This window comes from Paenibacillus sp. J31R34, from assembly GCF_059383715.1.
This window is the reverse complement of sequence record NZ_JBXENU010000001.1, coordinates 1,326,443-1,375,734: the sequence shown is the minus strand read 5'-3', so window position 1 is coordinate 1,375,734 and position 49,292 is coordinate 1,326,443. Positions and strand designations below refer to the sequence as shown.

The 49,292-nt window shown below is 51.8% G+C and carries 40 protein-coding genes and 1 riboswitch (1 of these 41 cut by a window edge); of the genes, 38 read left to right on the top strand and 2 right to left on the bottom strand.

The window, feature by feature from the left end:
• The first annotated feature begins 962 nt into the window (after positions 1–962).
• The 20 genes from AC50YG_RS05555 (at position 963) to AC50YG_RS05460 (ending at position 24,238) form a co-directional block, all read left to right on the top strand.
• On the top strand, positions 963–3,233 hold the full coding sequence (locus tag AC50YG_RS05555) for a heavy metal translocating P-type ATPase (RefSeq protein ID WP_494825238.1): 2,271 nt from the start codon (positions 963–965) through the stop codon (positions 3,231–3,233).
• Positions 3,234–3,426: 193 nt separating this feature from the next.
• Entirely contained in the window at positions 3,427–4,404 is a 978-nt protein-coding gene (locus AC50YG_RS05550; protein ID WP_494825236.1) for an ABC transporter substrate-binding protein, read from the top strand.
• 3 nt (positions 4,405–4,407) lie between these two features.
• Positions 4,408–5,442, top strand: coding sequence for a FecCD family ABC transporter permease (locus AC50YG_RS05545; protein WP_341282557.1), 1,035 nt, complete (start codon positions 4,408–4,410; stop codon positions 5,440–5,442).
• A gap of 8 nt (positions 5,443–5,450) precedes the next feature.
• Entirely contained in the window at positions 5,451–6,251 is an 801-nt protein-coding gene (locus AC50YG_RS05540) for a heme ABC transporter ATP-binding protein (RefSeq protein ID WP_494825327.1), read from the top strand.
• A gap of 4 nt (positions 6,252–6,255) precedes the next feature.
• On the top strand, positions 6,256–7,320 hold the full coding sequence (cobT, locus tag AC50YG_RS05535; protein ID WP_494825234.1) for a nicotinate-nucleotide--dimethylbenzimidazole phosphoribosyltransferase: 1,065 nt from the start codon (positions 6,256–6,258) through the stop codon (positions 7,318–7,320).
• Positions 7,321–7,331: 11 nt separating this feature from the next.
• Positions 7,332–7,937: a bifunctional adenosylcobinamide kinase/adenosylcobinamide-phosphate guanylyltransferase gene (gene cobU, locus AC50YG_RS05530; RefSeq protein ID WP_494825233.1), complete on the top strand. Its 606-nt coding sequence runs from the start codon at positions 7,332–7,334 to the stop codon at positions 7,935–7,937.
• Positions 7,934–8,914: an adenosylcobinamide-phosphate synthase CbiB gene (cbiB, locus tag AC50YG_RS05525; protein WP_494825232.1), complete on the top strand. Its 981-nt coding sequence runs from the start codon at positions 7,934–7,936 to the stop codon at positions 8,912–8,914. Before cobU ends, cbiB begins: the two co-directional genes overlap by 4 nt.
• Positions 8,896–9,705, top strand: a complete 810-nt coding sequence (gene cobS, locus AC50YG_RS05520) for an adenosylcobinamide-GDP ribazoletransferase (protein WP_494825231.1) — start codon at positions 8,896–8,898, stop codon at positions 9,703–9,705. The genes cbiB and cobS overlap by 19 nt, the downstream gene beginning before the upstream one ends.
• An 18-nt stretch (positions 9,706–9,723) precedes the next feature.
• The gene (locus tag AC50YG_RS05515; RefSeq protein ID WP_494825229.1) at positions 9,724–10,836 is read left to right on the top strand and encodes a pyridoxal phosphate-dependent aminotransferase; all 1,113 of its coding nucleotides are present in this window, start codon (positions 9,724–9,726) and stop codon (positions 10,834–10,836) included.
• Positions 10,829–12,418 carry a cobyric acid synthase gene (locus tag AC50YG_RS05510; RefSeq protein WP_494825227.1) on the top strand — a complete coding sequence of 530 codons (1,590 nt, stop codon included), beginning with the start codon at positions 10,829–10,831 and terminating at the stop codon, positions 12,416–12,418. The genes AC50YG_RS05515 and AC50YG_RS05510 overlap by 8 nt, the downstream gene beginning before the upstream one ends.
• A 66-nt stretch (positions 12,419–12,484) precedes the next feature.
• Complete coding sequence (locus AC50YG_RS05505) at positions 12,485–13,309, top strand: hypothetical protein (protein ID WP_494825226.1); 825 nt, start codon at positions 12,485–12,487, stop codon at positions 13,307–13,309.
• A 23-nt stretch (positions 13,310–13,332) separates the two neighbouring features.
• The gene (gene hrpB, locus AC50YG_RS05500) at positions 13,333–15,867 is read left to right on the top strand and encodes an ATP-dependent helicase HrpB (protein WP_494825225.1); all 2,535 of its coding nucleotides are present in this window, start codon (positions 13,333–13,335) and stop codon (positions 15,865–15,867) included.
• 46 nt (positions 15,868–15,913) lie between these two features.
• On the top strand, positions 15,914–16,207 hold the full coding sequence (locus tag AC50YG_RS05495; protein WP_494825223.1) for a DUF1294 domain-containing protein: 294 nt from the start codon (positions 15,914–15,916) through the stop codon (positions 16,205–16,207).
• Between the two features lie 315 nt (positions 16,208–16,522).
• Positions 16,523–18,622, top strand: a complete 2,100-nt coding sequence (locus tag AC50YG_RS05490; protein WP_494825221.1) for a HelD family protein — start codon at positions 16,523–16,525, stop codon at positions 18,620–18,622.
• A 106-nt stretch (positions 18,623–18,728) separates the two neighbouring features.
• Complete coding sequence (locus AC50YG_RS05485) at positions 18,729–19,421, top strand: DsbA family protein (RefSeq protein WP_473759257.1); 693 nt, start codon at positions 18,729–18,731, stop codon at positions 19,419–19,421.
• Positions 19,422–19,453: 32 nt separating this feature from the next.
• On the top strand, positions 19,454–19,909 hold the full coding sequence (locus tag AC50YG_RS05480; RefSeq protein WP_473759256.1) for a disulfide oxidoreductase: 456 nt from the start codon (positions 19,454–19,456) through the stop codon (positions 19,907–19,909).
• A 218-nt stretch (positions 19,910–20,127) separates the two neighbouring features.
• Entirely contained in the window at positions 20,128–21,231 is a 1,104-nt protein-coding gene (locus AC50YG_RS05475) for a nitric oxide synthase oxygenase (protein WP_494825326.1), read from the top strand.
• Between the two features lie 2 nt (positions 21,232–21,233).
• Complete coding sequence (locus AC50YG_RS05470; RefSeq protein ID WP_494825220.1) at positions 21,234–22,376, top strand: DUF3900 domain-containing protein; 1,143 nt, start codon at positions 21,234–21,236, stop codon at positions 22,374–22,376.
• Positions 22,377–22,440: 64 nt separating this feature from the next.
• A complete protein-coding gene (locus AC50YG_RS05465; protein WP_473760190.1) occupies positions 22,441–22,800 on the top strand; it encodes a Lin0512 family protein in 360 nt (119 codons plus the stop codon).
• Between the two features lie 160 nt (positions 22,801–22,960).
• Complete coding sequence (locus AC50YG_RS05460) at positions 22,961–24,238, top strand: hemolysin family protein (RefSeq protein WP_494825218.1); 1,278 nt, start codon at positions 22,961–22,963, stop codon at positions 24,236–24,238.
• Positions 24,239–24,265: 27 nt separating this feature from the next.
• On the opposite strand, the gene AC50YG_RS05455 is transcribed toward AC50YG_RS05460, so the two are convergent.
• Entirely contained in the window at positions 24,266–24,799 is a 534-nt protein-coding gene (locus tag AC50YG_RS05455; protein WP_494825217.1) for a hypothetical protein, read from the bottom strand.
• Between the two features lie 199 nt (positions 24,800–24,998).
• Here AC50YG_RS05455 and AC50YG_RS05450 point away from each other — a divergent pair, with 199 nt between their 5' ends.
• A complete protein-coding gene (locus AC50YG_RS05450) occupies positions 24,999–25,787 on the top strand; it encodes an undecaprenyl-diphosphate phosphatase (RefSeq protein WP_341282577.1) in 789 nt (262 codons plus the stop codon).
• Between the two features lie 126 nt (positions 25,788–25,913).
• Here AC50YG_RS05450 and AC50YG_RS05445 read toward each other — a convergent pair whose 3' ends face one another.
• Positions 25,914–26,528, bottom strand: a complete 615-nt coding sequence (locus tag AC50YG_RS05445) for a TetR/AcrR family transcriptional regulator (protein WP_473759251.1) — start codon at positions 26,526–26,528, stop codon at positions 25,914–25,916.
• Positions 26,529–26,663: 135 nt separating this feature from the next.
• Here AC50YG_RS05445 and AC50YG_RS05440 point away from each other — a divergent pair, with 135 nt between their 5' ends.
• The 17 genes from AC50YG_RS05440 to AC50YG_RS05360 all read left to right on the top strand — a co-directional run.
• A complete protein-coding gene (locus tag AC50YG_RS05440; protein WP_494825214.1) occupies positions 26,664–28,904 on the top strand; it encodes an MMPL family transporter in 2,241 nt (746 codons plus the stop codon).
• Positions 28,905–29,201: 297 nt separating this feature from the next.
• The gene (locus AC50YG_RS05435) at positions 29,202–29,525 is read left to right on the top strand and encodes a hypothetical protein (protein WP_473759248.1); all 324 of its coding nucleotides are present in this window, start codon (positions 29,202–29,204) and stop codon (positions 29,523–29,525) included.
• Between the two features lie 770 nt (positions 29,526–30,295).
• Positions 30,296–35,611, top strand: coding sequence for a leucine-rich repeat protein (locus AC50YG_RS05430; RefSeq protein ID WP_494825212.1), 5,316 nt, complete (start codon positions 30,296–30,298; stop codon positions 35,609–35,611).
• 385 nt (positions 35,612–35,996) lie between these two features.
• Positions 35,997–36,404, top strand: a complete 408-nt coding sequence (locus AC50YG_RS05425; RefSeq protein ID WP_494825210.1) for a DUF6376 family protein — start codon at positions 35,997–35,999, stop codon at positions 36,402–36,404.
• 24 nt (positions 36,405–36,428) lie between these two features.
• Positions 36,429–36,698 carry a hypothetical protein gene (locus AC50YG_RS05420; protein WP_341282584.1) on the top strand — a complete coding sequence of 90 codons (270 nt, stop codon included), beginning with the start codon at positions 36,429–36,431 and terminating at the stop codon, positions 36,696–36,698.
• Between the two features lie 233 nt (positions 36,699–36,931).
• Positions 36,932–37,081, top strand: a riboswitch (cobalamin riboswitch).
• A gap of 165 nt (positions 37,082–37,246) precedes the next feature.
• Positions 37,247–39,088 carry a precorrin-3B C(17)-methyltransferase gene (cobJ, locus tag AC50YG_RS05415; protein WP_494825208.1) on the top strand — a complete coding sequence of 614 codons (1,842 nt, stop codon included), beginning with the start codon at positions 37,247–37,249 and terminating at the stop codon, positions 39,086–39,088.
• 24 nt (positions 39,089–39,112) lie between these two features.
• Positions 39,113–40,204 (top strand): sirohydrochlorin chelatase, encoded by a 1,092-nt coding sequence (locus AC50YG_RS05410; RefSeq protein WP_494825206.1) that lies wholly within the window; start codon positions 39,113–39,115, stop codon positions 40,202–40,204.
• Positions 40,205–40,207: 3 nt separating this feature from the next.
• Positions 40,208–40,975, top strand: a complete 768-nt coding sequence (gene cobK, locus AC50YG_RS05405; RefSeq protein ID WP_473759242.1) for a precorrin-6A reductase — start codon at positions 40,208–40,210, stop codon at positions 40,973–40,975.
• Between the two features lie 40 nt (positions 40,976–41,015).
• On the top strand, positions 41,016–41,666 hold the full coding sequence (locus AC50YG_RS05400) for a precorrin-8X methylmutase (RefSeq protein WP_341282588.1): 651 nt from the start codon (positions 41,016–41,018) through the stop codon (positions 41,664–41,666).
• A 5-nt stretch (positions 41,667–41,671) separates the two neighbouring features.
• The gene (locus tag AC50YG_RS05395) at positions 41,672–42,763 is read left to right on the top strand and encodes a cobalt-precorrin-5B (C(1))-methyltransferase (protein WP_494825204.1); all 1,092 of its coding nucleotides are present in this window, start codon (positions 41,672–41,674) and stop codon (positions 42,761–42,763) included.
• A 73-nt stretch (positions 42,764–42,836) separates the two neighbouring features.
• On the top strand, positions 42,837–44,054 hold the full coding sequence (gene cbiE, locus AC50YG_RS05390) for a precorrin-6y C5,15-methyltransferase (decarboxylating) subunit CbiE (RefSeq protein WP_473760188.1): 1,218 nt from the start codon (positions 42,837–42,839) through the stop codon (positions 44,052–44,054).
• Complete coding sequence (gene cobI, locus AC50YG_RS05385; protein WP_341282591.1) at positions 44,047–44,757, top strand: precorrin-2 C(20)-methyltransferase; 711 nt, start codon at positions 44,047–44,049, stop codon at positions 44,755–44,757. The genes cbiE and cobI overlap by 8 nt, the downstream gene beginning before the upstream one ends.
• Positions 44,754–45,533, top strand: a complete 780-nt coding sequence (gene cobM / locus AC50YG_RS05380) for a precorrin-4 C(11)-methyltransferase (protein WP_046233158.1) — start codon at positions 44,754–44,756, stop codon at positions 45,531–45,533. Before cobI ends, cobM begins: the two co-directional genes overlap by 4 nt.
• Positions 45,530–46,663 (top strand): cobalt-precorrin 5A hydrolase, encoded by a 1,134-nt coding sequence (locus AC50YG_RS05375; RefSeq protein WP_494825202.1) that lies wholly within the window; start codon positions 45,530–45,532, stop codon positions 46,661–46,663. The genes cobM and AC50YG_RS05375 overlap by 4 nt, the downstream gene beginning before the upstream one ends.
• Before the next feature lie 54 nt (positions 46,664–46,717).
• On the top strand, positions 46,718–48,121 hold the full coding sequence (locus AC50YG_RS05370; RefSeq protein WP_494825200.1) for a cobyrinic acid a,c-diamide synthase CobB: 1,404 nt from the start codon (positions 46,718–46,720) through the stop codon (positions 48,119–48,121).
• 223 nt (positions 48,122–48,344) lie between these two features.
• Positions 48,345–48,593 carry a hypothetical protein gene (locus AC50YG_RS05365; RefSeq protein WP_341282593.1) on the top strand — a complete coding sequence of 83 codons (249 nt, stop codon included), beginning with the start codon at positions 48,345–48,347 and terminating at the stop codon, positions 48,591–48,593.
• A gap of 39 nt (positions 48,594–48,632) precedes the next feature.
• Positions 48,633–49,292 carry the beginning of an MDR family MFS transporter gene (locus AC50YG_RS05360; protein ID WP_494825199.1) on the top strand. The gene runs 750 nt beyond the window's last position, so 660 of the gene's 1,410 nt are visible here — the first part of the coding sequence; the start codon lies at positions 48,633–48,635; its stop codon lies beyond the right edge, outside the window.

The following is a 49,292-nucleotide window of genomic DNA, read 5'->3' as shown; positions in this document are numbered from 1 at the left end:
AATTGGGGACAAATGCTCCTCCAGCTCTCCGTCTTTTTCCCTGAACGGATCAGTCAGCACCTGCGTTAACTTTTGCTTCAACAGAGTTTACACAAAATTGTTGACAGACCCCTAACGGAGAACGTTAGTTCAACAAAGCGGCGGCAGTCTAATACTTTATTTTCTCGTTCATGGCTGCCGCCGGGGAAAATATTTGGGTCAGTCTAAAACTTATTTTTCAATACCTGATATTTTTCAAACTCTGAAACAGCGTCAAATCAACCAATCCAGTCTAAAACTTTATTTTCTTTGGACAATTATTCTATTCCAATCCTGTTTTTACTGGTATTGTTTCAATCCACGCACTCACATAGAGTGCGACATTTTTTTCTGAGAAATCAACTGCGCCCACAAATGGTTTCAATCCACGCACTCACACAGAGTGCGACGTACAATGTGGACTTGAACGATCCTGGGGCAAAAGTTTCAATCCACGCACTCACACAGAGTGCGACAGCGGAAAAGCACATAATTTATTCCATAATCGCATTAATGCTGTATTTTTTCAACAAAATCAATGAAAGAAAAATCAACCGAGGTATTGACTTTTATCGAAACAGCACATTTTCGTCATTATTCGACAAAATCTGAGGTGCGAGAAACCTAGGGTTTTTATGTGAGCTTCACATTCGCACCAAAAAAACGACCGTGAAGAATTAGGTCTATCGAAATAAAATGTATATGTAAAACGTTTTTAAACAAGTTCTACCTCTACTCGAAATAAGAGCTGCCTTCAAAGGACGGCAACGTCTGCTCACACTTGTTTATGCTTGATCTATATTGACACACTCAGCCTGTACACATGTTGGCCCCATGCCGAACATATGATGATAGTAAGATTATAAATCATTAAGATCATTTTGAATGGATCTACTATATTGCGGCGGCGGTTGTAAAAGAAGGGCGAAAGGGCGGGTGTGCCATTGGAACAGCGGCATAATGAGAGTGAGAATAGCGTGACGACGCAATATGCAGTGGGCGGCATGAGCTGTACAGCATGCGCGGCACGGATCGAGAAAGCTGTGGGCAAAATGGAAGGCGTACAGTCGGTCGCCGTCAGCTATCCGGCAAGATCGGCTTGGGTGCAGTTTGTGCCTGGGCGGATACGGTCTGAAGAGGTTATGGCGAAAATCGGACATATCGGTTTTCAAGCATCGGCAGCTGAGCACAGCAAAGAACAATGGAAGCAGGAGCGCAGCGCCCTCGGCCTCCGGCTAATGATCTCGCTGCTGCTTACGCTGCCGCTGCTTGCTGGAATGACCCAGCATCTCCCGCTGCTAAGCGGGCTTTCCATTCCGGCTTGGCTGCTGCATCCATGGCTTCAGCTCGCACTAGCTACGATAGTTCAATTCGTCATTGGGCTGCCTTTTTATATCGGCGCCTACCATGCGCTGCGTTCGCGAGCAGCGAATATGGACGTGCTAGTCGCAGCAGGAACGTCTGCTGCCTATTTATACAGCCATTATATTGTTTTCTCACGCCTTCCGACTGGAGAAACGCTTGCCGCCGGGCATACGCTGCCGCTTTATTTTGAAACTTCTGCTGTCGTTATTAGCGCGGTGCTGCTCGGCAAATATTTGGAGATGACAGCTGCATCGCGGGCGCAGGATGAGGCGGGCGGGTACAGCCAATTGCAGGTGCAATCCGCAACTGTAGAACGGTCAGGACAGTGGGTCAGTGTACAGACCGCTTTCATACGGGAAGGCGAGATTGTGCGCATTGCATCGGGTGAGACGGTCCCGGTTGACGGCGTTTTAACGAGCGGGGAAACCGAAATGGATGAATCGCTGCTGACTGGAGAAAGCTTGCCGGTCATTAAACGAGCGGGAGATCGAATTTGGGCAGGAACAACGAATGTGGGAGCAATGCAACGAATCCGTACAACGGCTGCGGGACATGCGACGTTGCTCAGCCGCATTGGCGAGCTGCTTCGTCAGGCGCAGCGCTCCAAATCTGCGATTCAGCAGCAGGTGGACCGGGTGGCCGCGTGGTTCGTTCCAGCGATGCTTGCCCTTTCGGCTTTCACCTTTATGCTTTGGCTGGTGCTGCTGGAACCTGGCAATTGGCATCAAGCTTTCCGCTGTGGGGTCGCTGTTATGCTCGCTGCCTGTCCTTGTGCACTGGGGCTCGCCGCGCCTATTTCACTGGTTATCGCTTCTGGCCGCCTAGCAAAGCTGGGCATTGTGCTCAAACAGGCCGGGGCGCTGGAGCGGCTTGCGCGGCTTAATACGCTGCTGCTAGACAAAACCGGAACGCTCACCGAAGGTACCCCGCAAGTTAGCGCCGTATGGGCTGTGCCGACTCAGACGCGCTCGGCCGTGCTTCGTTTGGCTGCAGCCGCGGAAGCGGGTTCCGCCCATCCGCTAGGGCAAGCGATAGGACGTGAAGCGGGGCGAGTAGGATTGACGCCGCCAAGCGCGCTTAATATGGTTTATTTTCCCGGCAAAGGCGTTCAAGCAGTAGTTGAGGGAAGGAGCATAGCCGTCGGAAATGCAACCTTTGCGAAAGCCGCGCAGTGGAAAGCGAATGCGGAGGCCACCGCAGCTGTAGCTAATTTTTGCACCGAACGGGAAAAAAGAGGAGAAACGCTCTTATATGTGGCAGCAGATGGACTGCTCATTGGGTGTATTTCACTTGCGGATCGGGTTAAACCTCATTCTTTCGCTGCTGTTCAGCAGCTCCAACGATATGGACTGCAGGTGATGCTCGCAACAGGCGACCACCAAATTCCTGCTCAAAATGCCGCCAGCCAAGCAGGCATTGCGCAAGTGTACGCCGGATTGCTGCCTGAGCAGAAGCTGGAGCTGGTAGAGCAGCTGAAACGTTCGGGCAAACGGGTCGGCATGGCTGGCGACGGCTGGAATGATGCACTGGCGCTTGCTGCTGCCGACGTGGGCATTGCGATGGGCAATGGTACGGAAGCTGCTCTCGCTGCCGGACATTTAACGCTGCTTCAGCCGCGTATGACCGCAATTGTTGACGCGCTTGGCATAAGCCGGCTGACGGTGCGCAATATTAAGCAGAACTTGCTGCTTGCTTTCCTATATAATAGCAGCATCGTGCCGTTCGCCGCCTTCGGTCTGCTGGAGCCATGGATGGCAGGGGCAGCGATGGCGCTTAGCTCCGTGTCGGTAGTCGGAAATGCGATGCGGCTGAGCTATATTTTGCGGAGGCACAAGCAGCTCCCTGCCTAGTCCAAGGTGGACAAATACGGAAAAACGATGGTATAGTTACTACGTCTAACCTACATAATGATGAGGGCCAGCGCCAAGCAGGGATACCGCATTTTCGGCACAGCTGCCGCGAATGCTTTTTTTATGCCTGATTAGCCTGAAAGAGCCCTCCGCTTGGAGAGAACAAACCATTTTAGAGGAGTGTATACGAGTAATGAAAGTTAAAATGAATGCCATGCTGAAAACAAGCCTTGCCATTTGGCTGATTGCTATGCTGACGCTGCTTGCCGCTTGCGGCGGTGCGGTGAATAATAGCAAGGAATCTGCTGCACCATCTATCGCACCATCCGCCGCTCCGTCTGCAGAGACAGGCGCCGCATATCCGCTCACCGTAACCGACGCAACGGATACCAAGCTAACCTTTGAGCAAGCGCCTGAAAAAATTGTAACGCTTGTGCCAAGCGAGACAGAAGTTGTGTTTGCTGTAGGAGCGGGCAAGCAGGTAGTCGGCGTGGATCAGTACAGCAACTATCCAGAAGAAGCGAATGACATTGAGAAAATTGGCGATATGGCGACCAATATTGAGGCTGTAGTGAAGCTGAATCCAGATCTCGTGCTTGCATCCTCCAGCATGAATGGAGATGCGGTTGCCAAGCTGCGCGAACTGAATATTCCGGTATTTGCCTCCGATTCGAAAACATATGGCGAAACCATTGCCCATATTGAGACGGTCGGCCAAATTTTAAACCATGTGAAGGATGCCGAAACGGTTGCTGAACATATGCGTGATGTGATGAATCAGGTCATGAATGCGGTGAAGGATGCGCCTGCGAAAAAGGTATATTTGGAGTTTAGCCCTGGCTATACGGCAGGATCAGGTACTTTTTTGGATGAGCTGCTGACGATGGCGGGAGGCACCAATGTAGCGGGCTCGAAGGAAGGCTGGTACGAAGTCAGCGCCGAAGAGATCGTGAAGCAAAATCCGGAAATCATCATCTACCCGGATATGAAGGTGAAACCGAACCCCATCGTTACAGCGTTGGACAGCCGGGCAGGCTGGAACGTCATTGACGCGGTGAAAAATAAGCAGGTTATCGCGGTTTCGGAAGATCCACTCGTTCGTGTAGGCCCGCGGCTTGCCGATGGCTTGCTGGAAATTGCGAAGGCTGTTCATCCAGACCTCGTTAAATAGCGGATGAGACATCAATGGTTAGGCTACGGAGGAGCAGCAGTGCTCCTTCTTGCTGTTTCTATTATCGCAAGCTTGTCGATTGGCTCCGCAGGTATTTCCTTTACTGATGTGTGGGGCATTTTGCTGCATCAGCTGCCATGGCTTAGAGATCAGCCGGTTAGCTGGAGTGAAGGTGAAATTGCTATTGTTACTCAGGTGAGGCTGTCACGGGTGCTGCTGGCGGTGCTTGTAGGCGCTTGTCTGGCACTGGCGGGCAGCGGGTTTCAAGGTGTGCTGCGCAATCCGCTGGCCGATCCTTATACGCTCGGGGTTGCTTCTGGCAGCTCAGTCGGTGCTGCGGCATTGATTTTATTCGGCTATCAGGCGGCAGTAGGCATTTGGACGATTCCGATCGTCGCATTCATAACGGGAATTGCGACGTTATTGGTCGTTTTCTGGCTAGCGCGAAGCTCGGCCGGACTGCAGTTGGAAACGCTTATATTATCCGGCGTTATTATTCAGGCCTTTCTCGGAGCTTTCGTATCCTTCATGGTCTCGCTTTCCAATAGCGTAGTAAACCAGATATTGTTTTGGCTAATGGGCTCGCTGGCGATGAAAAGCTGGGCGAACGTCTACATGCTTATTCCTTTTCTTATTATTGGGGTTATTGTGCTGATTGCCTATGCGCAGCATTTGAATGTTTTTCTGCTTGGCGAGGGGCAGGCGGCACATTTAGGCATTCGCGTAGAGCGTACTAAGCTGATCGTGCTGGCTTGCTCGACGCTGCTCACGGCTGCTGCCGTATCGGTAGCGGGTGTGATTGGCTTCGTCGGCCTCGTCGTCCCGCATGTGATTCGCCTGATCGTTGGGCCGGATTACCGCCTGCTCATTCCACTGTCCGCATTTGGCGGCGGCATATTTGTGCTCTGGGCCGATACACTTGCCCGCATGGCGCTAAGTCCGAAGGAAATTCCGCTAGGCGTAGTAACTGCGCTGATTGGTGCGCCATTTTTCGCTTATTTACTGCATCGGCGCAAACGGCTGGAAGGAGGGGCATAATGGCTGTTATGCTTGAAGCACGCCAGCTTGGTACGACGATACGCGGGCGAAAAGTGCTGAATGACGTAACCTTTTCCTTTCAAAAAGGGTATACATATGGCATTATCGGCCCCAATGGCGTTGGGAAATCCACCTTGCTAAAGCTGCTTTCCGGCGTATTGCCTCCTTCGCAGGGGGATATTTTTCTGGAGGGGCGCAGCATTGCCGCCTATTCACGCAAGGAGGCAGCACGCAAGCTTGCTGTGCTTCAGCAGGGTGTGCTTCCTCCAGTAGGTTTTACAGTGCGTGAAGTAATTGAAATGGGGCGGTTTCCTTATCAAAATTGGTTCGGTAATGAAGCAAGCGATTCCGCGCCGATCATTAATCAGGCAATCGCTTCAATGGGGCTTGAAAAGCTGGAGCAGCGCAAAATGGCTGAGCTAAGCGGCGGCGAACGGCAGCGCGTCGCGCTAGCCAAGGTGATGGTGCAGCAAGCGGAAGTCATTTTGCTGGACGAGCCTACGACCTATTTGGATATCGGCTACCAAATTCAATTGCTCGATACGGTAAAGAGCTGGCAGCGTGAGCAGGGCATTACCGTTGTAACCGTGCTGCATGATTTAAATTTAGCCGCTTTATATTGCGATGAAGTGCTGGTGCTGCATAAGGGCAGCATCGCAGCATTGGGCAAACCGCAGCATATTTATACGACGGAGCTGATTCGCGAGGTATACGGCGCTGAGGCTTCGATTATGAATCATCCGTTAACAGGGGCGCCGCAAATTTTGCTTGCGCCAAATGTGAGAATAAACAATGGGGAGCTGGAATGAAGGGATGAAAGAAGAATTATGCATGCTGCTGGCGAACGCAATTGGAAGAATCCCGGCATTTAATGATCAGGAAGCGGGGGCGGCAAGACGCCATTCGGACCAATTAACGAAGCCGCCGGGCAGCTTGGGCAAACTTGAAGATGTGGCCTGCCAGCTTGCCGGAATTTCGGGGGAGCGCTGGCCGGATATGGAGCGCAAAGCGGTCATTATTATGGCTGGCGATCACGGCGTGTGCGAGGAGGGGGTCAGCGCCTTTCCACAAGCGGTAACCCCTCAAATGGTGCTTAATTTCTTGAATGGCGGCGCAGCCGTCAATGTACTCGCCCGGCAGGCGGGAGCTGACGTGTATTGCGTTGATATTGGCGTGAACGCGGAGCTTGAGCATCCAAATCTTTTAAGCCGCAAGGTCATGTATGGAACCGCCAATATGGCCAAAGGCGCTGCGATGACGAAAGAGCAGTCCATTAGAGCTATTTTGACAGGGATAGAAGTTGTGGATGAGCTTTACAAAAAAGGCTATCGCGCCTTTGCCACAGGAGAAATGGGCATCGGCAATACGACAGCAAGCGCAGCGATTACGACGGCACTGACAGGGCTTGCGCCCGAAGAAACCGTTGGCAGAGGAACAGGTATTAATGATGAGGCTTGGAAAAATAAAGTCGAGGTTGTTAAACGGGCTATCGCGGTTAATGCACCAGACACGCTCGATCCCTTCGACGTGCTGATGAAGCTGGGTGGTCTAGAAATCGCTGGGCTGGTAGGCGTTATTATTGGAGCGGCAGCCAATAGCTGTCCGGTCGTTATTGACGGCTATATTTCCTCGGTAGCAGCCTTAGTAGCTTCGCGTATTTCCGATAAAACGAAGCCATGCATGATTGCGTCCCATCTTTCCTATGAGCAGGGTCATGCGAAGCTGCTGAAAGCCGTGGGCTTAAGCCCGATGATTCATATGGATATGCGGCTCGGAGAAGGCACAGGTGCGGTATTATGCTTCCATTTTATCGATGCGGCATTAAAGCTCATGCAGGAAATGGCTACTTTTGAAAGTGCAGGGGTATCGAAAGCGTAGGTGAAGCTGTAATGGCAATGTTAGTAACAGGCGGTACGCGCAGCGGCAAAAGCTTATTCGCCGAGCAGCTCGCGATGAGGCTTGGCAAAAAGGGTATTTATATGGCAACAAGCCGTATTTGGGATGAAGAAATGGCTGAGCGCGTAAATAGGCATCAGCAAAGTCGCAGCACAGGAGATTTTGAATGGGAAACGGTGGAGGAGCCGCTTGAGCTGGCCGAATTGCTGGCGAAGCAGGCACGGGCAGCCGCAGCTATGGCATCAGCTGGAGAACAGCCGCCAGTTGTGCTTGTAGATTGTCTGACTCTCTGGTTGACAAATGCTTTGATGGCAGCAGAGGAGCAGGCAGGACAACCCGGCACAGAAGCAGACGAGCAGCTGCAACACCAGACGGAAGCACTCATTGGCGCTATTGCCGCTTATCCTTATCCGCTCGTAATCGTTACAAATGAGGTAGGGGCGGGTATTGTGCCTGCCTATCCAATGGGCCGAAAATTTCGCGATGAGGCAGGGAGGCTGAATCAGCGGGTGGCCGCGGTTTGCGATAAAGTATTTCTTGTAACAGCTGGCATTCCGATTGAGCTCAAGGCAGCGGCTTTCCGCTGGGAGCAGTTATGATCTTCTATTCCTTGCCGGACATGCTGTGGCTGACCGCCGCAGCTATTCTGGTCGATTGGATCGTTGGCGATCCAAAATGGCCGACACATCCCGTCATTTGGATCGGCAGGCTCATTGCTTGGCTGGAGCACAAGCTGCGCAGGAGCGATAAGGCCGAATCCTCCAAGCTCCTGAGACTAAAGGGCACCTTGCTAATGCTCATAACGTTAGCCATTTCATATGTCGTCATGTGGGGAGTCGTTGCGGTCGCTTCGCTTATCCATCCTTGGCTCGGCTATGCGGTGACCATTTGGTTTATATCGACGACTATCGCGGTCAAAGGGTTAAAACAGGCAGCGATGCTCGTCTATACTCCGTTAATAGCAGGAAACCTTCAGGAAGCGCGCAAATATGTCGGCTACATTGTCGGACGCGATACGGACAAGCTGGATGAATCAGAAGCTGCCCGTGCTGCTGTGGAGACGGTGGCGGAAAATACAGTCGATGCGCTTGTATCACCTATCTTTTTCGCTTTAATAGGAGGAGCACCGCTTGCTATGCTGTATCGGGCGGCAAATACGCTTGACTCAATGGTCGGTTACCGCAATGATAAGTATATTGATTTCGGCTCGTGCTCGGCACGAACCGATGATGTGCTCAATTATATACCCGCCCGGTTGACGGGAGCTATGCTCGCGTTGTCGGCTTGGCTGCTGCCAGGCATGTCTGCCAGGCGCTCGGTCGCTGCGATAAGAAAATTTGCCCATCGGCATCCGAGCCCAAACAGCGGCATTCCTGAATCGGCTGTTGCCGGGGCGCTTGGTATTGAGCTAGGCGGACTCAATTATTATTTTGGCGCGCCTAGCGAACGTGCGAGAATGGGAGAGCCTATGCGCCCATTGACGGCGCAGGATATTATTTTCACGACTAGATTATTGTATCTGGTCAGTCTATTACTTGTAGTTGGGGTGCTGGCATTATGGCTGTTCGTTCATTAAAGCTGCATGCTCAGGCGCTGGTCGCCGCTATTCAATTTTTGACTAGAATTCCGGTGCCTGTAACCGTTCCGTTTGAGCCGCAGGTGTTAGCGCGCAGCGCTGTTTATTTTTCGATTGCTGGAGGCATGATTGGCGGTATCGTCACATTAAGCTTTGCTGCTGTTCAAAGCTGGCTGCCCGTTGGGCCGGGAGCTGTCTTGCTGCTTGCACTATGGCTCGCGCTTAGTGGCGCTTTACATATGGATGGCTGGATGGACACGGCAGACGGCGTGCTGAGCCATCGCTCGCGGGAGCGCATGCTGGAAATTATGAAGGATAGCCGAGTAGGCGCTATGGGTGTCATTGCCGCCGTTTTGCTGCTGTTGTTCAAATTTACAGTGTTATATGAGCTGCTTAGTCATACAGAGTCTGTTTATGTGCTTCCGTTGCTGGTCATTATTCCGGTGTGGAGCCGCTGGTGGATGGCGGCGGCAATTGTCATCTGGCCGAGTGCCCGTGAGGGAGAGGGGATCGGCGCATTATTCCAAGCGGCCTCACTGCGGCATGTATGGACGGGGTTTGTGCTTACATTCCTGCTAGCCTGTGGCATCGGTCTGGCATTCGGATTGCCTCTCAGCACATCCGTATTCACAGTGGCAGGTGCTGCTGCTGTGACGATGGTGACAGGGACGCTAATGTCTTTCTGGCTCGCCCGCAAGCTTGGCGGCTTGACTGGAGACACTTACGGTGCCATGAATGAAGCGATTGAAGCTATATTGTTGTTTGCACTGCTATTATTGACAACTCACTAGAAGAGGGGAATACTCACCATGCTTGAAAGATACGGACATGGCGGTGACCTGCGAACGGCAGAGGAAAATTTCGGACGGCCAGCTGATCAATTTGTCGACTTCAGCTCCAATATGAATCCGATAGGCCCGCCCCCCTTGGTACATAGGGTACTGCTTTCGTATGCCCAGCAGATTGGCAAGTATCCTGATCCTGCGGTACGCGGGCTGCGGGCGAAGCTTGCGAAGCTACACGGCATTGACGAGCAGTGCATTTTAATCGGAAATGGTGCGGCAGAGCTGATCGACCTGACTGTTCGTGCTGTAAACCCTATCATAACGAGCCTTGCGTTTCCTTGTTTTAGCGAATATGGCGACGCCGTTCATAAAATTAGCAGCGGCATTGCCCCCATTATGCTGAAGCCGGAAAATGGCTTTGAGCTGACCGAAGAGGCCATTCAAAGCATGACGACCGAGATGGAGGAGCCTTTCTATATGCTGGGCTCACCAAATAATCCGACGGGTCGGCTAGTCCAGCCGGAGCTGATCAGAAAGCTTCTAGCCAGTGGCGCTAAGGTGGTCGTAGATGAAGCCTTCATGGATTTTGTGCCTGAAGAAGCGGATTATTCGCTGGTGAAGGAGGCTGCCAGCAATGACAGGCTGTATGTCATTCGTTCCATGACGAAATTTTATGCGATTCCAGGCATTCGGCTTGGGTATATGGTCAGTACGCCAGAGCGGATTGCAGCTCTGCGACTGCTGCAGGTTCCGTGGAGCGTCAACTCGCTTGCGCAGCTCATTGGAGAGGGCGTATTGGAGGATGCGGAATATGCGGAGAAGACGCTGAAATGGCTGGACGAAGAACGGCCTTGGCTCATTTCGAAGCTGGAGGGGCTTGGTTTTTTCGTCACGCCTAGTCAAACCAATTATGTGCTTGTAAGGCTGCCGTCGCTGCCTAATTTAACGGCAGCTGCTTTGCAGCTGGAAATGGGCCGCCGCGGGGTGCTTATTCGCGATGCCTCCCACTTTGTCGGGCTTGATGACCATTATTGCCGCTTTGCGATTAAGCTGCGCAGTGATAATGAAAAGCTGCTGGAAGCACTGACAGAATGTCTGGATGATTTTAAAGAAGATAGTAGGGATAAGCATGAGTAATCAGTCAAAAAACAAGGCTGGGCTGACGATAATGGTGCAGGGCACCGCTTCCGATGTTGGGAAAAGCTTGGTGACAGCCGCTTTGTGCCGAATTTTTAGGCAGGATGGCTATGCAGTCGTTCCCTTCAAATCACAAAATATGTCGCTTAATTCCTATGTCACCTGGGATGGCAAGGAAATTGGAAGGGCACAAGGCATGCAGGCGGATGCTTGCGGCGTGCTGGCAACGACGGATATGAACCCGATTTTGCTGAAGCCGACGAAGGAGATGTCTTCACAGGTTGTCGTTCATGGCAAGCCGCTGCGAGATTTCAGCGCGCGCGAATATCGGGAGAGCTATTTGCCGCAGGCTGGCGTTATTGTGCGGGAAGCACTCGCCCGTCTGCGCAGCAGCAATGATATTGTCGTGCTGGAAGGTGCAGGCAGCCCAGCGGAAATTAACCTGAAAGATCGCGACATTGTCAATATGCGCATGGCTGCTTGGGCAGATGCCCCCGTCATTCTTGTGGCGGATATTGACCGGGGCGGTGTGTTTGCTTCAATTGTCGGTACGCTTGAGCTGCTTGAACCGCATGAGCGCGAGCGCGTATGCGGGTTCGTTATCAATAAATTTCGCGGCGATATAGGACTGCTGCAGCCCGGAGTCGATTGGCTGGAGGAGCGGACGGGCAAGCCAGTGCTTGGCGTATTGCCGTTCTTGCCGGGACTTGCGCTGGAGGATGAGGATTCGCTGTCGCTGGACCGCAAGCTCGAAGAGCAGGTGAAGGGTCGGCCTGATACGCTGGATATTGTCGTGCTGCGTCTGCCTCGTATATCTAATTTTACCGATGCTGATCCGCTTTACTTTGAAGAGGATGTCATGCTGCGTTTTGTAGACAGGCCTGAGCAATGGGGCAATCCTGATGCTGTTATTTTGCCAGGCAGCAAAAATACGGTCGAGGATTTGCTATGGCTTCGCGAAACGGGACTTGCCCAGCAGGTAAGCGCGTTCGCTAAGAAGGGCGGACATCTCGTCGGCATATGCGGAGGCTATGAAATGCTTGGGGATATGCTGCTTGATCCGGCAGGTGTGGAGTCCGAGCATAAGGAAACACCGGGCTTTGGCTTTTTTCCTTTTGACGTAAAATTTGCAGGGGAGAAGAAGACGGTTCGTATAGAGGGGACTGCCCATGCTGCCTCAGCTTGGCTGGCAGACAAGCTTCCCGTTGAAGGCTATGAAATTCATATGGGGGAAATGATCCAGCATGGAGAGCTTCTTCAGCCCTTTGCCATTCGAAGCCAGCAGGCTGGTGCAGAATCGCAGCAAGAGGGAGAGCTTGCCTATGAAGGTGAAGGGGCATGCTCGGCGGATGGCCGGCTTTGGGGTACATTTATACATGGCATTTTACATAATGATGATTTGCGCCGGGCGTGGCTGAATCATATTCGTGAGGAGCGCGGCTGGGAGCCGCTTGCGGCAGAGCTGCGTTTCCGAGAAAGCCGCGAGGAGGCGTTTGACCGGCTTGCAGCACATACGCGCAAGCATTTGAATATGCCGCTCGTTTATAAGCTGCTTGGTGCGGGCGGAGAGCTTGGTGCCTAGCTTAAGAATCAGTCCTAATGGTATGAACTGATTATTTAAACAGCTGGAAAGGGAGTGGGTGAAGTCATGGAGAAGCAAGCTGCGCAGCGTTTGGGAAAGAAAAAAAGCTGGATTATCGCAGGCATTATGCTGGCGTTTCTTGCCTTTTGCGCGCTGCTGCTTTACGGAATGATTCAGTCGATGCAGCATAAGGGCGGAGCGGCAAGCGACGGCACCCAGCAGCCTGTTAATTACAGCTATGAAGCTGCGGAAGCGACTAGTGGCTTTATGCTGCATGTTTTGAAAACCCGGCCATCCAATGTGAAGCCTCAATTGGTGCAAAATAATGTAGCGTTAACGCCGTATTATGGCATTAATGGCGGATTTTTTTATGAAAAATCGCTGCTTAGCATTGCCGTGGTCAACAGCCTTGCGGTCAATGAAGAGCAGGGGACCTACGGCTCCGGCAGCGAAAATGCCAAATATGCCCGCGGAACGCTCGTATGGGATGGCGTTAAGGATCAGCTTAGCGTACAAATAGCGAGCAAGGCATCCGAGCTTAAAGTTCAGGATCATACACGCTTTTGGGCGCAGGGCGGCATTAGCATGAGTATCGGCAATGATGCGGGCTGGCTGGCGCAGGCAGAACAGGAAAATGCCCCTTTTCCCGACGACGCGCGCTTAAGGTCTGCTGCCGTATACGATCAGCGGGGCAATATTTATTTGATAGTCAGCAGCACGAAGGGGAGCTTGGCTGCTTTTCGCGAAGCAGTTATCGAGAAGGTTGGCGACAACAAGCTGTCAGGCGGCATCTTTCTCGATGGCGACGGCTCCTCGCAGCTGCGTAGTGCGGAGGCGACGCTGCAAGGAGATAGCCGCCCCATCGTGCAAATGCTGCGCATTATGAAATAAGACGGTTTATTGAGGAGAAAAAGATGAATCAACTTCCGATTGATGCGGTTTTGCCGGAGCTGCTTGAGGTGCTGGCTGCAGGAAGCGGCGCCGTGCTGGTCGCCGAGCCAGGAGCCGGCAAGACGACGCGCGTGCCGCTTGCCCTGCTGGACGCGGCCTGGCTGGACGGCCGTAAAATTATTATGCTGGAGCCGCGAAGGCTTGCAGCCCGCTCTGCCGCCAAATATATGGCGGAGATGCTCGGAGAACAGGTAGGCGACACGGTCGGCTACCGCGTTCGTCTGGATACGAAGGTGAGCGCTCGGACCCGCATTGAAGTGGTGACGGAAGGCGTACTGACCCGCATGCTTCAGGAAGACCCGGCATTGCTGGACGTTGGTGTTATTGTGTTTGACGAGTTTCATGAGCGCCATTTGCATGGTGATCTTGGGCTGGCGCTGAGCCTGCAGTCGCAGGCGCTGCTGCGCAGCGATCTGAGGCTGCTTGTGATGTCGGCGACGCTTGCAGCAGGCCCCGTTGCAGAACTGCTCGGTGGAGCGCCGATTATCGAAAGTGCCGGAAGAGTATTTCCGGTGCAGACGATTTATCGCTCTTCGAAAGTGGAAGGGCGTATCGAGCCGAATGTTGTAAGCACGATCTTGCAGGCGCTTTCGGCAAATGAAGGGAATATGCTCGTCTTTCTGCCAGGCGTTGGTGAAATTCGGCGCGTTGCTTCTTTGCTGGCAAGAGAGGAGCGGATGAAGGGCGTTAAGGTGGCGGAGCTTTATGGCACGATGCCGCTGGAAGCGCAGGATCAGGCGATTCAGCCGTCCGCTGCTGGCGAGCGCAAAGTTGTGCTGGCAACGGCAATTGCCGAATCCAGCCTGACGGTCGAAGGCGTGCGTATCGTCGTCGATGCAGGCCTGATGCGAGTGTCGCGGTTTTCGCCGCGCACGGGCATGACGCGTCTGGAGACGGTTACGGTGTCTGGGGCGTCAGCCGACCAGCGCCGGGGGCGCGCCGGAAGGCTTGCTCCTGGCGTCTGCTACCGGCTGTGGACGGAGCAGGAGCATATGTATTTGCAGCCGTTCAGCCAGCCGGAAATGCTGGAGGCCGATCTTGCGCCGCTCGCGCTGGAGCTTGCGGTGTGGGGTATCCAGCAGCCGGAGGAGCTCGGCTGGCTGGACCCGCCGCCGATCGGCGCGTATCAGCAGGCGCTGCAGCTGCTTGAGCTGCTGCAGGCTGTTGATTCATTAGGCCGGCCTACGGAGTCGGGCCGGCGAATGGCGAGACTCGGGCTTCATCCGAGGCTCGGGTATATGCTGCTCCGCGCGCAGCAGTATGGCGCGGTGGAGCGCGCTTGTGAGCTGGCCGCGCTGCTTAGCGAGCGCGACCTGCTGCCGCAGCAGCGCAGCGCGGATGTGCAGCTGCGGCTGGATGCCCTGCACCGCGGCAGCAGCAGCGGTGCAGACGTGGATCGCAGCGCCGTGCAGCGTATACGCTCGCAGGCGCAGCAATGGAGCCGGCTGCTGGCTAGCGCAGCAGCCGGCGAAGCAGCGTTGGCCGCGCAGTACGGAGCAGCGGCTGCCGGAGCGCGCCAGCAGGACGCCGCGATGTCCTGCGGCGCGCTGCTGGCGCTCGCATATCCCGATCGCATCGCGCAGCGGCGCAGCGACGGCAGGTATTTGCTCGCAAGCGGCCGCGGTGCAGCGCTGCCGGAAGCCCAGCCCTTGTCACGCGCAGCCTACCTCGTTGCGGCGGAGCTCGACGATGCCGGAACGGAGAGCCGTATCCGGCTCGCGGCTGAACTGACGGAAGGCGAGCTGGCATCGGCAGCTCGCGACCAAATCCGGCAGGAGCGCGTCGTGGAGTGGGACGCGTCCGCCCAAGCGGTAAGGGCGCGTGAGCGCGTCCGGCTTGGCGCGCTCCTTTTGCAGGAAAAGCCGCTCGCGAAGCCGGATGCAGAGCTCGTCGCTGCGGCGCTGGCACAGGGGGTGCAGCAGGAGGGCCTGGCCTTGCTGCCGTTACCTAAGCAAGCTGCCCAGTTTCTTGCCCGTATGCGGCTGATGAGACACTATGACAGCAGCTGGCCGGATGTATCTGAGGAAGGGCTGTTGTCCTCCTCAGCACTCGCGCAGTGGCTGCTGCCGCATATACAAGGAATGAAGAGCAAATCCGATCTGCAGCGCCTCAGTATGCAGCAGCTTCTCGAAGGTATGCTTACCTGGACGCAGCGGCAGGAGCTGGACAAGCAGGTTCCAACGCATATCTCGGTGCCAAGCGGCTCGCGCATTCCGGTCGATTACAATGACCCGGAAGCGCCGTTCATTGCTGTGCGGCTTCAGGAGCTGTTCGGCATGAAGGACACGCCAATGCTCGCAGGCGGCAAGCTGCCGCTAACGCTCCAGCTGCTTTCGCCTTCGCAGCGCCCGGTTCAGGTGACGCGCGATTTGGGCAGCTTTTGGAGCCATACTTATTTTGAAGTGAAAAAGGATTTAAAAGGACGTTACCCGAAGCATTATTGGCCGGACGACCCTTACGCGGCGCAGCCGACGAATCGGGTAAAACCGCGCAAGTAGCTTGCGGCATTCATAACGATAGCAACAAGGAAAAGAGGGCTTAAAAATGTCGATGGAGCTTTTTATTTTATTTATACTCGCGATTAACTGCTGGACGTTTACGCTTATGTATCTCGACAAGCAGAGCGCTCGCCGCCAGCAAAGGCGTATTCCGGAGAAACGGCTGTTTACTTTGAGCGCTCTTGGAGGAGCTATTGGCGCCTACGCCGGCATGCGGGCATGGCGCCACAAGACGAAGCATCGCTCTTTCGTTTTGGGAATACCGCTGCTTGTGATGTTGAATTTGGTTCTATTTGCAACGGTATTCCACTATGTGTTCGACATCTCGATTTTCAAATAGCGCAACGGGCGCAGCAGGCTTTTTCAAAAATATAGGAAAGGATATGATTTCGTTATCCTTTCTCTATATTTCTCGGACTGAAACGCGCCGCACCGCCAGAGGACGGCTTTCGGCCGTTTCACCTTGAATTCTAAGAATATATAAGTTTCATCCTTATATCCGCTTAGAATTCTCCGACAAAGCTCTTCGCACGTCCCAGAAAGACGACGAAGTCGTTTTTGCTTGATTGGAAATAAGAAGTTGATTCCTGCTATTCTCCTATGGTATATTGACAGTTCGTTTTCCCACTATATTCTTAGGAGGTAACTGGCTGAAATGACGGTTCAAAGTGCCTATCAAGAAGAGCAAGAGCGTTTAGCGCGCTCGCTTGAAGAAATACAATCACAGCTAAGCGCGATAGGCCCGCGCTACACAGGCGATGATTTTACGGAGCAAATGCTCGATTTGCAAAGAGAGGAACGGAAGCGGGGGCTGGAAATTGCTTTTCGCGAGCCGTATTTTGGACGGATTGATTTTCAGGAGCTGCCAAATGATGCTAAGCAGGAGCTCTATATCGGCAAGGCAGGCGTAGCTAGAGAAGGTGGCAAGGAGCTGCTCGTTATTGACTGGCGTGCGCCAATTGCCAGCTTGTTTTATTCTTTTACAGGCGGTGAAGCGGCGGTCACTTATGATTCTCCTGATGGCGAAATCGAAGGGATCGTCTTTTTAAAGCGCAATCTGATGGTTCGCCAGGGCGAGCTTGTTCGAATGGTGGACAGCTTCACGCGCGGTCAGGAAGAAGAAGCGGTCACCGACGAGTTTTTGCTCTATCGACTAGGTGAAAATAAAGACAATAGGCTCAGAGATATCGTCTCGACGATCCAGCAGGAGCAGGATGCGATCATCCGTACGGGACGGAGCAAGGCGCTGTTTATTCAGGGCGTGGCGGGAAGCGGCAAGACGACGGTAGCGCTGCACCGGCTCGCTTTTTTGCTCTATCAGTATGCGGATCGAATGCGGGCGGAACGGATGGTTATTTTTGCGCCTAACCGCATGTTTCTCGAATATATTTCCGGCGTGCTGCCGGAGCTGGGCGTAGGCGATATTCAGCAGACGACATTTGCCGACTGGGCGCTGGATCTGCTGGAGCTTGAAGTGCGAATGGATGATAAAACCGATACATTGGAATATTGGTTTGAGCATTATCGCAGCGCGGAGGAAATTGCGGAGGCGCCGGGACGCTTGAAGGGCTCGCTTGATTTTAAGCAGGCCATTGACGAGCGGCTGGAGCAGCTAGAACTAAGCATCGTGCCTTTGCAGCCGTTTGAGCCTGTAGATAAGCTGGTGCTGACTCCAGAGCAAATGCTGGAATGGTATCGCACCGATTATGGTGAGGAGCCGCTGATGCGCAAGCGCGAGCGATTCGTCAGCCGTATTCGCAGATGGCTGGAATCCGAGCTGAAAATGCGCGGCATGCATGATAAAAAAATAAGGGCCAAGGCATTAACCCGCTTAAATGCACTAGCGAAAAAAATTCCGGCATACACCGCGCCGAAGCTATATGCGTCTTTTTTCCAAGGCAAGCAGGCGATGAGCCTAGTGCCAAAAGCAATAGCGACAGCAACGGCTGCCCGCCTGAAAGCGGGAACGATTGCGCCGGAGGATTTGGCGCCGCTTGCCTATATTCATTTGCGCCTGTTTGGGCAGCAAACAGCGCCTTATGACCATATCGTCATTGACGAGGCGCAGGATTATTCGCCGTTCCAGCTGGAAGCGCTGCGTCTCTGCCAGCAAACGCCGTCATTGACCGTGCTGGGCGACTTGCAGCAGGGCATCCATGCCTATGCAGGCATTCATAGCTGGCAGGAGCTGACTGCGCTGTATGATGAAGAACAGACCGGATTTTTTGAACTGAACCGCAGCTATCGCTCAACGATGGAAATTATTGCCTTCGCCAATCGGATTCTTGGAGCAATGGGGGCTGGCGTGAAGGCGGCCGTACCTGTATTCCGGAGCGGAGATGCCGTAGAGCTTGCGCCAGCTGAGCCAAGTGGGTGGATGGACATGCTGGAGCAAACGGTTCGCGAATGGCAAGCGGACGGCAGCTATCAGACGATCGCAGTTATTGGCCGGACGACGGAGGAATGCGCGGTTATCCATGCAGCTTTGAATGCTGCGGGGGTAGAAGCTTCGCTTGTGGAACGGGGACAGCCCGAATACAGCGGCGGCTTGTCCGTCGTGCCCGCTTACTTGTCCAAAGGGCTGGAATTTGATGCGGTGCTCATTGCTGATGCCGGTGCGCTTGCTTATACCGATCAGGATGCCAAGCTGCTATATGTTGGTTGTACGAGAGCGCTTCATAAGCTAAAATTAGTTTATCAAGGCTCGTTTACCTCGTTAGTAGCGGACGTTGCCGACGGCGTGCAAGAATTATGACAGTATTAAGGCATTTTGCCGCAAATTCTTGACTTTAGCAGGCCTTGTAACTAAAATTGCTACAAGATGTATATACCTGTATTTATTGAGGAGGATTTGAGCGGTAGTGACGAAAACAAAGAAAAAAGGTTCTAGCAGTAATCAGCAGCAAAGGCAGCAGCCCAAGAAAAATTCGAACAGCGCGCTTATTTTTCTAACGGTCGGTATTTTGGCGGTCATTGTCGTCATCGTACTCGGCATTAACAATCAGTCCAAGCCGTTTGAATTTGACTATGAAGCAATGCCTGTACTGGGCAGCGTAGATGCACCTGTCAAAATCGTTGAATTCGGCGATTACAAGTGCCCAATCTGCCGTGATTTTTCGCAACAAATCAAACCTCAGCTGGAGAAAGAATTTATTGAAACAGGCAAAGCATCCTTTTATTTTGCAAACTATTCGTTCATCGGTAAAGATTCCGTGACTGCTGCACTCGCGGCGGAAGCGGTCTATCAGCAAAATAATGACGCCTTCTGGACTTATAATCAAGCGATTTATGATAATCAACAGAATGAAAATATCGAATGGGCAACGCCGGAACATTTGGTGCAGCTTGCAAAGGACGCCAAACTTCCTATCGATTTTGATTTGCTGAAAAGCGACATCGAGAATAAAACCTATCAAAAGCAGGTCGACCGCGATAACTCGCTCGTTCGTCCGCTTAATATCGGAGGAACGCCTACCGTCTTTGTTAATGGCAAGGCGGTTTCAAGTCTCGATTACGCAACGATCAAATCAACAATCGAGGCAGCTCTAAAATAAGGGGCCTTGATTAAAAAGGAGCCCGATCAAAAATGACAACGCCACCCTATGAATCGTGGTTGAAACGGTATGCTTTATATTTTGCCTGGATCGTTACGCTAGTCGCAACGGGGGGCAGCTTGTATTTTAGTGAAATTAAAGGGTTTTTACCTTGTGATTTATGCTGGTATCAGCGCATCTTCATGTATCCGCAGGTCATTATTTTAGGTATTGCGACGTATCGCGGGGACCGGAATATCATTAAATACTTACTGCCGATTAATATAATCGGGCTTGCGATTTCCATTTTCCATAACTTCGAGATTTGGTTCCCGAAGGTGGGCGAGCTGGTGCCTTGCCGTTCCGGCATCCCGTGCAATTTTGACTATTTGAACTGGTTTGGCTTTCTGACGATTCCGATGATGGCGATGATCGCTTTTGTGCTTATTATCGTGTTTCTGCTGCTGGCTCGCCAAAGCAATGAAGACGAAGAAGCAAACGAAAACTAAAGGTATTCCTAAGCAAAGCCCCGAGGCGGATGTCGCCATGCGGGGCTTTGCTTTTGTATATTGGGGATGCAGCATAAAGTGACAAGGCAGTGAACAAACGCCTAAAGTTTGCTCCCCCTAATGTCTAATCCCTTAGCAATCGGCTAGCGAATGAAAGCAAAATGGGTTATCTTAAAAGTAGCAGGTGTGAAAGCATAAAGAGAGTAGGGAACACCATGATCGAAGTGGAGCAGCAGCTATATAGAGAAGCAGAGCAGTTCATCTTTACCTGTTATGCCGAGCTTGGCAAAAGTGAAGCGGAGGTTGTGCATCGGCTGGCGGAAATCCGCTCTGAAGTTGAGCGCACAGGTTTTTATGAGCATACATATGAAGAGCTCCAGCATGGGGCGAAAATGGCTTGGCGCAACAGCAATCGCTGCATTGGCCGTCTTTTTTGGCAGACGATGGAGGTGTTTGACGCCCGTCAGCTCCACGAGGAAGACGATATTGCAAATGCGATCTTTTCGCATATTCGCTATGCGACGAATGGCGGTAAAGTCCGCCCGGCGATTACGATTTTTGCAGCAAAGCAAGAGCAAAATCAAATCCGGCTGTGGAACCATCAGCTTGTTCGTTATGCGGGCTATGAGGACGGGAATGGCGGTGTCATAGGCGATCCGGCTTCGCTGCCATTTACGAGGGCTTGCGAAGCATTGGGCTGGCAAGGTGCAGGAACAAGGTTCGATGTGCTGCCGCTTGTTATTCAGAAGCTCGGAGAAGAACCGAAGCTGTACGAGCTTCCCGAAGGGCTGGCGCTGGAAATTCCACTGTCGCATCCGGAGCTGGAGTCGTTTGCGGAGCTGGGTCTGCGTTGGTACGCGGTCCCGTTCATCGCAGATATGATGCTGGAAATCGGCGGTATTTCCTACACAGCGGCGCCGTTTAATGGCTGGTATATGGGGACGGAAATTGGGGCGCGCAATTTGGCAGATACGGATCGTTACAATCAGCTGCCGATCGTAGCTAGGTTAATGGGACTGGATATGACGACGAATACATCTCTGTGGAAAGATCGGGCGCTAGTAGAGTTGAACGCGGCGGTCATTCATTCGTTCAAAAAGCATGGCGCCAGCATCGTCGACCATCATACGGCTGCCGAGCAGTTTACTCGCTTCGAGAAGCAGGAGAAGGAACAGGGACGTGCGGTTACCGGCCGCTGGTCATGGCTTATACCGCCGATGTCTCCGGCAACAACAGCGGTATGGCATCGGAGCTATGATGATACGGAATTAAAGCCGGCTTATTTATATCAGGAAAAGGCGTATACAAGCGGAGGGTCATAAACGTGGATTTTATAATGGAATATTTATCCTTCTTCGTCATTGTTACCGAGGGCGAAGACAGCAGCTCCTCCAAGCGATACAAGCACTATCAGACGCTGGAGGAAGAGGACTATGAAGATAGTGAGATTAAGCGATTTTTGGACGGGGAATTTGCCCGCATCGTCAAGCGCAAAGTAGAGCGCAACCCGAATTCGGAAAATGCGCCGACTAAAATCGGACGATTCATGGTTGAGCCTGGCTATGAGCTGGGCAGTAATCAGAACTATAATTTGTTCCAGCGGCTGCGCGATGCGGACAATAAGGAGCGTTACATAGGCATTGCTGACGAGCTGGTGCATATTTATATGGATACGAGCGCAGTGCGCGGCGGTGCTTTTATTATTGCAAGAGCGAAGCTGAACACTTATTTTGATGAACCTTTTCTATTCCTTCTAAAATGTGATTTTGAGCCGAAAATCGCTCGTATTTCCGATGAGCGCAATTTGATTTCGCAGGTGGAAATGGCGATTAGTGCCCGCAGTATCAAATCGATTCAATACCCGCATATGCCCGAGGAGGGGATACTTGAGCATTGGGAGCTGAAAATTCATCAGGCGTCGCATGCCCGTTATTTTGAAGATTTTCTAAAATACGTATCGTATGAGAAGCCGCTACCGGAAGTGATGAGCGACCAACTGCTGGACATGGTGCAGCAATATATGGATGACAAGTGGGAGGGCGTGACGGAGAGCACCGAACGTCACGAGGAAGAAAATGCGATTGAAGTATGGGCCCATAGCGAGAAACGCGATATTCATGAATACTGGTCGCAGGAGCAGGTGACATTGGCATCGGCAGCACTGGTGGAACAGAAGCCAGATTTGCCATTCACATTCAAGCTGGATAGCGTAACGGTTAAGGGTTTGCTGGCGGAGTTTGGTACAGCGCTGCATTTTGCCAAGCATAATGGCCGTTATGTTGTCGTCATTGAGGGGGATTCGTTCCAGTTTGATAAAGGGATGTCGCCTATCGAGCTGCTGCAGCCGCCGGATTTAATGGAGCTGCTGCCGGAGATCGGGACGCACAAGCAGGAGAGCAGCGCCATTGAGGATTTGCAGCGTTATGCGGATGACCTAGCGAATGACCCGAATTACGAAGGCGAATAACAGCTACGGCTGTATTGGCAAGCTATATGGAATAAGCCAACAAGAATATAAAGGAGGCGCTATGATGGAAAAGCTGCTGTTTATTGAAATTGGCATGGGCTGCGACCTGCATGGTCAAGACGTTACGAAAGCGGCGGTACGAGCTGTGCAAAATGCGATCCATCACAATTCCATGCCGGGCCTGCTTGAAATTTTGCCAGGCGGAACGCTGGATGCGATGAAGGTCAGGGTGCGGCTTGCGGTTCCATGCGACAAGGATCTGCTGGATATCGAGCAAGTGAAAGCGGTGCTCCCCTATGGCGAAGTAACAGTGGAGCTGGTGGACGGCGGCATGCTGACCACAAGCGGCATTGTGCTTCCGGACAAGGCGGATCGCAATGATTTGATCTACATCGTCAATGCATCCGTTGAGGTAGGCTATTAGTCAGAGATTAGTCCAATGCTTCTTATAAAATGCCCGCAGGCAGCTGTAGCTTTACAGCCCGTCTTGCGGGCATTTTTCTTTTCAGCCGTCCCCTTTGTAATGATTTTCGCTGTTCATGGAAACAATAGGGCATAGTCCAAAATGACAGAGGAGATTCGGCATGATTTGGAAGCTGACGGTATTCGTAATTTTGCTTATTTTTACCGCGTTTTTTGTGGCGACTGAATTTGCTGTCGTCCGTTTGCGGGCAAGCCGCGTGCATCAGATGGTAGTGGAAGGCGTGAAAAACGCGGGTGCAGTGGAAAAGGTCATTAACAATTTGGATGGCTATTTATCTGCTTGCCAGCTAGGGATTACGATTACAGCGCTCGGACTTGGTTGGCTCGGCGAGCCGACGATTCATGAGGTGCTGCATCCACTGCTTCACCGCTCAGGCATCGTTGGTGATTTTGCCGATGTGCTTTCCTTCATCGTTTCCTTCAGCCTTGTGACCTATTTGCACGTTGTGCTTGGCGAGCTTGCGCCTAAGACGCTGGCTATTATTAAGTCCGAGCAAATCAGCCAGCTTACAGCGCCGCTCATCATTTGGTTTTACCGGCTGTTTTTTCCGTTCATCTGGCTGCTGAATGGGTCAGCAAATGGGCTGGTTCGATTAGTCGGTTTTAAGCCGGCTACGGAGCATGAGGCACATTCGGAGGAAGAAATCCGGCTGATAATGTCCGAAAGTTACGAAAGCGGCAAAATCAATAAAAGCGAGCTTAGCTATGTAAATCGGATTTTTGAATTCGACGAGCGGCTGGCGAGAGAAATTATGGTGCCGCGCACCGATATGGTGTGCCTGTACAGCGATAAGCCGCATGAGGAAAATGTCGCGACCATCAAGCGCGAGCAATATACAAGGTTTCCAGTGGCCCAGGGGAGCAAGGATAATATTATTGGAGTTATAAATACGAAGCAGTTTTTTATGCATTATGTGGATCAGCAGACGACCGAGGTAAGCTCGCTCATGCAGCCGGTCATGTTTATGCCGGAGGTTATGCCTATAAAGAAGCTGCTGCGGACGATGCAAACGGAACGGGTGCATTTATCGATTTTGCTCGATGAATACGGCGGCACATCGGGGCTGATTACAATCGAAGATATTATTGAGGAAATCGTAGGCGAAATTCGCGATGAATTTGATGCGGACGAAGTGAAGGAAATTGACCAGCTTGGAGAGGGAAGGTTCATGGTAAACGGCAATGCGCTCATTAGCGAGGTGAATACAGCGACTGGCAGCCATTTAGAAAGCGAAGAGGTGGATTCGATTGGCGGCTGGCTGTTTAACCGCATGCCCGACCTCCCTGTCGGGGAGGCATGGACGTTTGCGGAGCTGACATTCATCATTCGCGAGAAAGAGACGCATCGCATTCGTAAAATCGAAATTATCGTCGGTTGAGGCTTGTAATGGGAATGAGCGGTGTTGTTACGAAAACCAGCCTGCAATGACGTTATACAAGCTATCCAGCCGTGTGAGCAGCTTGTTCGTTTTTCGCCCGTGCTGCATCAGGTTTATGGCCCAGTCCCAGTCCACGAGAAAATGAATGACGGTCACAACAATGATAATGAAGACGATGGCGAACGTAATAATAAAGGCGGCTTGCAGCCGAAAATAAAGCAGCAGCCGCTGCGCCAGCTTGAGCATCGCATTTTCGTCAGCCTGGCCAGCAAGCTTGCCAACCTGTTTTCCTAACAGGAACAAGACGACGGCGACGCTGATTTCCAGCAGCCCGGCAATCGTCCCGAGGCCAAATTGCAGCAGGCTGGCGAAGGTTTGAAACAAGCCGAACAGTATCGTAAGAACGGCCGTCATTTTTATCCAAAACGCGAGCTTTTTCCAAGTGCTGCTTAGCTGGGCAGCGGTATTCGTTTGCATAATCGCTGAGCTCTCGCTCAGCCCGGGTGGGTCGCCTTCTCTTATTTGGAGTGGGCTTTTTGACATGTCTTCTTTGTGATTCAATGGTGCAGGCTCCCTTCATGACATACGCTGAAATGTTACACGACTAATACGGAAGGCCCTTAGGACAAGTTGCAAAAACCAAGCTGTCGCTGTCGAAAATCTGGGACTTGCTGAGCAAGACTTGGCGGAAGTCATGTGTTACAATAATAGAGTTTATTTCAGATTAGAAATTAGAGATTAGGATGCAGGAGGCAGGAGAATGGTGGATTTATTAAATGCGATTCTGATGGGAATCGTGGAAGGTTTGACGGAGTTTCTACCTGTATCATCGACAGGGCATCTCATTTTACTCGCAGATTTACTTAACTTTACAGGAGACCGTGCAAAAACCTTTGAGGTCGTCATTCAATTTGGAGCGGTATTGGCCGTGCTGGTGCTTTATCGCAAAAGGTTCTTGAAGCTATTGAACTTCAACTTCTCCAAATCATCCGGGATGAACGCACTGCATATTGCGCTTGCGATGCTTCCGGCAGGTCTAATCGGTGTCGTATTTCATGGATTTATTAAACAATATTTGTTTAGTACAACAACGGTATTGGTAGGTCTCGTCGCAGGCGGTATTTTGATGATCGTTGCTGACCGCATTAAGCGGAAAGTAACGGCCGAAGAGCTGGATGATCTGTCGTACAAGCAAGCACTTGCGATCGGCTGCTTTCAGGTACTGGCGCTGTGGCCGGGCTTCTCGCGTTCCGGCTCGACGATATCAGGGGGGATGTTTTTCGGGGCGAGCCAAAAGGCTGCTGCGGAATTTACGTTTATCGTATCGGTGCCGATGATGGCGGGAGCAAGCGGTATTGATCTGATTAAAAGCCGTGAATTTTTGACGATGGCGGATATGCCGCTGTTTCTGATTGGCTTTATTACTGCGTTTATCGTAGCGCTTATTGCTGTCGTTACCTTTATTAATTTAATCAAAAAGTTGCGTTTATCCTGGTTCGCCTACTACCGCTTTGCTCTTGCCATCGTGTTTGCTTTTATTATTTTGTAGTCGATGTATGGAAAGAGCTGCAGCTTTAAACCCTATGAGACTTTCTTCGGCCTATGAAGGCTGAAGGGAGTCTCTTTTATTATTTCGCGGCGGCAGCGATCGCCTAGCTCTCAGCTGGCGCGCGTTTTAATGGGGAGCGGCGCCATGCCAGAACAGATCTACAAGCTCACGTGCCGTTTGCTTGAGTGAAGCTTCGTCGTTGACCACTTTTTTACGGTTGCGGATGCTCAGCATAGCGGTATAGGCATGGGCAAGCAGCAGCGGATTGCCTGGGACCAGCTCTTTTTTATCCATAGCCTCTTGAAAAATGTCTGCGAGCAGCTCATGCAGCCGCGATTCACCGGCACGGATCGTTAGCGTTTGCTCCTCGCTGAGGCCTGGGGCGGCTTCGCGCATCATCGTTTCAAAGTCGACATGGGCGTTCGCCATATGCCTTTCAGCTACAATAAGCAGCCGATCCTTAAGCTCTCCAGGGCCGGTAATGATTTTGCGCGTACTTTGATAAGCCATGTTTAAGACGAATAAAAGCGCCTCGGTAAAAAGCACCGCTTTATTGTTGAAATAGTAGTAGACGCTTGCCTTTGTAACGCCGCATGCTTTGGCGACGCCGTCGAGCGATACTTTCTCGAAGCCAAGCTCCATAAATTGATAAGATGCCGTAAATAAAATTTTCTCCATCGTTTGAGCGGTGCTGCTGCCTTTTGGACGGCCAGGTTTGCGTTTTTCTTGATCATCTACCATGTTGTGACCCTCCATGTTCATCTAATTGTAATAAAAGCAGTTGATTAATTAACCTTCGGGTATATATAATTAAATTAGCCTACGAAATCTATTTTAAACCAAATGGCTGAAGATGTGAAACGGAGGATGGGAGTAATGCTAGAGAAATTAGGCAGCGCAATTGCAGGCCGCCGTACGCGGTGGGTCACGGTAATCGTGTGGATAGTACTTGCGGGAGCTTTAACGATGTGGCTTCCGGCTGTTGGAGGACAAGAGAAAAATAATGCGCCCAACCTGGAAGCAGACAGCCCTTCCGTGCTTGCAGATCAATTAATGAAGGGAAAATTCCCAAATGGGGCAGGTGTGCCTGCCTTGCTTGTATGGCATAGGGATGCCGGTCTCACCGATGAGGATTATGCGCTCATTCAGAAAACGTCGCAGCTGCTTAGCGAGCAGCCGCTGCCAGAGCAAGGAGAACTGCTGCCGCTGCATCAAATGCCGGCTCCTGCGCTTTCAAAACTGGCATCGGAAGACGGCGGCACGCTTGTTCAGCCAATTACATTCGCAGAAAATGCGGATACGGAAATTTTACGCAGCAATTTGGAGAAAATTCAAGAGCTGGTTAAAGAAGCGGCAGGCGGCACGAGCCCGTTTGATGCGGCTACAACTGGCGTCGATGCGCTGAGCGCAAGGATCAGCGGTCCAGTGGGCATTCAAGTCGACGCATCAGCATTATTCAAAGGAGCGGACGTGTCGCTGCTTATTGCTACGGTGCTGATTGTACTCATCCTATTGCTGCTTATTTATCGTTCTCCGATTTTGGCGGTCGTTCCGATTGTAGGCGTAGGGTTCGCTTATTTGGTTACGAGCCCTATTCTCGGCTGGCTGGCCTCTGAGGGCTGGATTACAGTAGATGCCCAAGCCATTTCGATTATGACGGTGCTGTTGTTTGGTGCAGGCACAGACTACTGCTTGTTCTTTATTTCGCATTTCCGCCAAGAGCTGGAGCGGGAAGAGAATAAGATGACTGCGCTCAAAATTGCTTTCCGTGATGCATCGGGAGCGATTGCGATGAGCGGCTTCACGGTCGTTCTGTCATTACTGGCACTGCTTGCGGCCAAATATGGTGCTTATCAGCGTTTTGCAATACCATTCAGCTTGTCGATTTTCATTATGGGCATTGCCAGCCTGACACTTGTGCCTGCGCTATTGTCGATTATGGGAAGAGCTTCATTCTTCCCGTTCATTCCTCGCACCGAAGGTATGCAGCGGTTGCGTGCAGAGAAGCGCAGCAAGCCGTATCGCCCACGTCGCCAAGGCAGCAAGCTAGGCACAGCAGTAGGAAGCTTAGTCGTTGCGAAGCCTTGGACCGTTGTTATCGCGAGCGTTATTTTTCTCGGTGCGCTGGCAGGTTTTGCTCCACAGGTTAAGTTTACGTATGATTTATTGTCTTCCTTCCCGAAAGATATGCCTTCGCGTGAAGGTTTTGATACGATTTCCACTGCATTTACCCCGGGGCAGCTGGCTCCTGTCGGCGTGGCAGTTCAAACAGAAGGCAAGTCAGTTGAACTTGTTGCCAGCCTTTCGGATATGGATCTCGTTGATTCGGTATCGGAGCCGGTTCAAAGTAAAGAGGACCCGAATTTGCAGTCCGTTCAAGTTACGCTAAACATTAATCCTTATTCACAGGAGGCCATGGATTTGGTTCCGCTGCTTCGCGGAGCGGCTGAGGAAGCATTGGATAAAGCAGGGGTTACAGGTGCGGCGTCTAAAGTGTGGGTAGGCGGACAGACTGCAACGCAGCATGACTCACAGCTGTTGACCGATAGGGACAATAAGGTTATTATCCCTCTTGTTATTGGGATGATTTTAGTGCTGCTCATCGTCTATTTGCGCTCCATTGTTGCAGCTCTATATTTAATCGCCACCGTATTATTGTCATTTGGCTCTGCTTTAGGCCTCGGCTGGCTTATATTGCATTATGGGATGGGTGCAGAAGCGATTCAAGGAGCGATCCCGCTGTATGCATTCGTGTTCCTTATTGCCCTTGGCGAGGACTACAATATTTTCATGATTTCGAGCATTTGGAAGAAAAAGGCGAAAATGCCGCTCAAGCAAGCGATACGTGAAGGTGTAGCAGAGACTTTCGGCGTAATTACATCCGCAGGTCTGATCCTGGCAGCTACGTTCGCGGTACTTGCGACGCTGCCGATTCAGGTATTGGTCCAGTTCGGCGTTATTACGGCGATTGGCGTGCTGATGGATACGTTCATCGTAAGACCGTTCCTCGTGCCGGCCATTACAACGCTGCTTGGCAAAAGAGCCTTCTGGCCTGCTAGGGCTGAGCTTGTGGAGGCGGGAAAAAGCAAGCCTGGCAAGCAAAAACAAATCGTTTAAGTCGCTGCGTCATTGGCAGCAACAAGGCGCCTTTCTGTCTGATCGAAATGATCAGACAGTGAGGCGCTTTTTTTCTAAATATAGGAAAGCATAGCATTGCGCGAAACCTTCTCTATATTTCTACGCGAAACGGAAGCTTTGCCGCCAAAGGACGGCGATAGCCGTTTACGCTTGGTCGTTTTTGCATAAGCGTAAGCATAAGCATAAGTAGCTGTTAAAATTCGCAGGGCCAAGCTTCCGTTCTGGGCGCACAGGAATAAAATAAAGGGAAACGAAAGCGCAAAGGGGGTTCGCCAAATGCAAAAGAGGTTCCTCAGTCTAACTTTTATGGTGGTTTTGTTTATTGGAATAAACCTCTGGAGTTCTGCTTTGCTAGCTGTATCCGCTGCTGATGTCTGTACACCTGCTGATACCGAGCAGCAGACGAATGCGACCACTACACCAGCATCCGGCTCCAATTGTAACGAGCATGCTGGCCATGGTGCTTCTGATCCGGCTGCTACCGCTCCGGGAGATCAGCTCAATGATGAGCAAGCAGGGTGGCTGCTTACGGGTGTAATTGCTTTATTTCTAGTCATCGTCGTCATATGGCGCCGGCAAGTGTTCAAGTCAAAGCGCTAGCTGCCAAAAGGAGTGGCGCAGCTCACCTCACCTCACCTGACAGGGCTGCATCGTTATGCCGCAGACGCAAGCAATAGCCAGTGTGCGATTCAGCCATCTGCGGCTTATGTTTTATTTTTCTGCTAAATTGCGAGTTATAACATGAATTGATACATACTATAATATTATATTTAATTAGTGGGATGTTATAAAGTTAAAAACTATGGAAAACAAGCAATTTTAACAATTGTGTTTTGTAATTTAGTTTGTTATTAATTAGGAACGTAGATTTGTCACAACTTAGTCAGTCCCGATGTGGTTTAAAGCCTTGGTACATCGGGATATTTTTATAACCAACTAAATCACGATCTTTTTTAGTTATATGCTCAAGTTCTTGTCATTTGGCGTTGGCTGCATCGACGACAGCATGCAACCGATTGCCGAATGCTTCACATCGCCTCGTTGAGACACTATTTTGCATGACCATCCCGGCTCCGATTTCCTCTCGTTCGTTCGCCAAAAATATCCTAAGAGACCCTCCAATATATCACTTTTAGGTATTACGGCATTTTTCAAAACCGACTTTACAAAAACGTCAAAAATCCGTAAGTATTGATACTGCGCGAAATTGGCTGATTTTTTCATTATTCTTTCATTATTCTTTTATTGGCCTTCTTTATAATCAAATGTAGTTGCCATTCAGTTGCAGAAACCTATCCCTATCCCGCTCATCCGACAATTATCTACTCTTCGTCATCTCACTTCAAGCGTTATAGTAAAGGAGAAATACCATGAAAAAATCAGTCTTATGTCTATTAATTGCATTATTTACGTTCGGGACTTCATTCTCGCAGATTCTACCTGTTTATGCAGCTGAGAACGATTTTACTTTTACAATCGGTTCCAATGGCGCAACGGTCACGGACTACAGGGGGACGGATCTGAATGTGGTTATTCCCGCTGAGTACGCGGGTACGACGGTAACCGAAATTGGGAGATCAGCATTTGATACATACGGTACAGGCAAGCCTAAAATTACAAGCGTCGTGATTCCGAACAACGTGAAGGTAATTCAAACGTATGGGTTCCGTTATACTGGCCTTACTTCCATAGACCTTCCAGACAGTTTGTTAACGATCGGCGCCAGCGCATTCGAGAACAATCCGCTTACAACAGTCGTTTTTCCAGATAGTGTGACGATGATCGGCAACTATTCTTTTTATATGAATAATTTGACATCGATTAAATTATCGGAAAATTTGAAGACGATTAATGGTGGGGCTTTCGACACCAATCACATTACGAAGCTTGTCATCCCGGCCAGCGTAACGAATGTCGCCAGTAGTTCATTCTATAGTAACAACTTGACAAGCATAACTGTGTTAGGTGAATCAACAACTTTTGGGACAGGTGTATTTGCAAGTAATCCGAGCAATCTGAAAATATTCGGAATTGCGAATTCTCCCGTAGCTGCTTATGCGTCGAGCAACGGACATACATTTGTGGACGGAACGGCGTTATTTCAAGCGGTCTCTAGCGCCAAGTCGCTGTTAAAAAGTTATGTGGTAGGCACCAGCGTAGGACAAGTTTCGGCCAATGCCTATAACGACTTATCGGCAGACTATGACGCAGCCATGCTTTTTATCGACGGAATCGGGAATGCCACCATCGCCTCCGACCTGGCTAACGCCGCAACTCCTCTGACCACTTCAATCGCGGCATTCAATGCGCAAATTGTCCAGGCAGGCAATCCCGCGGCGTTGACAGCGGCTATCGCGAAGGCACAGCAGGCGTTGACGGATCATCCGCAAGGGGAGAATGTGGGGCAGACGTCAGCGGGAACGCGCACCGCACTGCAGTCCGCAACCAATGCGGCGCAGCAGATTCTTGATAACGCGGGCAATTACATTCAGGATCAACTGGATACTGCCGTTAATCAGTTAGATTCAGCGGTTCAAGTCTTTAATGCCACTGTTATACAAGCGGGTATTCCGACGGCGCTGGACACGGCGATCACGGCGGCGCAGCAGGCGTTGACGGATCATCCGCAAGGGGAGAACGTGGGGCAGGTGTCAGCGGGAACGCGCACCGCACTGCAGTCCGCATCCAATGCGGCGCAGCAGATTTTTGATAACGCAGGCAATTACACGCAGGATCAACTGGATACTGCCGTTAATCAGTTAGATTCAGCGGTTCAAGTCTTTAATGCCGCCGTTCTTCAAGCGGGCATTCCGACGGCGCTGGGCGTGGTGATCACGGCGGCGCAGCAGGCGTTGACGGATCATCCAGAAGGTACGGATGTAGGGCAGACTTCGGCAGGAACGCGCATCGTGCTCGAAACTGCGATGGATGCGGCGCAGCAGATTCTCGATAACGCGGGCAATTACACACAGGATCAACTGGATACGGCAGTTAACCAATTAAATTCAGCGGTTCAAGTCTTTAATGCTGCTGTTATACAAGCGGGCATTCCAACGGCGCTGGACGCGGCAATCACGGCGGCGCAGCAGGCGTTGACGAATCATCCAGAAGGTACGGATGTAGGGCAGACTTCGGCAGGAACTCGCACCGCACTGCAGTCCGCAACCAATGCGGCGCAGCAGATTCTTGATAACGCGGGCAATTACACGCAGGATCAACTGGATACGGCAGTTAACCAATTAAATTCAGCGGTTCAAGTCTTTAATGCTGCTGCTATACAAGCGGGCATTCCAACGGCGCTGGACGCGGCAATCACGGCGGCGCAGCAGGCGTTAACGGATCATCCGCAAGGGGAGAACGTGGGGCAGGTGTCAGCGGGAACGCGCACCGCGCTGGAAACTGCGATGGATGCGGCGCAGCAGATTCTTGATAACGCGGGCAATTACACGCAGGATCAACTGGATACTGCAGTTAACCAGTTAAATGCAGCGGTTCAAGTCTTCAATGCCGCTATTATACAAGCGGGTGTTCCAACGGCACTAGGGGCGGCGATCACGGCGGCGCAGCAGGCGTTGACGGATCATCCACAAGGGGTGAACGTGGGGGAGGCGTCAGCGGGAAGTCGCACCGCACTGCAATCCGCAACCAATGCGGCGCAGCAGATTCTCGATAACGCAGGCAATTATACGCAGGATCAACTGGATACTGCGGTTAACCAGTTAAATGCAGCGGTTCAAGTCTTTAATGATGCTGTAATACAAGCGGGTGTTCCAACGGCGCTGGGTGCGGCGATCACAGCGGCGCAGCAGGCGTTAACGAATCATCCGCAAGGAACAGATGTAGGGCAGACTTCGGCAGGAGACCGTACCGTGCTGGAGAATGCGATAGATGAGGCGCAGCAGGTTCTCGATAACGCAGGCAATTACACGCAGGATCAACTGGATAATGCCGCTAATCAGTTAAATGCAGCGGTTCAAGTCTTCAATGCCGCTGTAATACAAGCGGGCATCCCGACGGCGCTGGGTGCGGCGATCACAGCGGCGCAGCAGGCGTTAACGGATCATCCGCAAGGAACAGATGTAGGGCAGACCTCGGGAGGAACTCGCACCGTGCTGGAGAATGCGATAGATGAGGCGCAGCAGATTCTCGATGACGCAGGCAATTACACGCAGGATCAACTGAATACTGCCGTAAACCAGTTAAATACAGCGGTTCAAGTCTTAAATGCCGCTGTTATACAAGCAGGTATTCCAACGGCGCTAGATGCCGCGATCACGGCGGCGCAGCAGGCGTTGACGGATCATCCGCAAGGTGCAGATGTAGGGCAGACTTCGGCAGGAGACCGCACCGTGCTGGAAACTGCGATGGATGCAGCGCAGCAGGTTCTCGATAAAGCAGGCAATTACACACAGGATCAACTGGATACGGCCGTAAACCAGTTAAATGCAGCGGTTCAAGTCTTTAATGCCGCTGTTATACAAGCGGGTATTCCGACGGCGCTGGATGCGGCGATCACGGCGGCGCAGCAGGCGTTGACGGATCATCCAGAAGGTACGGATGTAGGGCAGACTTCGGCAGGAGACCGCGCTGCCCTGCAGACCGTGATAGATGCAGCGCAGGCTATTGCCGACGATGCGGAAAATCAATCTCAGACTCGTTTGGATGAAGCTACTGTCAGTTTGAACGACGCTATGGCGGTATTTGAAGCTGCTTGGGTAGGGATGGTGCTAACCGCATCGGCCAATGATTTGTACGGAACGAGCGACACGCTTCGCTTTACGGTATTTTACGGATATGAAGTAACCGTGATAGGGACACCGGTCGTTCCGATCATGGTTGGAGACAATTCCGCCACTCAGACGGTATATGCCCCATATATGGGAGCGCGCGGCGAGGCAGTGACAAAGCTTACTTTCGAATTCGAAGTTCCTGCTGGGTTCGCGGATGTTGACGGAATTGAAGTTGCTGCATCATTAGAGCTCCCGAACGGTGCAAGCATCGTTCGCACCTCCAGCGGACGCCCGGCTTCGCTAACTTACGTAGCACCGGACGCGAACGGAATACGTATCGTGGCGATACCGCCCGAAGTTGCCCTGACGGTTGCACCGAACGGATCGGAACGTAAAGCGATCAGTGTGATTGCAAGCGTGTACGGCGGAGCTGCGGGAAATGCGCTGACGCAGCTCCGTTGGCTGCCTGGAAGTCTTAGTGGGGTTGATTTTGCCGGTGGAACGAAAGGAACCGATATTTTGGCCACACCTCAATTCACCATTACTGCCAACGGCGACTATACCGTTTATGCCCTAGACGAAGCAGGCAATGAAGCAGTGAAAACCATCACTGTTACTGGGATCTCAACCACGTCTTCGTCGGATAACGGCAATCGACCTGTCACATCGGGGACGACTGTGAAGTTAGATTCGAATGGCGGGATTACAATTCTTGTCGATCCATCCGACATCAAACAAGTCAAGCGTTCGGACGGCACGGTGATCGAGCAAGTCATCCTCCCTGAACGGACGAGGGAGCAAGTGCTGGAACTCCTGAAAGATGCGATGGAACCGTTTGTCAGCATTATAATCGGCAATCGGGAGCAAGCGGTACAGGCACAGTTTCAAGCTGACTGGATCGCGGATATGGTGAAAGCTAATTCTAATACAATTATCGAGGTGAGGTTGAACGATTCTAGCTACCAATTGCGGTTAAGTGCGATCGACCTGATCGGCTTGGCGGAGCGTCTCGACGCGGAAATATCGAATTTGACCGTGAACATCATACAGGTGCTGGCCGGCGAGCATATTCGACAAGAGATCAATCGGATCGGCGTTTCCCAAGGTTTTACTGTTTTCGCCGACGTCATTGACTACAAGGTGTTGGTCGAAGCAAACGGGCAAATGTTGGAGGTGCACGACTATGGCGGATCATACTCGATCCGGACCATTAAGTTGGACCAAGAGAACACAAACGGTAACCTGGTTGCCGTTCAGTATATCCCGGAAAACGGAACCGTCGTTTTTGTTCCGGCAAAGATGGAAACCGGTCCAGACGGCACTAACGAAGCGATTCTGAACGTGCCGCATAACAGCTTGTACACAGTCGTAAATGTGCAAGCCCGAACGTTCGCCGATTTAACCGGACACTGGGCGAAAGCGGATGTGGAGCATCTGGCGTCCAAGCTGCTGGTGAACGGCGTGGCGGCCGACCGTTTTGACTCAGAAGGAACCATTACACGAGCGGAATTCTCAGCCTTGCTCGTTCGTGCGCTAGGGCTATCCGTGAAGGAGAGCGAGGGCGGTGATCGTTTTGCGGATGTCCCTGCATCCGCATGGTATGCATCTGCAGTAAATGCGGCAGTGGCTAGCGGGCTGGTTAGCGGCATCGGTGCCGGCCGTTTTGCGCCTAACGATCCAATTACCCGCGAGCAAATGGCCGTTGTGATTGCTGGTGCCTTAACCTTCACCAGCCATGGAACCAGTAGCGATGGGCAAAAGGGAGGCCATCTGGATGCTTTCACGGATCGAGACTCCATTTCTTCATGGGCGCAAGCTGCGGTAGTCCGAGCATCGGAAGACGGCATTATGAAAGGAATGGAAGACGGACGCTTTGCCCCGAGGGAGAATGTAACGAGGGCGCAGGCAGCGGTTATACTGAAAAGGTTCCTGCAATATGTACATTTTATCGATTAAATCAAGCAAAGAGATCAATTCAAAATGAATCGAAATACTCATTCATAGAATCATCTGTATAACGATAGTGAAGGAGCTTGCCTCGTGGCAGCTCCTTTTTGTCGTACAAGTAACTGGCAGATAAGTGTGAAATATCGGTTGACAAGAAAATGGTCTAAATGAAATCCACGAAATCATGGGGCTGTTTTTGTCTCATTTGATCTTATAGCCCACATAAATGATGGACAAGCTTATTCATAAGACGAAATGCAACCGTTTGGACGCTTATGCCGTATAAATAGTGCTCTGTGCCATACAGGCGGAAAGGAAGAGATTAAACATGACCATTCGTTCAGGAAAAAGCATACTTTTAATCATTGGAATGTTATTATTAGGAGGATGCTCGTTGTTCGAGGATGCCAAGCAGGCGGTCAATTCCGTATCGAGCTCGGCCGACTATGTGACGGGGGCGGCTTCGTACATGCAGACGCTGACAAGCTTCAGCGAGCAGGCGACGCAGCTTGCGGAGCAAGCCGTAAACGATGCGAGTGCACGCGCCGATTATAAGGAGCAGCTGGTAGCTGTGCAGGACTCGATCAAGCAGTTTGGCGAGCTGCAAGCGCCGGATTTTGCCAAGGATGTCCATCAGACCGTGGTCGATTATAATTTGAAGCTGCAGGAAAGCATTGATGCGGTGCTGAAGCAGATCGAAGACGGCAAAGCATTGGTTGACGCAACGGAAATTCCAAATACGATTAACAAAATCAACGAGCTGTTAAATCAAGTAAATCAACTTCAGCAGCTGGTGTCGTAACGGTAAAGAGAGGAAGAATGAAAGATGAAAGTAAATATTTTGCATGCTAGCATGACGAACTCTAAGGAATCTGGTTTCGTGGGCAAGGTTCATTTTGAAGTAGAGGGCCAGACGAACCAATACGAAATTGCCCTTCACAGCCGCAAGGCGACTGAGTGGGGCTACGGTTTATTTTTTCTGAATGAATCGGGCAAGGAAGAAGATCTTTTAGCGGTCGAGGATGAGCTGGAAGAGGATGATGAGCTGTTTGATTCCCTCGTGAAAGCGGCTTGGGAAACACTGGAGAAGAAATAAACCTTTACGCGTATATGGCTGAAGCCGTCCTCTGACGGCAAAGCTGCCGTTTCGAGGGTGCAATATAAGCCCATTTATAAGTGCAAAACTTATAAATTCTTATATTTTGAAAAATAGAGCTGGCGCAAGCCTGGACATGCAGTCCATGCTTGCGCTGGCTCTATTTACGTCTAGGCTGATGGCATAAACGCACTTGTCGATCATACAATCTAATGTTATCATTAAGATTACAATTTAATAGGAAGGGAATAAGTGTCAGCAGGCGCTCAAGGCGCCCAAGTTGACTTAATAGGGAAGTCGGTGAGAGACCGGCGCGGACCCGCCACTGTATGAAGCGACTGACGCTTCAAAGCCAGGAGACCTGCTTATTTCAACGACACTGTAAACCTACGTGGATATTAGGAAGGTGTTAGAGATTGGATGGCCCTTCGCTGTCTGCGTTTAACAAGGACATTGGTCTTTTCAAGCATTTCTAACACATAGCGTTAGAGGTGCTTTTTTTGTTGGATAGAAATTGTAAATTGCTACATAGAAGGAGTTGGGCATCAATGAGTGAAGCAGGCGTCGGCAAGCTGTTAATTATCGGATTCGGCCCAGGGAGCTTCGAGCATATTACGAAACGCGCCCGTGAAGCGATTCAGGAGAGCGATATAGTCATCGGCTATAACACGTATGTGGACTTGATTCGGGAGCTAATCAGCGATCAGGCGATTGTGCGGACAGGGATGACGGAGGAGGTCAGCCGGGCGCAGGAAGCGGTGCGCCAGGCGGAGAACGGCAAGAAGGTTGCCGTTATATCAAGCGGCGATGCGGGCGTGTACGGTATGGCAGGACTCGTGTATGAGGTGCTGATTGAGAAGGGCTGGAAGCGTAATGGCGGGGTAGAGGTTGAAGTCATTCCCGGCATTTCCGCCATTAACTCGACAGCGTCCCTGCTCGGCGCACCGATTATGCACGATGCTTGCACGATCAGCCTAAGCGATCATTTGACCCCTTGGGAGCTGATAGCGCGCAGAGTAGAAGCGGCAGGACAAGCGGATTTCGTCATTGCGCTTTATAACCCGCGCAGCGGCAGAAGAACACGGCAAATCGTGGAGACGCAGCGTATTTTGCTCAAATACCGTTCGCCAGATACGCCGGTTGGCATTGTGAAAAGCGCGTATCGCGACCGTGAGGATATTGTCGTGACGACGCTTGCCCGTATGCTTGATCATGATATCGGCATGCTGACAACGGTCGTTATTGGCAACTCCACAACCGTTAATTATGATGGGCTGATGATTACGCCGCGTGGCTATCAGCGCAAATATACGCTGGGTGAAGGCGCGCAGCCTTTGAAGCCTCACCAGCGTCTGCAAGAGAAGAATGAGCCGTGGGCACTTCATACGGCAGGAATGCCGGAGCTCTCAGGTGATGGAGACTATCCTGAGGATGAATATGATAGGGCGGACTCTTTGGTGGAGCGGGAAGAGCCGCAAATGGCGGTGCCAGACCAGCCGAGAAATGAAAATGGGCAAGGCGGCGGCGTAGCCGTAGCCATAGCACCTCCAGTCGCACCCGTGAAGCCTGCTCCAGCTCCGGTTGATAAAGCTGCTTCATCGAAGGTGGAGTCAGCCGCGATGCCAGCTGTCTCGCCACTTCATTTGGCGATGGAAGCAGTACTGCTTAATGATCGCAGCAAGGGTATAGAGCCTAGTGCGGCATATGTGGAAGCTGCGAGCCGATTGCCTGTATTTACGCAGCAATCGGTTTTGGAGTTCGCCGTAAGCCCGGGTGTAGCGACGAAGAACTTTACTCCCCAGCAGTTGGTGGCACTGGCGCAGGCGGTTGGCGAGAAGGGCTCGATTGAATATACACCGCATCATCATCTGCTTGTGCGGATTCCGACGTCTGATCCAGAAAGCGTTACGGCAAAGCTGCGTGCGGATGGCCTCAGTCTGGCGCCGATCGGTGATGTTTTGCAACTGAAGGCTTGCGATTTTTGCAATCTGGAGAAGGCGGAATCGGTTCCATATGCCGATGAACTGCAAGAGAAGATCGGCGGCATGGCCATGCCGAAGGAGCTGCGTGTCGGGTTCAATGGCTGCGGCATGGCTTGTTATGGCGCAGTTAACGAGGATATCGGCATCGTGTATCGCCGTGGCAAATTTGATTTGTTCCTCGGCGGCAAAACCGTCGGCCGCAATGCACATGCGGCGCAGCCGGTTGCCGAAGGCATTGCAGCCGAGGAAATCGTGCCACTGATTGAACGCATTATTGCACTGTATAAATCGGAAGGCCATCCGAATGAGCGCTTTCATAAATTTTTTAAACGGATGGGTCAAATAGAAGGCTATCGCTATCAAGAGCTGCCTGTTTTTCATATCGAAGACGCATTGTGCGGAGACTAGCTACAGCAAGGGAGATGAAGGAAGATGGATGCGGTTTTATTTGTAGGGCACGGAAGCCGGGATGAGAGAGGAAATGAAGAGGTGCGCGAGTTTGTCGCCTCTGTAGCGTCAACACTGAAAGCAGATTTGGTAGAGCTGTGCTTTCTGGAGTTTGTCACGCCGACGATGAAGCAGGGCTTTGATATTTGCGTATCAAAAGGGGCGACTCGGATCGCCGTTATTCCGATTACGTTATTTTCGGCAGGGCATGCAAAGCTTCATATGCCTGCGGCAATTGATGAGGCAAAGCTGCGTTATCCAGCTATAAATATTATTTATGGACGGCCGATTGGCGTTCACGATCAAGTGCTGGAAATTTTGACCTCCCGCCTTGGCGAAGCCGCTGCGGCAGAGGAAAGCGAGCTTGCTGATACGGCTATTTTGATCGTCGGTCGGGGCAGCAGCGATGCCGATGCGAACAGTGAGCTATTTAAAATTTCCCGTTTGTTCTGGGAGCGCCTTAAAGTCAAATGGGTCGAAACCGCCTTTATTGGCGTAACGGCGCCTCTGATGGATGAAGGTGTAGAGCGCTGCCTCAAGCTGGGCGCGCGTAAAGTTATTATATTGCCGTACTTCCTGTTTACCGGCGTTTTAATTAAACGGATGGAAGCAGCGATGGAGCAATATACGGCTGCTTATCCGGAAACGGAATTTGTGCTTGCGGAATATTTTGGCTTCCACCCGCTGCTTAAAGAGATTTTGAAAGATCGCGCCGCAGAAGCGCTGCAGGACGAAGTGAAGATGAACTGCGATATGTGCCAGTTCCGCCTGCAGGCGATGAAAGATCATGACCATCACCACCACCATGATCATGATCATGACCACCATGACCATCACCATCATGATCACGATCACGGGCATGATCATCATGACCATAATCATGAACACCATGCGCATGATCACGAGCATCATCATGAGGGCCATACGCATGAGCATAACCATGAGCACCATGATCACGACCATGATCACCACGACCACGAGCACCTTGAAATTGGCGAGCCTGCTGCTAATGCCAAGGAAGATGCCCCGCAGAAAAATGATCCGTCCAAGGCAGCAACGCTTGTCGGGGAGGGTTAGGCCATGATTTTTATGCTATGTGGAACGAGCGATGCGAGGGAGCTCGCCGTACAAATTAAGGCACAGGGCTATAGCGTGCTGACTTCGGTCGTGACCGACAGTGCGGCAGGCAGCTTGAAGGAGGCCGGACTTGACGTGCGAGTGGGACGGCTAACCGCAGACGAAATGGCAGCTTACCTGAAGGAAAATCAGGTAAAGGCTGTCGTTGATGCCAGCCATCCCTTTGCTGAGGAGGCGCATCGCAATGCGATGGCGGCGGCCGAGCAAGCATCGGTGCCTTATATTCGCTATGAGCGCGAGAGCCTGACCTTTGACGGACAGCCGCTAATCCAGTATGCGGATGATTACGCCGAAGCAGCCGAAATGGCGGCTGCCAAAGGCGGCGTCGTAATGCTGACGACCGGCAGCAAAACGCTGCAGGTTTTTACCGAGCGCCTGCTAGGCTTGCCTAACGTGACGCTGATCGCCCGCATGCTGCCGCGTCTCGACAATATGGAGAAATGCGATGCGCTTGGACTGCCGCAAAAGCATATCGTTGCCATGCAGGGTCCATTTTCCAAAGCGCTCAATCGCGCCCTTTATGAGCAATTCGGCGTGACGCTGATGATTACGAAGGAGAGCGGCAAGGTTGGCTCTGTGGATGAGAAGCTGGAAGCGGCGCTTGAAATGGGTGTTGAGACGATTATTATTGGGCGTCCTAAGCTTGCGTATGGGCATGTTTTTTCGCGTTTTGACGAAATAAGCGATACATTAAAGGAAATGTTGAGTTAAATACACGTTGCATCATAATTGAAGGAGCTGAGCGAAAAACATGGATTTTTTGACCGATTTTAAACCGCTTACTGTACAGCCGCAGGAAATTGAAGCACGCAGCTTTGAAATGATTACCGAGGAGCTAGGGGAGCACCCGTTCACAGATGAGCAATATTCTGTTGTACAGCGCGTTATTCACGCTTCCGCCGATTTTGAGCTGGGACGCAGCATGATGTTCCATAAGGATGCGGTACAGGCAGGCATTAAGGCGATCCTCGCAGGCAAGCCTGTAGTTGCCGATGTGCAAATGGTTCAGGTAGGAATCAGCAAGCCGCGCATTGAGAAGTTTGGCGGCGACGTGCGTGTATACATATCGGATGCAGATGTGATGGAGGAGGCGAAGCGCCTTAATACGACGCGGGCGATTATTTCCATTCGCAAAGCGATTCGTGAAGCGGACGGCGGTATTTATGCGATCGGAAACGCGCCTACAGCGCTGCTGGAGTTAATTAGACTGGTGAAAAATGGCGAAGCCAAACCCGGCCTTATCGTTGGTGTGCCCGTCGGCTTCGTATCGGCAGCAGAATCGAAGGAGGAGCTTGCCAAGCTGGACATTCCGTTTATTACGAATCTCGGACGAAAGGGCGGGAGCCCGGTTGCCGTGGCTGCGGTTAACGCGATTTCCCTGCTGGCAGAGCGCCAAGTGTAAAAAGCGTGGACAAGAAAGAGGATAAGCCGCTTCGCCATGGCTATACGACGGGCTCTTGTGCAACAGCTGCGACGAAAGCGGCGCTGACTGCGCTGATTTTGCGCGAGCAGCAGACCGAGTCGGAAATTGTGCTGCCGATTGGCGAGCGGGTCACTTTCACCATTGTAAGCTGTGAGCTGAATGGCGATGCCGCAAAAGCTGAAGTGATTAAGGACGGCGGCGACGATCCGGATGCTACGCATGGCGCAAGCATTTTTTCGGAGGTCAAATGGCATGACGGCGAAGGCGTTATACTTGATGGCGGCATTGGTGTTGGCCGGGTAACGAAGCCCGGTCTGCCCGTGGCGGTTGGCGAAGCCGCCATTAATCCGGTGCCGCGCCGCATGATTCACGAAGCGGTCGAAGAGGTGCTGCGATCGTTCGAGCTGGAGGGGCGAGGCGTAAGCGTCGTCATTTCTGTGCCGGAAGGCGAGCGAATCGCGCTCAAAACGTTAAATGGTCGCCTTGGTATTCTAGGCGGCATTTCCATACTCGGAACGAGAGGCACCGTTGTGCCGTTCTCTACTGCAGCATACAAAGCGAGCGTCGCGCAAGCGATTAATGTCGCAGCCGTCAGCGGCTGCGACCATCTTGTTTTATCGACAGGTGGCCGTACGGAAAAGTTTGGGATGGAGCTGTATCCCGATTTGCCGGAGGAGGCTTTTATCGAGATGGGCGATTTTATCGGCTTCTCGCTGAAAATGGCCCGAAACAAGCAAATTCGCAAAGTAACGCTTGTCGGCATGATGGGCAAGTTTTCGAAGGTGGCGCAGGGCGTCATGATGGTGCATTCCAAAAGCGCGCCAGTCGACTTCGGCTTTCTCGCCGAAATAGCGGAATATGCAGCTGTTCCCGAAGGACTTGTGGAAGAAATACGCGGCGCGAACACCGCTTCACAGGTTGGCGATATGATGCAGGAGCGCGGCATTGATGCCTTTTTCGAACGAATGAGCGAGCTGTGTTGCTATCATAGCAAGAAGGAAGCGGGCGGACTGCTGACAGTCGAGACGGTCATTATATCGATGAAAGCCCAGCTGTTAGGCAGGGCTGAGCAATAGCGTTTTCAAATGCATGCAAGCTGCTTGGCAGCAAAGGGATCGGGGGAGATAGAGCTTGGGGAACAAAATCAAAATGATCGGCATTGGCGATGATGGAGCGGCAGGCTTGCCGTCGCTTTATGAAGGCTGGATTCAAGAGAGTGAAGTACTGGTTGGCGGCGAGCGCCATTTGGCGTTTTTTCCGCAATATGCAGGCGAGAAAATCGTCATTAAAGGCGGCTTGACTGACTTGGCCAAGCAGCTGCAGGCGGAGAGCAGACGGACGGTTGTGCTCGCTTCCGGCGATCCGTTGTTTTATGGCATTGGCGGTTATTTGGCGGGCAAGGTGGAGCTGGACATTTATCCGGCGCACAGCTCGGTGCAGCTTGCTTTTGCGCGAATGGGCGAAAGCTGGCATGATGCGCTGCTGACTAGCGTTCACGGCAAGAGCATCAAGGGACTGGCACAGCGTATCGACGGCAAAGCGAAGATTGCGCTGCTGACCGATGACAAAAACAATCCAAGCGTAATCGCTCGCTACTTGCTCGATTTCGGCATGACTGAATATAAAGCCTTTTTGGCTGAAAATTTAGGTGGAGCGGATGAGCGCACGGGGTGGTATGAGCTGAGTGAGCTTGCGGAGGCGGAATTTTCTCCGCTGAATGTCTTGATTTTGAAGCGTGTAGGGACGAGCCCCTCGTGGCCGCTCGGCATTGCTGACAGCGAGTTTGCCCAGCGTAAGCCGGACAAAGGACTAATTACTAAACGTGAAATTCGCGTGCTCAGCCTTGCGGCTATGCAGCTCAGGGAGACGAGCACGGTTTGGGATATTGGCACCTGCACAGGCTCCATGGCGATTGAGGCAGCACGCATTGCCCGCCAAGGCGACGTATATGCCATAGAGAAGAACGAAGGCGATCTTGCCAATTGTGTGGAAAACGCCCGGAAATTCAGAACCGACCTGACGACGCGGCTGGGACGCGCACCTGTTGGCCTGGACACGTTTGCCGATCCCGATGCTGTATTTATCGGCGGTAGCGGCGGCGAGCTGCGTGAGCTGCTGCATATTTGCTGCACGCGGCTTAAGGAAGGCGGACGCATCGTCGTGAATGCGGCAACGATTGAGACGATGGGCAAAGCGATGAGTGCTTTTGAGGATGAAGGCTTTAAAACCGATATTACGCTGGCACAGCTGTCGCGCAGCAAACCGATATTGGATTTGACGCGTTTTGATGCGCTTAATCCGATTTTTCTAATTACGGCTTGGAAGCAGCCAGAGATACTCACCGAGGAGGAAAGCAGCAATGACTAAGCTCGGCAAATTATATGGAATCGGAATTGGACCGGGGGATCCGGAGCTGATTACCGTTAAAGCTTTTCGGCTTATGAAGGAATGTCCGGTTATCGCATACCCGCGCAAAAAGATGGGCGCCAAAAGCTACGCGCTGACGATTGCTGAACTGTATGTGAACGCAGCGGAGAAAGAAATGCTCGGACTGACCTTTCCGATGACGAAGGACCGCGAATCGCTGGAGCGCCAGTGGGAGAAGACGGTGCAGCAGGTATGGCAGCCGATTAGCGAAGGCCGCGATGTGGCGTTCGTGACGGAAGGCGACCCGATGATCTACAGCACGTATATCCACCTGATGCGGCTTATGCGCGAGCGTCACCCTGAAGTGGAAATGCAGGCAATTCCCGGCATTTCTTCTTTTAATGCGTCGGCTTCCCGCCTTGGCATTCCGCTTGCCGACGGCGACGAGCATGTGGCGATTGTTCCAGCAACGCCAAGCTATGAAGCGATGCGTACAGCGATTGAGCGCCATGACTGCGTCGTATTCATCAAAGTTGCTAAGGTGCTGGATTTGATGCTGACTGTATTGCGCGACTTGAAGCTGATTAAGAACGCTTATGTTTTGACGAAGGTTACATCGTCCGAGGAGCAGGTATGGATGGATGTTGAAGAGCTCCAAGGGCGCGAGCTTGAATACTTGACATTAATGGTGGTGAGAAAATGATTGTACATATTATTGGCGCGGGTCCCGGCGATCCGGATCTCATTACGGTAAAAGGGCTCAAGCTGCTGCAAGCGGCAGATGTCGTCATGTATACCGATTCGCTCGTTAATGAAGAGCTGATTGCGAAAGCGAAGCCCGAAGCTGAGGTGCTGAAAAGCGCAGGCATGGATTTGGATGAAATGGTTGGCATCATCGTAGACCGGGTAAAGCAGGGGAAAAGCGTAGCCCGTATTCATACAGGCGATCCTGCGATGTATGGGGCTATTTTGGAGCAGATGGTGCTGCTTAAGCGTGAAGGCATCCATTGTGAAATCGTCCCAGGCGTAAGCTCGGTATTTGCTGCCGCTGCTGCGGTTGGCGCTGAGCTGACGATTCCTGACCTGACCCAAACGGTCATTTTGACGCGGGCCGAAGGACGGACACCTGTTCCAGAGCTGGAGAAGCTGAAGGATTTGGCGGCGCATCGCTGTACGATCGCGTTGTTCCTCAGCGCTACGCTGACGCGCAAAGTGGTGCAGGAATTTAAAGATGCCGGCTGGGAAGATGAGACGCCGATTGCCGTCGTTCGCCGTGCGAGCTGGCCGGATCAGCTAATTATCCGCACAACGCTTGCCGAGCTCGACAATGCGATGCGCGAGCATGGCATTCGTGCACATGCGATGATTTTAGCAGGCTGGGCGCTTGATCCGGAGCTGCATAACAAGGATGCGCACCGTTCGAAGCTGTATGACAAAACGTTCACGCACCGCTTCCGCAGAGGAGTGAAGCCGGAATGAGTGCGATCATTCAGCTGGAAGAAGGCATCATCCCGGAAATTCGCCAGAAGCACGAATATGCAGTAGTTGCCATTACGAAGCATGGTGTGCAGACAGGCAGAAGGCTGCTGGAAAATATGGGAGCAGTCGATTTGTATTACATGGGCAAATTCGAAGCAGGAGATGAGGAAAGCCGCGGCATTCAGCTATTCAACGGCTCGGTGCGCATGCTGTTTCCTGCCTTGTTTCCGAAATATAAAGGAATTATTTGTATTATTTCACTTGGCGCAGTTGTGCGAATGATTGCTCCATTGCTGCAGGACAAGAAAAAGGACCCAGGCATCGTTGTTATTGATGATAAGGGGGAACATGTCATTAGCGTGCTGTCCGGTCATCTTGGCGGAGCGAATGAGCTGACGCGCGAGACGGCAGCGGCTATTGGCGCGCGTCCAGTGCTGACGACGGCATCGGATGTACAGCGCACGCTGCCTGTCGATTTGTTCGGGCGGCGCTTTGGCTGGGAGTGGGAAAGCGATGCAAAGCTGACACCTGTCAGCGCCGCTGTCGTCAATGAGGAGCCCGTTGCTATTGTGCAGGAGTCGGGCGAGCGGAACTGGTGGATGCATGAAACACCAATGCCACCTAATCTGGTCATTTACGACTCTATTGCCGCAGCGGAGTCGGCCGCGCCTAACGCGGCGCTCATTGTCACACACCGCCTGCTGGAGGAGGATGAGCAGAAGCTGCTGGATAACGGCGTGCTCTATCGGCCGAAGGTGCTGGCGCTTGGCGTTGGCTGCAATCGGGGGACGTCTGCGGAAGAAATCGAAGCGGTTATCGCTTCCGCATTGGAAGGGATCCGGGCTTCGATCCGAAGCGTCAAGGCGATCTGTACCATTGATCTCAAAAAGGATGAAGAAGGACTGCTCGCGGTATGCGCCAAGTATGGCTGGCCGCTAGTGACTTATACGCCTGCGGAGCTGAACGAAGAGGAAATTAGCGAGCCTTCTGAAACGGTATTTAAATTTACTGGAGCTTACGGGGTAAGCGAGCCTGCGGCGAAGCGTTATACGAAAAACAATGAGCTGCTGCTGGGCAAGCAAAAATCCGGCAATGTAACGATTTCGATTGGACTTATTCCATTCACATAAGCCGTGCAGCACAGCTTTTTTTCGCAAGTCCTTAACGAAAGGAATTCACATGTTATGACGATAGCAACGCAAAAAAGAATTATCATTGCCGGAACGGGCAGCGGAGTTGGCAAAACGACGACAACGGTCGGACTGATGGCTGCTTTAGCGCGCAGAGGTTTTGCGGTACAAGGCTTTAAGAGCGGGCCGGACTACATAGACCCAACCTATCATACGGCGGCGACAGGGCGGCAGTCACGCAATCTGGACAGCTGGATGTGTCCTCCTGCCACGGTGAAGGAAATTTATTCGCGTGCTTCAAGTACGGCGGATATTTCAATCATTGAAGGTGTAATGGGGCTATATGATGGCAAAAATCCGCTTTCCAACGAAGGCAGTACTGCTGAGCTTGCTGTGCTGCTGGACTGCCCCGTGCTGCTGGTCGTCAACTGCCAAAGCATGGCTCGCAGTGCAGCGGCTATTGTGAAGGGCTTTCAGGCGCTGGATGACAATGTGCGCATCGTTGGCGTTATTGTGAACAAGGTGGGCAGCGACAGCCATTATGAGATTGTGAAAGCGGCTATCGAACAGGAATGCGGTATTCCAGTCGTCGGTTATTTCAAGCGCAGCAGCGAGCTTCATATACCTGAACGTCACTTGGGTCTCGTGCCTTCAATTGAACGAGGCGAGCTGTCGCCTTTATTCGACCAACTGGTGGCGATGTGCGAAGCGACTGTTGATCTTGATCGCGTGCTTGCGCTGGCAGAAGCGCCAGTAATTTCTGAAGCAGCAGCAGGTACTTCCTTATTCGTGAGGAGAAATCCCGAGGGCAGCGTGCGAATGGCGGTTGCCAAGGACGCGGCGTTTCATTTTTATTATCCGGATAATCTTGAGCTGCTAGAGGCTTGTGGAGCCGAGCTTGTATACTTCTCGCCGCTTGCAGGGGAAGCTGTGCCGAATGATGTATCAGGCTTGTATATTGGCGGCGGCTTTCCAGAAGAATTTGCCGAGCAGCTGGCGCAGCAGCAGCACGTTCACCAGTCGGTGCGGGACGCCATTGCTAACGGCATGCCGACGCTTGCTGAATGTGGCGGTTATATGTATCTAACGGAGCAGCTTACGAATACGAGCGGCAATAGCTATGCGATGGCTGGCGTGCTGCCGGGAAGCGTGGTCATGCAAGGCAAGCTTGCAGCGTTAGGCTATAGGGAGGCAAAGGGGCTGGGCGCTAATTTTCTGCTGCCTGAGGGCGATCAGGCTCGCGGACATGAATTTCATTATTCTGTCTATGTGCCAAGCACCGATAGTGAAACGCCGGAGCCTGCCTATGAGACAAAGGGCAGACGCGGCGTGAAGCAGGAAGGGGCGCAGCTCGCGCAGCTGGTTGCAGGCTATACGCACTTTCATTTTGCCTCAAATCCGGAGATGGCTGAGCGCTGGATTGCTGCATGCTGGGCCTATTCTGTTCGTAAAGCATAATTTGCGCTGAAGCGCTTACGCTTATTGAAAATATAGGAAAGGATAGGATTGTTCCATCCTTTCTCTATATTTCTACGCGAAACGGAAGCTTTGCCGCCAGAGGACGGCGACAGCCGTTTACGCTTGGCCATTTTAAACATTTCGTAACTTTTATATGTATGGTTTCCGCTATCATAGTAATGATGAGTGACCTAAACATATAACCGGGGGATGTCCAATTACTATGACGGATTTTCAATATAAAATAAATCGTTTAAGACAATGCGAGTCTATATGCTATACGATATGCCTAAAGCTATTGCAAAACGAGCAGCAGGCGGCGAAAGCGGCGGAATGGCTGCTCAAACGCTTGTTTACAGACGAGCAGTTTTGGAAAACTTCCGACGCTGCACGGGACCGGTATATTTTTCGTATCGCAAGCAGTGCTTATTTAAATCAGACACAGATGCGCTCCTTTATGAAAACATCATAAGGGGCGTGTTTGTTGTTAAGGGAAGGAAGCAGGGCGACTATGATTAATACGAGCAATACACGCAGCGTTACTATCGCACTGTTCGTAGCAACCTTTCTGGCAGCGATCGAAGGGACGATCGTCAGTACGGCTATGCCGAGCATAACGCGAGAGCTGCAAGGAACCCAGCAGTATAGCTGGGTTATTTCCATTTATTTGCTTGCTACGGTCGTCACAACACCGATTTATGGCAAGCTGTCAGATTTATTTGGCCGCAAAAATATGTTTATGATTGGGGCTGCGATTTTTTTGTGCGGCTCGATGCTCTCTGGCCTTGCGCAAACGATGACGCAGCTTATTATTTTTCGCGCGATACAAGGGCTGGGGGCTGGTGCGCTCACAACGATTCCTTATACGATAATTGGTGATTTATACGCTTATGAGCAGCGGGCGAAGGTACAGGGCTGGATGTCGAGCATTTGGGGAATAGCTGGTATATCGGGTCCTTTGCTTGGTGGGCTGCTAGTCGATTATGTCTCTTGGCGGGCGATATTTTATATGAATTTGCCCTTTGGCATTGTCGCGATGTTTCTGCTTGGCTCTACTTTGAAGGAAGCTTACGAGAAGCGGAAGCGATCGATTGATTATGGCGGAATTGGCACGTTTGCGGTAGGCATGTTCTGTTTTCTCTATGCCTTGACCCTGCTGCGTTCAGAGACG

What these genes read in the sequence shown, in the direction of transcription:
- AC50YG_RS05550 (WP_494825236.1), top strand. Translation starts at nt 3,427, where the DNA reads ATGAAAGTTAAAATGAATGCCATGCTGAAAACAAGCCTTGCCATTTGG.
- AC50YG_RS05545 (WP_341282557.1), top strand. Translation starts at nt 4,408, where the DNA reads ATGAGACATCAATGGTTAGGCTACGGAGGAGCAGCAGTGCTCCTTCTT.
- AC50YG_RS05540 (WP_494825327.1), top strand. Translation starts at nt 5,451, where the DNA reads ATGCTTGAAGCACGCCAGCTTGGTACGACGATACGCGGGCGAAAAGTG.
- cobT (WP_494825234.1), top strand. Translation starts at nt 6,256, where the DNA reads ATGAAAGAAGAATTATGCATGCTGCTGGCGAACGCAATTGGAAGAATC.
- cobU (WP_494825233.1), top strand. Translation starts at nt 7,332, where the DNA reads ATGGCAATGTTAGTAACAGGCGGTACGCGCAGCGGCAAAAGCTTATTC.
- cbiB (WP_494825232.1), top strand. Translation starts at nt 7,934, where the DNA reads ATGATCTTCTATTCCTTGCCGGACATGCTGTGGCTGACCGCCGCAGCT.
- cobS (WP_494825231.1), top strand. Translation starts at nt 8,896, where the DNA reads ATGGCTGTTCGTTCATTAAAGCTGCATGCTCAGGCGCTGGTCGCCGCT.
- AC50YG_RS05515 (WP_494825229.1), top strand. Translation starts at nt 9,724, where the DNA reads ATGCTTGAAAGATACGGACATGGCGGTGACCTGCGAACGGCAGAGGAA.
- AC50YG_RS05510 (WP_494825227.1), top strand. Translation starts at nt 10,829, where the DNA reads ATGAGTAATCAGTCAAAAAACAAGGCTGGGCTGACGATAATGGTGCAG.
- AC50YG_RS05505 (WP_494825226.1), top strand. Translation starts at nt 12,485, where the DNA reads ATGGAGAAGCAAGCTGCGCAGCGTTTGGGAAAGAAAAAAAGCTGGATT.
- hrpB (WP_494825225.1), top strand. Translation starts at nt 13,333, where the DNA reads ATGAATCAACTTCCGATTGATGCGGTTTTGCCGGAGCTGCTTGAGGTG.
- AC50YG_RS05495 (WP_494825223.1), top strand. Translation starts at nt 15,914, where the DNA reads ATGTCGATGGAGCTTTTTATTTTATTTATACTCGCGATTAACTGCTGG.
- AC50YG_RS05490 (WP_494825221.1), top strand. Translation starts at nt 16,523, where the DNA reads ATGACGGTTCAAAGTGCCTATCAAGAAGAGCAAGAGCGTTTAGCGCGC.
- AC50YG_RS05480 (WP_473759256.1), top strand. Translation starts at nt 19,454, where the DNA reads ATGACAACGCCACCCTATGAATCGTGGTTGAAACGGTATGCTTTATAT.
- AC50YG_RS05465 (WP_473760190.1), top strand. Translation starts at nt 22,441, where the DNA reads ATGGAAAAGCTGCTGTTTATTGAAATTGGCATGGGCTGCGACCTGCAT.
- AC50YG_RS05460 (WP_494825218.1), top strand. Translation starts at nt 22,961, where the DNA reads ATGATTTGGAAGCTGACGGTATTCGTAATTTTGCTTATTTTTACCGCG.
- AC50YG_RS05450 (WP_341282577.1), top strand. Translation starts at nt 24,999, where the DNA reads ATGGTGGATTTATTAAATGCGATTCTGATGGGAATCGTGGAAGGTTTG.
- AC50YG_RS05445 (WP_473759251.1), bottom strand. Translation starts at nt 26,528, where the DNA reads ATGGTAGATGATCAAGAAAAACGCAAACCTGGCCGTCCAAAAGGCAGC.
- AC50YG_RS05440 (WP_494825214.1), top strand. Translation starts at nt 26,664, where the DNA reads ATGCTAGAGAAATTAGGCAGCGCAATTGCAGGCCGCCGTACGCGGTGG.
- AC50YG_RS05435 (WP_473759248.1), top strand. Translation starts at nt 29,202, where the DNA reads ATGCAAAAGAGGTTCCTCAGTCTAACTTTTATGGTGGTTTTGTTTATT.
- AC50YG_RS05430 (WP_494825212.1), top strand. Translation starts at nt 30,296, where the DNA reads ATGAAAAAATCAGTCTTATGTCTATTAATTGCATTATTTACGTTCGGG.
- AC50YG_RS05420 (WP_341282584.1), top strand. Translation starts at nt 36,429, where the DNA reads ATGAAAGTAAATATTTTGCATGCTAGCATGACGAACTCTAAGGAATCT.
- cobJ (WP_494825208.1), top strand. Translation starts at nt 37,247, where the DNA reads ATGAGTGAAGCAGGCGTCGGCAAGCTGTTAATTATCGGATTCGGCCCA.
- AC50YG_RS05410 (WP_494825206.1), top strand. Translation starts at nt 39,113, where the DNA reads ATGGATGCGGTTTTATTTGTAGGGCACGGAAGCCGGGATGAGAGAGGA.
- cobK (WP_473759242.1), top strand. Translation starts at nt 40,208, where the DNA reads ATGATTTTTATGCTATGTGGAACGAGCGATGCGAGGGAGCTCGCCGTA.
- AC50YG_RS05400 (WP_341282588.1), top strand. Translation starts at nt 41,016, where the DNA reads ATGGATTTTTTGACCGATTTTAAACCGCTTACTGTACAGCCGCAGGAA.
- cbiE (WP_473760188.1), top strand. Translation starts at nt 42,837, where the DNA reads ATGATCGGCATTGGCGATGATGGAGCGGCAGGCTTGCCGTCGCTTTAT.
- cobI (WP_341282591.1), top strand. Translation starts at nt 44,047, where the DNA reads ATGACTAAGCTCGGCAAATTATATGGAATCGGAATTGGACCGGGGGAT.
- cobM (WP_046233158.1), top strand. Translation starts at nt 44,754, where the DNA reads ATGATTGTACATATTATTGGCGCGGGTCCCGGCGATCCGGATCTCATT.
- AC50YG_RS05375 (WP_494825202.1), top strand. Translation starts at nt 45,530, where the DNA reads ATGAGTGCGATCATTCAGCTGGAAGAAGGCATCATCCCGGAAATTCGC.
- AC50YG_RS05370 (WP_494825200.1), top strand. Translation starts at nt 46,718, where the DNA reads ATGACGATAGCAACGCAAAAAAGAATTATCATTGCCGGAACGGGCAGC.
- AC50YG_RS05365 (WP_341282593.1), top strand. Translation starts at nt 48,345, where the DNA reads ATGACGGATTTTCAATATAAAATAAATCGTTTAAGACAATGCGAGTCT.